Raw genomic sequence first — 45,964 nt, 5'->3', positions numbered from 1 at the left:
GCCCGGTCGCCCGGCCGCCCCCCCCGGGGCGGGGGGGGGCCGGGGCGGGCGCGACGGCCCGGCGCAGGGCGTACCGGGTGCCGGCCGGGAGGCGGCGCAGCAGCTCGGCCAGCAGGCCGGGGCGCTGCGAGACGGCGGCGGTCAGATAGGCGCCGAGGCCGGTGCCGAAGCCCTGGATCTGGGCCTCCAGCTCGGCCATGGTGCGCCGGTGCCGGTGCCAGACGACGGCGTCCGGCCGGTACGCGAGGGTGTGACCGGCGACCAGGACGCGCAGGAAGGCGAGCAGGTCCTCGCCGCCGCGGGTCGGCGTACCGGCGCCGGTCGCCGGGTCGAAGCCGCCGAGGTCGCGGATCACGGTGGTGCGGAAGGCCATGTTGGCGCCGGTGCCGAAGCGGCCGGCGGCGAAGGGGAAGAGCGGGTCGCGGCCGGCCGTGCGCGTCGACCAGTCCCGGGGGGCGAAGCCCTTGCCGAAGCCGCAGTACCGCTCGAAGACGGCCTGGGCCTCGGTGTCGAGTTCGGCGGGCACCACGAGACCGGTGACGCAGGAGACCCGGGGGTCGGCCCGGAAGGCCCCGGCGAGGGCGCTCACCCAGCCGGGGTCGGCCAGCGCGTCGTCGTCGGTGAAGGCCACGTACTCGCCCCGGGCGGCGGACAGGCCGCGGTTGCGGGCCCGGGCCAGGCCCGGCACCGGCTCGCGCAGGTACCGCAGCCGGTCCGGCCCGAGCGTGCGGATCAGCCGTTCGGTGGCGTCGTCCTCGGGGGCGTTGTCGACCACCAGGAATTCGGTGGCCGGGTAGTCGGTGCGCAGCAGCGCGCTCAGGCTGTCGCCGAGCAGGGTGGGCCGCCCGCGGGTGCAGACGACGACGCTGACCAGGGGTGCGCGGGCGCCGGGGGGCGGCGGGGCGGGGGCCGCCGGCCCGGTGTCGAGGTGGCGTTCGGCCGCCTCGACGAGCCGGCGGCGCAGCCGCCCGGCGTCCGGGCCGGCGTCCGGGCCGGCGTCCGGGCCGGCGTCCGGGCCGGCGTCCGGGCCGGCGTCCGGGACCGCGCTACCGTCGGGACCTGGCCGGTCGGCGTCGACGGCGACCAGGCCGAGCGGTCGGCCGGCCCGGCGGACCAGGGCCACCACGGGCCCCTGCGGGCGGACCGGGGCCGTGAAGCCGGGCCGCCACGGCCCACCGGGCCGGTCGAGATCGAGTTCCACCACCTGGGCGGGCGCCCGCAGGACGGTGGTCATGACGCACCTCCGGTGCGCGGGCTCCGCTGGCGCCACACGCTGATCAGATAGCCGAACGGCCCGACCAGCAGCCCGCGGAACTCGCGGCGCCCCAGCCGCAGCAGCGCGGCCTCGCCCTCGGCCGGCCCGCAGCGGGCCCGGTGCCGGCGCACCCGCTGCCAGCGGCGCAGACCGGAGGGGACGCGCCGGACGAGCGTGGTGAGCAGCCCGGGCCGGTGGGCGACGGCGGCGGTCAGGTAGGCGCCGAAGCCGACGCCGAAGTTGAAGACCTGCCGGGTCAGCGCGTCGCCGGTGCGCGGGTGGCGGTGCCAGACGATGGCGTCCGGCTGGTAGGCGACGGTGTGGCCGGCGTCGAGCATCTGGAAGAAGGCCAGCAGTTCCTCGCCGCCGCGGGCGGGCGTACCGGCGCCGGTCGCCGGGTCGAAGCCGCCGATGCCGCGCAGCAGGGCGGTCCGGAAGGCCATGTTCGCCCCGGAGCCGAACCGGCCGACCGAGAACCGCATCAGCGGGTCGTCCGGGCGGTCGCGCAGCGACCAGTCGCGGGCCGCGAACCCGCGGGAGTAGCCGCCGTACTGTTCGAGTGCGGCCTGGGCCGGGGTGTCGAGTTCGGCGGGCAGCACGAGGCCGGTGACGCAGCCGATCCGGTCGTCCGCGCCGAACGCCCCGGCCAGCGCGCCGACCCAGCCGGTGTCGATGATCAGGTCGTCGTCGGCGAACGCCACCACCTCGCCGTGCACCGCGGCCAGGCCGCGGTTGCGGGCCCGGGCCAGGCCCGGCACCGGCTCGCGCAGGTACCGGACGCGGTCCCGGTACCGCGTGGCGACGAGGCGTTCGGTGGCGTCGCTCCGCGGGGCGTTGTCGACCACCAGGACCTCCACGTGCGGATAGCCGGTCCGCAGGAGCGAGTCGAGGCAGCTCCGCAGCTGCTCGGTCCGGTCGCGCGTGCAGACCACCACGCTGACCGTGACCGGGCCCGCGGGCACCCGGGCGCGGCCGACCCGACCGGGACGCGCCGCGGGTGTCGCGGTGGACAGGGCGGGAACCGGGAGTTCCCGGTGGGCGACGTCGACCAGCGCCCGGCGCAGCGCGGCACTGTCGCCCGCTGTTCCGGTGGCCGTGACCAAGCCGAGCGGGTGTCCGTGCAGCCGCACCAACGCCAACACGCGGCCGACCGGGTCGACGGTGCCGAGACCACCGGGCGAGCGCAGCTCGCTCGGATCGTCCAGGTCAAGGTCGACGACGCGGACGGGGGTGTAGAGCGAGTCGCGGGCGGCGGAGCGCGGGCAGGCAGCTGCGGTGCGCCGGTCGGAGCCATTCATCGTTGCTCCCCCGCGGAGGCTGCCGCCGAGGACCGGGCGCCGGGACGCTCGGTGATCAGGGTCCTCAGCACCCGGCGGCCGTCGGAGACGGCGTGCAGGTGGGATCGACCGCTGCGGCGGGGGAGTTCCAGGCTCGGCACCTCGGCCATCCGCAGTCCGGAGCGCAGCGCGTGCGCGATCATCTCGGCCTCGATCTCGAAGCCGGAGGAGCGCAGGTCGAGCGCGTCCAGGAAGGAGCGGCGGAAGGCGCAGTAGCCGTAGCACAAGTCGGTGAGGCTCGCGTCGTAGAGGCGGTTGACCACGGCGAGCAGCGCGCGGTTCCCGAAGGAGCGGACCTTGGTGAGGTCCAGCGAGCCGCCGCCGGCGATGCACCGGGAGCCCTTGACGAAGTCGAAGCCGTGGTCGAGGAAGTGGAGGAAGTGCGGGATCTCGCCGGGCCACATCGAGCCGTCGGCGTCCATCATGACGATGTACTCGCCACTGGCGGCGGCGAAGCCGGTGCGCAGCGCGTTGCCCTTGCCGGGCCCGCTCTGCTGGACGCTGCGGACGGTCGGCAGGCAGTGCCGGGCCATCGGGACGGTGGCGTCGTCGGAGGAGCCGTCGACCAGGATGACCTCGTCCACGCAGCGCGGGATCTGCTCGAACACCCAGGGGATGTTGCGGGCCTCGTTCTGGGCGGGGACGACCAGGGTGACGCTGTGCCGACTGGCGACGCCGTCCCCGGCCCGGCGCATCGGCCGACGGGCCGGGGCCCGGTCCTCGGCGCGGCGCATCGGCCGTCGGGGGGCGGCCCGGTCCTCGGCCCGGCGCTGCGGCCGGCCGTCGTGGTCCGGGGACGGAACGACGTGGGGGGGCAGGGTGGTGCTCATCGGGGGCGGCCTCTCGGAGGGAGGAGGCGGCGGGCGGCGCCGGGCACGGCGCGGCCCCTGTGACGGGGCGGGCCCGGTGCGCGACGCGGGGGTGCGCGGGGCGGGGCCCCGGAGGGAAGTCCCCGGGGGGACGGCCGAAACGGTGGGGAGCGGCTGAGGGCGGCCCGGTCGGGGGGTGCGCCGCCGGCTCCCGGGCGCCGAAGCGCCGGTCTGTCGAACTGGCCGAATGTGCTTCCCGCACCGGAGTGCGGGGTGTGCCAGGGCCTCATCGTGCCCAGGTGACCGCCGTCACGTCAAGTAGTTTGTCCGGATTTTGCCTGGTTCGTCGGGCCGGATTCTGCCTGGTTCGTCGGGCCGAGGTGCTCCCCTGGTTCGTCCGGCGGTGCCGGCGGCACCCGCCCGGGCCGGCCGGTCAGCCGACCGGCCGGCCGCCCGGCTCCTCGGCGATCCGGCGGGCGATCTCGGCCGGTCGCACCGGCCGCCCGAAGTGCCAGCCCTGCGCCCAGTCGCAGCCGATGCCGCGCAGCCGCTCGGCGTCCCGGAGGGTCTCCACGCCTTCGGCCGTGACCGTCAGGCCCAGCGCGTGCGACATCGACACCAGGCCGCTGACGATCCGCCAGCCGGTGGCCGCGTCCTTGGCCGGGTCGTGCAGGTCGCCGACGAAGGAGCCGGCGATCTTCAGCCCGGAGACCGGCAGGTCACGCAGGTAGGCGAGGTTGGACCAGCCGGTGCCGAAGTCGTCCACGGCGAGCGAGACGCCCTGGTCGACCAGCCCGTGCAGGGTGCGCAGCGCCTCGTCCTCCGGGCCGACCACGGTGGACTCGGTGATCTCCAGCTGGAGCCGGGCCGGGTCCAGCCCGGTGGAGTCGAGGATCCGGCCGAGATCGGTCACCAGTGCGGCGCTACGGGCCTGACGGACCGCCAGGTTGACGTTCAGCTGGGGCGCGTCGTCGCCGAACCGCTTGATCCAGTCGGCCGCCTGGCCGCAGGCCTGCTCCAGCACCCAGCGGCCGAGCGGCATGATCAGGCCGGTCTCCTCGGCGGTGGTGACGAACTCGTCCGGGCCCAGCACGCCCAGCTGCGGGTGGCGCCAGCGCACCAGCGCCTCGACGGCGGCGAGCCGGCCGTCGGCCAGCGCGTACAGGGGCTGGTAGTCGATGAAGAACTCGCCGCGGTCGAGGGCGGCCGGCATCCGGACCGAGACCGCGTAGCGGCTGACCGCGCGGGCGTTCTCCTTGGGGTCGAAGAGCGTCCAGCGGCCGCGGCCGGCCTCCTTCGCCCGGTACAGCGTCAGATCGGCGGCGCGGACCGCGGCGCCCGGCGTGGTGGTCGAGATGCGCCGCTCCAGCACGCCCACGCTGGCCCCGACGGCGAGCTTGTGATCGCCGATCAGGACCGGCCCGGCGAGCGCCTTCAGCACCGTCTTGGCGGCGGCGACGGCCTCCTGTTCGCCGCGGCAGTTCTCCAGCAGGACGACGAACTCGTCGCCGCCGAGGCGGGCCACCAGGTGGCCGAGCGGGGTGAGGGCGGCCTTCAGCCGGGCGGCGACGGCGGCCAGCAGCTGGTCACCGGTGTCGTGGCCGAGGCTGTCGTTGACCACCTTGAAGCCGTCGAGGTCGACGTAGCAGAGGCCGAAGCGGGCGCCCGGGTCCGGCTCCTCGAAGAGCTTCTCCAGCCGCTCGAAGAAGGCGGCCCGGTTGGGCAGTCCGGTCAGCGGGTCGTGGGTGGCCTGGTGGCGCAGCCGCTCCTGGAGCCGGTAGCGGTCGGTGATGTCCTCCAGCATGGCCACCTGGTACTGCGGCCGGCCGTCGTCGTCCCGGATCAGCGAGACCGTGAGGTGGGTCCAGACCACCTCGCCGTCGTGCCGGTAGTACGGCTTGTCGACCTGGAAGTAGTCCCGCTTCCCGCTGATCAGCTCCTCGTACGCCTCCCAGACGCCGGGGGTGTCCTCGGGGTGCACGAGGTCGCCGACCCGGCGGCCCCGCATGTCCTCCGGCGCGGCCCCGAACAGCTCCTGGAGCGCCTTGTTCACCGCGAGGATGTTGCCCTCGGTGTCGCCGATGCCGATGCCGATCGCCGCGCTCTCGAACAGCGCGCGGAACCGCGCCTCGGAGGCGCGCAGCGCCCGCTCGGCCTCCCGCCGGGCGCTGTCGGCGGCGGTCCGGATGGCCTCCTGCTCGCGCAGTGTCCGCTCGCGCAGGGCGGCCGCCCAGCCGGCCGCGAAGGCCCCGCAGAGCGCGGGCCCGCGGTCGTCGGCCGCGGGGTGCTCCTGGAGCAGTTCGAGGGCCCGGGCCAGCACCACCGGGTCGGTGAAGTGGGCGTCGACGAGTTCGGCGCCCGCCCGGGCGGCCAGCCCCGGGTCGAACGGCTCGCCCAGCTGGGCGCGGTGGAGCAGCGCGGCGGTCCGGGAGACCAGCCTGCCGAGCAGGCCGGGGTGGACCGCCGTGCCGTGGTCGCCGGAGAGCAGCCGCGCCCAGTCCTCGTGGAACCGATCGGCGCTGCCGGGTGCCGGCGCTTCGTTCACCGGCGGAACCCCACGCCCGCCATCCCGGTCATCCGCTCGGGGTGCCGGCCGACCGCCTCCGGCTGCTCGGGGCGCCACTCGGGGAGGTAGACCACACCGGGCTCGACCAGCTCGAACCCCGCGAACATCGCGGTGATCTGCTCGCGGGTGCGCATGGTCAGCGGGGTGGGTGTCATCCGGTACAGCTTCTGGTGGTCCTCGGCCTGGTCGGGCCGGCCCTCCAGGGAGGCGTGCGAGAGGATCAGCGCGCTGCCCGGCGGGAGCGCCTCGCGCAGCACCTCCAGCAGCTTCCACGGATCCTCGGAGTCGCTGACGAAGTGCATGACGGCGACCAGCAGCACGGCCACCGGCTCACCGGGCGCGAGCAGCGCGGTCACCTCGGGGCGGCCCAGCAGGTCGTCGATGTCCCGGACGTCGGCCTGGACGACGGAACAGCCCTCGTCCTCCGCCAGCAGCAGCCGGCTGTGCGCGACGGCGACCGGGTCGCGGTCGATGTACACCACCTCGGCCTCGGGGCGGATCGCCCGGGCGATCTCGTGCACGGTGCCGAAGGTCGGGATGCCGGAGCCGATGTCCAGGAACCGGGTGATGCCCTGCTCGGCGGCGAACTGCACGCCGCGGCGCAGGAAGGCCCGGTTGGAGCGCATGATCTGCGGCAGCTCCGGCCAGAGCGCGATCGCCTGGCGGGCCATCTCCCGGTCCACCTCGAAGTTGTGCGACCCGCCGAGGTAGTAGTCGTAGACCCGGGCGGCGTTCGGTTTGTCCAGGTCCGTACCTTCCGGTACCCAGTTCGGTCGCCGCATCCTCGGGACTCCTTCATTCCGGTTCCGGTGAACCAGTCGCCCCGTGGGACTGCTGGTTCTGATGAGACTACAAGCACACAAGATCCTCCTCTGCACGCCGAACGCGTGCAAGCGGAATCGCCCCGTCCTGCCGAGGGCGCGCCCCGGCCGGAGAATGGACCCGATGGCCGGACGGATCGAGGACTACGCCCTGATCGGCGACCTGCAGACCGCCGCGCTGGTCGGGCGGGACGGGTCGGTCGACTGGCTCTGCCTGCCCCGGTTCGACTCCCCCAGCTGCTTCGCCGGGCTGCTCGGCGACCGGCAGCACGGCGCCTGGCGGCTCGCCCCGGCCGGCGGCGCGCGGTGCTCCGCGCGCCGCTACCGGGGCGACAGCCTCGTCCTGGAGAGCGACTGGCACACCGCCGACGGCACCGTCCGGGTGACCGACTTCATGCCCCAGCGCGGCCGGGGCGGGCAGCGCTCCCCGCAGCTGATCCGGATCGTGGAGGGCGTCGAGGGCAGCGTCCCGGTCCGCGGCGAGCTGCGGCTGCGGTTCAACTACGGCCGGATCGAGCCGTGGGTGCGCCGCACCGGCCGGCACCGGGTCGCCGTCGCCGGGCCCGACTCCGCCTGGCTGCGGGTGCCGCCCGAGGTCCACACCTACGGAGTGGACGGCGTCACCGTCTCCGACTTCACCGTCACCGCCGGCAGCCGGGTGCCCTTCGTCCTCACCTGGCAGCCCTCCCACCTGCCCACCTCCCCGCGCACCGACCCGGAGGAGGCCCTGCTCGCCACGCTGCGCGACTGGCAGCACTGGGCGGCCGGCTGCCGCTACCGGGGCGAGTGGCGGGAGGCCGTGCTGCGCTCGCTGCTCACCCTCAAGGCACTCGCCTACGCGCCCACCGGCGGGATCGTCGCCGCGCCCACCGCCGCACTGCCCGAGCGGATCGGCGGCACCCGCAACTGGGACTACCGCTTCTGCTGGCTGCGCGACTCCTCGATGACGCTCTCGGCGCTGCTCCGCGGCGGCTTCCGCGACGAGGCCGCCGCCTGGCGCCGCTGGCTGCTGCGCGCCATCGCCGGCGACCCGGGCGACCTGCAGACCGTCTACGGCGTCGCCGGGGAGCGCGTCCTCGGCGAGATCTCCGCCGACTGGCTGCCCGGCTACGAGGGCTCCCGGCCGGTCCGGTTCGGCAACGCCGCCGTCGACCAGCTCCAACTCGACGTCTACGGCGAGGTGGTGGACACCCTGCACCTGGCGCTGCTGGCCGGCCTGCCGATGGAGCGGCACGTCTGGACGCTGTTACGGGCCCTGATGGCCTACCTGGAGCAGCACTGGCGCGAACCCGACGAGGGCCTCTGGGAGGTACGCGGCGAGCGGCGCCACTTCGTCCACTCCAAGGTGATGTCCTGGGTCGCCGCCGACCGCGCGGTGCGGATGGCCGAGGCCACCGGGCTGCCCGCGCCCGTGGCCCGCTGGCGGGCGATGCGCGACGCCGTGCACGCCGACGTCTGCGAGCACGGCTACGACCGGCGGCGCGGCGTCTTCGTCCAGCACTACGGCGGGCAGGGCCTGGACGCGGCCACGCTGTTCGTCGTCAAGTGCGGCTTCCTGCCGCCGGACGACCCGCGCGTGGTCCGCACCGTGGACGCCGTCCGGGACGGCCTGGACCACGGCGGCCTCGTCCTGCGCTACCGGACGCACCGGCACACCGACGGCCTGCCCGGCGGCGAGGGCGCCTTCCTGGCCTGCTCGTTCTGGCTCGCCGACGCGCTCGTCGCCACCGGGCGGCGGGCCGAGGCCCGCGACCTGTTCGCCCGGGTGGTCGGGCTCGCCAACGACCTCGGCCTGCTCTCCGAGCAGTGGGACCCGCGCGCCCGCCGCCAACTCGGCAACACCCCGCAGGCGTTCACCCACGTCGCCCTGGTCAACACCGCCTTCGAACTGTCCGAGCCCGCCTAGGGCTCCCCCGGCCCCGGGGTCGGTGGAGCCGGTCACCGGAGGTCCGCCCCCCCGGGGCCGGGCCGGAGGCCCTAGAGTTCGGCCGTGGACCTCAACCACTACCGGTTCCGCCACGTGTGGCGGCTGGCCGCGCCGCCGGCCGCGGTGTACGCCGCGCTGGAGGACGTCCCGGGCTACCTGCTCTGGTGGCCCGAGATCCGCGCGGTGCGGCGGTTCGGCCCGGACGACGGCGAGGCGGTGGTCCGGGCGCTGCTGCCGTACCGGCTGGTGATCGGGCTGACCGTGGTGCGGCGCGACCCGGTGGCCGGCGTCCTGGAGGTCGCGATGCGGGGCGACCTGGTCGGCTGGTCCCGCTGGACGGTCGGGGCGGACGGCACCGGCGCCCGCGCCCTGTTCGAGGAGGACGCCCGGCCCGGGCACCCGCTGCTCCGGCGCCTCGCCGTGCCGCTGCACCCGGTGTTCCGCGCCAACCACGCCGTCATGATGCGCCGCGGCCGCCGCGGCCTGGCCGCCCACCTGGCCCGCCGGGACCCGGGCGGCCGGGCGGGCGGCACGCCGGCCGACCGCCCGGCGTGACACCTAGACCCGGTCGGTGCGGCCGAACAGCCAGCCGCGCAGCAGCCGGGTGACCACCGGCAGGGCCGCGTACGTCATCAGCGCGCTGATCAGCGGTGCGGTGACCAGGGCGCGGACCGCCACCGGCAGGCCGGCCAGGTGCGGGGTGAGCAGCAGCCCGGAGGTGACGGTGAGCGGCGCGATCGCCACCGTGGAGGCGACCGCCATCCGCCAGCGCACCGGCGGGCGGCCCTTCGCCGCCGACCGGGTGGTGGCGAACCAGCCCTCCATCCCGAGGATCTCGTGCCGGTGCACCTCGTGGTGGTGCCCGTCCGCCGCGGCGAAGCAGGCCGCCCGGGCCGGCGAGGCCTGCCAGGAACGGAACGCCCCGCCGTCACGGAAGTGCAGCAGCAGGTGCCAGGGGTCGTCCGGCCCGGCCGGGCGCAGCAGTCCGGTGCCGAGGTTGCCCTCGTGCCCGGCGGCCGCGGCGAGGATCCCCTTCGCCCACCGCTCGAACGCCTCCTCGTGACCGGGCTCGACCCGCCGGGCCACGAACAGCGTGACCTCGTCGTCCGGCCCGCCCCGGTCCGCCGCGGGCGCCGCCCGGCCCGCCCGTCCTCGCAGTCCCACCAGTCCCATCGGTCCCGCCCTTTCCGGGTGTCCCCGTGCGTCCCCGGTCGCAGCCGTCCCGCAGCGTACGGCCCCGCCGGGCGGCCGCGCCCCTGCCGACCGCTCCTCGGGACGCGGGCCGGTGCCGGTGGCGGCCCGCCCGCGCCCTGGTGACCGGCCCCGCCCGGGCGGTTAGCGTGGCCCGGGACCGACCCCCACCGCCGCCCGGGAGGCGCCCGCCATGACGACCCCGTCGGACGACCTCGGCCACGACCCCGGCCACGCCCCCGACCGGCTCTTCGGGCGGGCCTTCGACCGGACCGGTACCGGGAGCAGCAAGTGGGCCCGGACGGCCGGCGCGGCCGGCGTGATCGCGATGGGGCTGGCCGACATGGACCTGCCCGGCCCGCCGGCCGTCGCGGCGGCGCTGGGCCGGCGCGCGCGGCACCCGGCGTACGGGTACACGGTGTGCGACCCGGCCGGCCGGGAGCTGGTGGCCCGCTGGTACCGGGACCGGCACGCGGTGGAGATCGACCCGGCGTGGGTGCTGCTGCTGCCGTTCGGAGCGCGCACCGCCGTCCGGCTGCTGCTGGAGGCGGTGCGACCGACCGGGCCGGTGCTGTTCCCGGCGCCGGAGTGGGGCGGCTTCGCCCAGATCTGCCGGGCCGCCGGAGTGGCCCACCGGGAGCTGCCGCTGGCCCGGGACGCCACCGGCTACCGGCTACCGCTGGACGCCTTCGCCGGGCACCGGGCCGGGGCGGTGCTGCTGAGCAGCCCGCACAACCCGTCCGGCCGGGTCTGGACCGCCGCGGAGGTCCGCGCCCTGGCCGAGGCGGCGGCCCGGGGCGGCGGGGTGCTGCTCTCGGACGAGGTGCACGGCGACCTCACCCATCCGGGCCACCGCCACCCGGTGGCCGTCGCGGTCGCGGGCCCCTACCGGGATCGGACCGTCACCCTCAACTCGGTCGGCAAGACCTTCAACACCTCCGGCATCCCCAGCTGCTTCGCGCTCGTGCCGGACGCGGCGCTGCGCGAGCGGCTCACCGAGGTGATGGCCGGGTACGGCCTGTGGGAGGGCGGGCTGCTGGAGCAGGTGGTGCAGGAGGCGGCGCTGCGCGACGGCGGCCCGTGGCTGGACGCGCTGCTGGACCACCTGGCCGCCGCCCGGGACCGGCTGACCGGCGTGCTCGGAGAAGCCGTCCGCTCCGCGCCGGAGGCCTCCTACCTGCTCTGGCTGGACGCCGCCGCGCTCGGCCTGCCGCCCGTGGGCGCCCGGGCGGCGCTGCTGGAGCGGTGCGGCCTGGAGGCCTCCGACGGCGACGACTTCGGCCCCGGCGGCGAGGGTTCGCTGCGGCTGAACTACGCCCTGCCGGAGCCCGCGCTGGCGGCGGCCGTGGGCAGGCTGGAACGGCTCCGAAATCCCGGTATCACCCGATTGCACCGCCTCTGACCTGCGACGACCTCTCTTCACCAGATGTTTGCGGAGCGCCCCGGCATGGTCCGTAGCAGACTGGGCAGGGTAGACCGGGCCGCAATCGTGATCCCGAGGATGGTGAGTCCGGTGATACCCGTTCGCCCGACCAGCCCGACCAGCCCGACCGACCGCCAGGGCACCGATCCGCCCACCGGGAGCGTCACCCCGCTCACCGAGTCGACGGCGCGCCGCCACATGGCCGGCGTCTGCTTCAAGATCGGGCCGCCCCGGCTGGTCGGCGTGGAGGTCGAGTGGTTCGTCCACGACGACCGATGTCCGACCGGCCCCGTGCTACCGGAGCGGCTGCACGCCGCACTGGAGTCACTGCCACTGGGCGGCGCCGACGGGACGGTCCTGCCGTCCGGTGCCCGCCTCACCCTCGAACCCGGTGGACAGGTCGAGCTCAGCTCCCCGCCCGCCGACGGCATCGTCGCCTGCGTCGACGACACCCGCCGTGATCTCGCCACCCTGCGGGCCGCCTTCGCGGCCCAGGGTCTGCGGCTCACCGGCACCGGTACCGACCCCCTGGCCCGTCCCCGCACGATGGTGCTGGACCACCCCCGCTATCTCGCGATGGAACGGTTCTTCGACTCCGCCGGACCCTGGGGCCGGATCATGATGACCGGCACCGCCTCCGTGCAGGTCTGCCTGGACGCGGGGGCCGCCGACGGCCCGCACGCGCTCGACCGGCGCTGGCGCCTGACCCACCAGCTCGGTCCGGTCCTGGTCGCCGCCTTCGCCAACTCCCCCCTGCTGGACGGGAAGCCCACCGGGCACCGGTCCACCCGGCAGATCGTCTGGTCCCGGATGGATCCCACCCGCACGCTCGCCCCGGCGCCCGACCACGGCGATCCGCGCGAGGCCTGGACCAGGTACGTGCTGGACGCCGAGGTGCTCTGCATCCGGCGCCCCGAGGGCCTGCCGTGGACGGCGCCGGCCGGCCTGACCTTCCTCGACTGGCTGCGCGGCGGCGGCGAACGCCCGCCGACCCTCGCCGACCTGGACTACCACCGCACCACGCTGTTCCCGCCGGTCCGCCCGCACGGCCACCTGGAGCTGCGGATGATCGACGCCCAGCCGGGCGACGGCTGGATCGTCCCCGCGGCCCTGGTGACCGCGCTGCTGGACGACCCGAAGGCCGCCGACGCGGCGCTGGCCGCGCTGGAGCCGCTGGAGAGCGCCACCGGGCCGCTCCCGCCGCGCAGCGACGCGTGGCGCCGGGCCGCCACCCTGGCGGTCGCCGATCCCGCGCTGCGCCGCGCCACCCTCGCCTGCTTCGCCGCCGCCGACGCCGCGCTGGGACGCCTGCCCGGCGCCGAGCGACTGCGCACCGCCGTCGCCGAGTTCGCCGAGCGCTACCCCGCGCGCGGCCGCTGCCCGGCCGACGACCAGCTGGACGCCCTGCGCTCCGGCACCCGACGCACTCCCCCGGAGGAGGCCGCACCATGATCGACGACGCCCGCCCGACCGGCTCCCGCACCGCCGGGGCGACCGGCCCCGGGTCTCCGCCCGCGGCCTCCCCCGCCCCGCCGGCCGGCCCGTCCCCCGAGGGCCTGCCCCCGGCGGCCCTGCGCGAGGCGATCGCCACCGAGCTGCTGGCCGCCCGGACCCGCACCGCCGCGCTGACCGACTGCGTCGAGGACCACGACCTCACCGCCCAGCACTCCCCGCTGATGTCCCCGCTGGTCTGGGACCTCGCGCACATCGGCAACCAGGAGGAGCTCTGGCTGCTGCGCAACATCGGCGGCCGGGAGCCGATGCGCCCGGAGATCGACCCGCTCTACGACGCCTTCGAGCACCCGCGCGCCGCACGCCCCAGCCTGCCGCTGCTGCCGCCGGCCGAGGCGCGCGCCTACGCGCACGAAGTCCGCGGCCGGGTGTTCGACCTGCTGGAGGCCAGCCCGCTGGAGGGCGCTCCGCTGCTCGACGCCGGCTTCGCCTTCGGCATGATCGCCCAGCACGAGCAGCAGCACGACGAGACCATGCTGGTCACCCACCAGCTGCGCCGCGGCGAGCCCGCGCTGGCCGCTCCCCCGCCGCCGCCCGCCCCGGCGGACGCGGCGGCGCTGCCCGCCGACGTGCTCGTCCCCGCGGGCCCGTTCACCATGGGGACGGACACCGAGCCGTGGGCGCTGGACAACGAGCGCCCGGCGCACCGGATCGACCTGCCGGCCTTCCGGCTGGACACCACGCCGGTCACCAACGGCGCCTATCTGCGGTTCATCGCCGACGGCGGCTACGACGACCCGCGCTGGTGGACGGCCGAGGGCTGGGAGCACCGGCAGCGGGCCGGGCTGACCGCCCCGCTGTTCTGGCACCGCGAGGGCGCCCAGTGGCTGCGCCGCCGTTTCGGCACGGTCGAGCCCGTCCCCGAGGACGAGCCGGTGCTGCACGTCAGCTGGTACGAGGCGGACGCCTACGCCCGCTGGGCGGGGCGGCGGCTACCGACCGAGGCGGAGTGGGAGAAGGCCGCCCGGCACGACCCGGCCACCGACCGCTCCCGCCGCTACCCGTGGGGCGACGGCCCGCCCGCCCCGGAGCACGCCAACCTCGGCCAGCGCCATCTGCGCCCGGCGCCGGCCGGCAGCTACCCGGCCGGCGAGTCCCCCTACGGCGTACGGCAGTTGATGGGCGACGTGTGGGAGTGGACGGCGAGTGACCTCCACCCCTACCCCGGCTTCCGGGCCTGGCCGTACCGGGAGTACTCGGAGGTCTTCTTCGGGCCCGAGTACAAGGTGCTGCGCGGCGGCTGCTTCGCGGTCGCGCCGGTGGCCTGCCGCGGCACGTTCCGCAACTGGGACTACCCGGTCCGGCGGCAGATCTTCGCCGGGTTCCGCACCGCGGCCGACGTGGCGGCCGGCTGATGTGCCGCCACCTCGCCTACCTCGGCGCCCCGGTGACGCCCGGGGAGCTGCTGGTGGAGCCGCCGTTCGGGCTCTACCGGCAGTCCTGGGCCCCCCGGGCGCAGCAGTACGGCACGGTCAACGCCGACGGCTTCGGCCTCGGCTGGTACGCGGACGGCGATCCGACCCCGGCCCGCTACCGGCGGGCGGGACCGATCTGGGCGGACGCCTCCTTCGCCGACCTCGCCCGGGTGATCCGCACCCGGGCGCTGGTGGCGGCCGTCCGCTCGGCCACCGAGGGCTGCGCGGCGGGCGAGGACGCGGCCGCGCCGTTCGCCGCCGGGCCCTGGCTGTTCAGCCACAACGGCGCGGTGGCCGGCTGGCCGGACAAGCTGGACGCGGCGGCCGGGCGGCTCTCCCCGGCCGAGCTGCTGGAGCTGCCGGCCCGGACGGACTCGGCGCTGCTCTGGGGCCTCGCGCTGCACCGGCTGCGCGCGGGCGCGGGCCTCGGCGAGGCCCTGGCCGGCGCGGTCGCGGACGTGACCGCGCACACCACCGGCCGGCTCAACCTGCTGCTGACCGACGGCCGGGCGATCGCCGCCACCGCCTGGGGCGACACGCTGCACCACCGGAGCCTGCCGGGTGCGGGCGTCCTGGTGGCCTCCGAGCCCTACGACGACCACCCGGACTGGACCGTCGTCCCGGACCGCTCGCTGCTGCTGGCCGGCCCGGACGGCGTCGTGGTCCGCCCGCTCTGAAATCTCTCTCGCTCCTCTCACCTTCACTTTTTGAACAGAGGATCCATCTGCCATGAGCATCTTTGATCTCACCCGACTGCTGCCCGCCGACCACTTCAGCACCGCGCTGCGGCACGACGTGCGCGAGGGGCTGACCGCCGATCCCAAGTGGCTGCCGCCGAAGTGGTTCTACGACGCCCGGGGCAGCGAGCTGTTCGAGGAGATCACCAGGCTGCCCGAGTACTACCCGACCCGCGCCGAACGGGCCATCCTCACCGACCGGGCCGGCGAGATCGCCGCCGCCACCCGGGCCCGCACGCTGGTGGAGCTGGGCTCGGGCTCCTCGGAGAAGACCAGGCTGCTGCTGAACGCGCTGCGCGACCTCGGCACGCTGGACAGCTACGTCCCGGTGGACGTCAGCGAGAGCGCCCTGACCGGTGCGGGCGAGGCACTGGCCCTGGACTTCCCCGGACTGTCCGTGCACGCGGTGCTCGCCGACTTCACCGCCCGGCTCGGCCTGCCGCCGGAGGGCGGGCCGCGCCTGGTCGCCTTCCTCGGCGGCACCCTCGGCAACCTGCTCCCCGCCGAGCGGGCGGTCTTCCTGCGCCGCCTGCGGGCCGCGCTCGACCCCGGTGACTTCCTGCTGCTCGGCACCGACCTGGTCAAGGACCCGCAGGTGCTGGTGGCCGCCTACGACGACGCGGCGGGGGTGACGGCGGAGTTCAACCGGAACGTGCTCAACGTGCTGAACCGGGAGCTGTCCGCCGACTTCGACCCGACCGCGTTCGAGCACGTGGCGCTCTGGGACCGGGAGCGGGAGTGGATCGAGATGCGGCTGCGCTCGCTGCAGGAGCAGACCGTGAAGATCCCCGCGCTGGACCTGCCGATCCACTTCGAGAAGGGCGAGGAGCTGCGCACCGAGGTGTCGGCCAAGTTCCGCCGGGAGCGGGTGGCCGAGGAGCTGGCGGCGGCCGGCCTGCGGCTGAGCCACTGGTGGACGGACGAGGAGGGCCGGTTCGGGCTGTCCCTGGCCTCGCCGGTGGCCGAACCGGTTTGACAGTTCACTTTACTAATAGGCAAGGGGATTTGTCGGGCATCCCACGTACAACACTTGAACATTGACGGGTTACGATCGCGGCTACCAAGCTCAGCGTTGAGTATCAGGAGTCAAGATCGTGAGCGTCACCCAGCAGCCCTCGGAGCCCGTGGCGGCGGAGGTTCGATCCTCCGACCGCCTCGGCTTCGTCGTGTTCATCACCGCCGCCGCGGCCCTCGGCGGGTTCCTGTTCGGCTACGACAGCTCCGTGATCAACGGCGCCGTCTCCGGCATCCAGGAGAAGTTCGGCGTCGGGGACGGCGTCACCGGTCTGATCGTCTCGTCCGCGCTGCTGGGCTCGGCGGTGGGCGCCGCGCTGGCCGGCCGCTTCGCCGACCGGTACGGCCGGATCAAGGTGATGAAGGCGGGCGCGCTGCTCTTCGCGGTGAGCGCGGTCGGCTCGATGCTGCCGTTCGCCGCCTGGGACCTCGCCGGCTGGCGGGTCCTCGGCGGCGCGGCCATCGGCATCGCCTCGGTGATCGCCCCGACCTACATCGCCGAGGTCGCGCCGACCCGCTACCGGGGCCGGCTGGCCTCCTTCCAGCAGGCCGCGATCGTCCTCGGGATCGCGATCTCGCAGCTGGTCAACTGGGTCCTGGCGGACGCCGCCGGCGGCGACACCCGCGGCCGGCTCCTCGGTCTGGAGGCCTGGCAGTGGATGCTCGGCATCTGCGTCGTGCCGGCCGCCGTCTACTTCGTGCTCGCCTCGATGATCCCCGAGTCCCCGCGCTACCTGATCTCGGCCGGCCGGCTGGACGAGGCCCGCACGGTGCTCACCGAGGTCGAGGGCGAGGGCTCCGACACCGACGCGCGGATCGCCGAGATCCAGGGCCTGATCGCCTCCGACCACCGGCCGCGCTTCGGCGACCTGCTCGGCGGCCGGTTCGGCCTGCTGCCGATCGTCTGGGTCGGCATCGGCCTCTCGGTCTTCCAGCAGCTGGTCGGCATCAACGTGATCTTCTACTACTCGTCGATCCTCTGGCAGTCCGTCGGCATCGACCAGAGCAACTCGCTGCTGATCAGCTTCATCGGCTCGGTCATCAACATCCTCGGCACCGTGGTCGCGATCCTGCTGGTGGACCGGATCGGCCGCAAGCCGCTCGCCCTGATCGGCTCGGCCGGGATGGCCGTCGCGCTGGCCGCCTGCGGCTGGGCGTTCTCCTCCGCCACCGGCACCGGCGACGACGTCGCCCTGCCCGACCTCCAGGGCACCGTCGCGCTGATCTCCGCCAACGCCTTCGTGCTCTTCTTCGCGATGTCCTGGGGCGTGGTGGTCTGGGTGATGCTCGGCGAGATGTTCCCCAACCGGATCCGGGCCGCCGCGCTCTCCGTCGCCGCCTCGGCGCAGTGGATCGCCAACTGGGCGATCACCGTGTCGTTCCCCTCGCTCTCGCGCTGGAACCTGTCGGCGACCTACCTGGTCTACGCGGGCTTCGCGGCCCTGTCGCTGGTCTTCGTGGCGAAGTACATGAAGGAGACCAAGGGCGTCCGCCTGGAGGACATGGGCTGATCCGACTGTCGGACCTTCGGCCCCCGCACCCTAGCGCCCTCGGCGCGGGTGCGGGGGCCGAATCGTTCACTCTCTGCGGCGGGGCGCCTACCTCCGGTACTCCTGTTCGGCAGGAGGGATGTGTCCTTGATCTTCAACCGGCTTCGCACCCGCAGCACCCGCCCGACCCGTCGCCCCGCACCGGCTCCGACGCCGGCCGCGGTGCCGGCCCCGAGCGGCGGCTGCCCGTTCGCCCACGCCCACCCGGCCGCCGAGCCGTCGCACGGGCCCGAACCCCTGCCCACCACCGTGCACGGCACCGGCGTCCGGTACCTCGTCGACCCGGGGCGAGCCGAGGCCGGGCGGACCACCCCGGGGCGGCCCACCGTGGCCGACCGCCCCACCGGCACCGATCCGTTCGCCGGTCTCCGCACCGATCCGCTCGCAGAGCCGTTCGGCGAGGCGTTCACCGGACCCTCGGCCCAGCCGCTCGCCGAGCCCTTCACCGACCCCGACGCGGCCGCCGACTTCGTCCGCCAGTTCCACCGCGAGCAGCCGGGCGCCGGCGACCCGACCGGGCGGGTGCTGGCGGTCCTGGACGAGATCGACCGCACCGGCACCTACCAGCACACCCCTGCCGAACTCGCCTACGGCGCCCGGCTCGCCTGGCGCAACGCGGCCCGCTGCATCGGCCGGCTGTACTGGCGCAGCCTGGTGGTGCGGGACCTGCGGCACCTGGCCTCGGCCGACGACATCGCCACCGAGTGCTTCGAGCACCTGCGGGTGGCCTCCAACGGCGGCCGGATCCGCCCGGTGATCTCGGTGTTCGCCCCCGACCGGCCCGGCCGCCCGGCCGCCCGCATCCTCAACCAGCAGCTGGTCCGCTACGCCGGCCGGCCCACCGGGCACGGCTTCGTCGGGGACCCGGCGGGCGCGCGGCTGGCGGCCCGCGCCCGGGACCTCGGCTGGAAGTGCGGCGAGGAGCGCTTCGAGGTGCTGCCGCTCCTGGTGCAGGAGCGGCCCGGCGCCCGCCCCGAGTGGTACGAACTGCCGGACGACACCACCCCCGAGGTCGAGCTCAGCCACCCCGACCACCCGTGGTTCGCCGAGCTCGGCCTGCGCTGGTACACGGTGCCCGCGATCAGCGACATGACGCTGGAGATCGGCGGCGTGCGCTACCCCACCGCCCCGTTCAACGGCTGGTACATGGGCACCGAGATCGGCGCCCGCAACCTCGCCGACGCCGACCGGTACGACATGCTGGCGACCGTCGCCGACCGGCTCGGCCTGGACACCTCCAGCGACCGCACGCTCTGGCGCGACCGCGCGCTGGTGGAGCTCAACGTCGCGGTGCTGCACTCGTTCCAGGAGGCCGGGGTGACGATCGCCGACCACCACACCGAGTCGGAGCGGTTCCTGAAGCACATCGCCCAGGAGAAGCGGCTCGGCCGGCCCACCCCCGCCGACTGGAGCTGGATCGTGCCGCCGGTCTCCGGCGGGCTGACCCCGGTCTACCACCGCTACTACGACCCGGTGGACCCGTCGCTGCGCCCCGCCTTCGTGGCGCGCGAGCCCTGGTGAGGCCGCGGCGCCGCCCCGTCGACCGTCCGCTCGTACCGGAGCAGCAGCCCGTCGAGCAGCGCTTCGAGACCGGTCTCGAAGGCGCCCTCGTCGATCGCGCCCCGGTGTTCGGCCAGCCGGTGGGCCCCGCCGAGGTGCGGGTAGTCGGCGGCGTCGTACAGCCCGGCGTCCTCGGGGAAGCCCGCCGCGAAGGAGGCCAGCGCCGAGCCGGTGACGAAGTAGCGCATCAGCGCGCCGATCCGGGTGGCCTGCCCGCGCGGCCAGCCGGCCTCGACCAGGCAGCCGAAGACGGCGTCGGCCAGCCGCAGCGCGTTCGGGCGGCGGCCGGGGCCCTGGGCCAGCACCGGGACGATGTTGGGGTGCGCGGCCAGCGCGGCGCGGTAGGAGCGGGCCCAGTCGCGCAGCGCCCGCGGCCACGGCGCGCCGGCGGTGAACATCGACAGGTCGACCTCCCCCATCACGCTGTCCACCACCGCGTCCAGCAGCTCGTCCTTGGTCGCGACGTGGTTGTAGAGCGACGGCCCGCTGACCGACAGCTCGGTGGCCAGGCGGCGGGTGGAGAGGGCGTCCAGCCCCTCGGCGTCGATCAGCCGCAGCGCGGTGGCGACGATGAGCTCGCGGCTGAGCAGGGGTGTGCGCGGGCGGGCCATCGTCGCGGTTCCTCCGGTCGAGTGGGGTGAGGACCGATTCTGGCAGGCGCCTCTTCCCAGCGCGGCCCGGTCGGGGCTACAGTCCCGGTAAAACTTGCACCGCTAGTTTACCGGAGCCCGACGAGGTGGCGCGATGAATCTGGAGCTGACCGAGGAGCAGGCCGCCCTCCGGGACCTCGCGGCGGCCTTCACCGACCGCGAGATCGTCCCGCACGCGGCCGCCTGGGACCGGGCCGAGTCCGTCGACCGGGCGGTGATCGGCAAGCTCGCCGGCATCGGCCTGCTCGGCCTCACCATCCCCGAGGAGTACGGCGGCAGCGGCGGCGACCACCTCGCGTACTGCCTGGCCCTGGAGGAGCTGGGCCGGGGCGACTCCGCCGTGCGCGGCATCGTCTCGGTCTCGCTCGGCCTGGTCGCCAAGTCGGTGAACGGCTACGGCACCGAGGAGCAGAAGCGGCACTGGCTGCCCCGGCTCACCTCCGGCGAGTCGCTCGGCTGCTTCGCCCTCACCGAACCCGGCACCGGCTCGGACGCCGCCAACCTGACCACCCGGGCGGTCCGGGACGGCGACGACTGGCTGATCAGCGGCGCCAAGATGTTCATCACCAACGGGACGTGGGCCGATGTCGCGCTGGTCTTCGCCCGCACGGGCGGACCGGGCCACCGGGGCATCACCGCCTTCCTCGTCCCCACCGACCTGCCCGGCTTCACCCGCACCGAGATCCACGGCAAGCTCGGCCTGCGCGGCCAGGCCACCGCCGAACTCGCCTTCGACGCCGTCCGCGTCCCCGACGGGGCCCGGCTGGGCGAGCTCGGCAAGGGCTTCACGGTGGCGATGGCCGCCCTGGCCAAGGGCCGGATGTCGGTGGCGGCCGGCTGCGTCGGCATCGCCCGGGCCTGCCTGGAGGCCGCCGTCCACTACGCCGGCGAGCGCGAGCAGTTCGGCCGGCCGATCGCCTCGCACCAGCTGGTCCAGGAGCTGCTCGCCGGCATCGCCGTGGACGTCGAGGCCGCCCGGCTGCTCACCTGGAAGGTCGCCGACCACATCGAGCGCGGCCTGCCGTTCGCCACCGAGTCCTCCGTCGCCAAGCTCTACGCGAGCGAGGCCGCCGTCCGGGCCGCCAACAACGCGCTCCAGGTCTTCGGCGGCTACGGGTTCATCGACGAGTACCCGGTCGGCAAGTACCTGCGCGACGCGCGGGTGATGACCCTCTACGAGGGCACCAGCCAGATCCACAAGCTGCTCATCGGGCGTTCGCTCACCGGCGTCAACGCCTTCTGACCGCCACTCACCGGACAACCCCACCGGATAAGGAGCCCGACGACGTGCGTCCTGTCTACTTCGCCGCAGCCCGCCGCACACCCATCGGCCGGCTGCGCGGAGCGCTCGCCACGGTCCGCCCGGACGACCTCTCGGCCACCGTGCTGCGCGCCCTGCTCGCCGATGTCCCCGCCCTCGACCCGGCCCGGATCGACGACGTCTACTGGGGCGCCGCGAACCAGGCCGGCGAGGACAACCGCAACGCCGCCCGGATGGCCGTGCTGCTCGCCGGCCTGCCCGACAGCGTCCCCGGCGCCACCGTCAACCGGCTCTGCGCCTCCGGCCTGGAGGCCGTCACCCAGGCCGCCCGGGCGATCGGCTCGGGCGAGGCCGACGTGGTGCTGGCCGGCGGCTGCGAGTCGATGACCCGCGCCCCCTTCGTCCTCCCCCGGCCCGACGAGGCGCTGCCGCACCGGATCGAGACCTTCGACACCCGGCTCGGCTGGCGGCTCACCAACCCGCGGATGGCCGAGCTGCACGGCGTGCTCTCGATGGGCGAGACCGCCGAGGAGGTCGCCGCCCGCCACGGCATCACCCGGGAGCGCCAGGACGCCTTCGCGCTCCGCAGCCACCGGCTGGCCGCCGCCGCCCGCAAGGACGGCCACTTCGACGCCGAGCTGGTCCCGGTCGAGCGGCCGGACGGCGTGACCGTCCACCAGGACGAGAGCATCCGGGAGGACACCGGCCCGGAGAAGCTCGCCCGGCTGAAGCCGGCCTTCCGCCCGGGCGGCACGGTGACGGCGGGCAACGCCTCGCCGATGAACGACGGGGCGGCCGGCCTGGTGCTGGTCAGCGAGGAGGTTCTGGGCGAGCTGGGCCTGCGGCCGCTCGGCCGGTACGTGGCCGGCGCCTCGGCCGGGGTGCACCCGGACGTGATGGGCATCGGCCCGGTGCCCGCCACCCGCAAGGCGCTCGGCCGGGTCGGCTGGTCCGTCGCCGACCTGGAGGAGGCCGAGCTCAACGAGGCCTTCGCCGCGCAGGTGCTCGCCAGCGTCGACCAGTTGGGCCTCGACCCCGAGCTGGTCAACCCGACCGGCGGGGCGATCGCGCTCGGCCACCCGCTGGGCGGCTCCGGCGCGCGGATCCTCACCACCCTGCTGCACCGGATGCGCCGCAACGGCACCCGGCGCGGGCTGGCCACCATGTGTGTCGGAGTCGGCCAGGGCACCGCCGTCCTGGTCGAATCCCCCTGAGCGCCGGCCGCCGTCCCGTCCTCCGAATCGAGGCCGACCGCGCGGTCGCAGGCGCAGTCGCAGTCGCAGTTCCCATCGCAGCCGAAGTCGAAGTCGAAGTCGAAGGAGTTGTCGTGACCCGTTTCGCAGGAAAGGTCGCCGTCGTCACCGGTGCGGCCCAGGGCATCGGCGCGGCCACCGCGCGGCTGCTGGCCGAGGAGGGGGCCGCCGTCGCGGTGGTCGACCTGACCGCCGAGCGGGCCGCCGGCACGGTCGAGGAGATCACCGCCAAAGGCGGCACCGCGCGGGCGTACGGCTGCGACGTGGCCGACTACGACGCGGTGGAGGCGGTCTTCGCCGAGGTCGCCGGGGACTTCGGCGGGGTGCACATCCTGGTGAACAACGCCGGGATCACCCGGGACAACCTCTTCTTCAAGATGACCAGGCCCGACTGGGACGCGGTGCTGACGGTCAATCTGACCAGCGCCTACAACTGCAGCCACGTGGCGCAGAAGTACATGACCGCCCAGAAGTACGGCAAGATCGTCTCGCTCAGCTCGCGCTCGGCGCTCGGCAACCGGGGCCAGGCCAACTACGCCGCCGCCAAGGCGGGCATCCAGGGCCTGACCGCCACGCTGGCGATCGAGCTGGGTCCGTTCAACATCAACGTCAACGCCGTCGCCCCCGGCTACATCGCCACCGCGATGACCGCCGCCACCGCCGAGCGGGTCGGCGCGACGGCCGAGGACCACCAGGCGGAGGTCTCCGCCCGGACGCCGCTGCGACGGGTCGGCCGGCCGGAGGAGATCGCCTCGGTGGTCGCCTTCCTCGCCAGCGAGGACGCCTCCTACGTCAGCGGGCAGACGCTGTACGTCAACGGTGGGGCCCGCTGAGATCTTCTGACGTTTCGTCAGATAGCCGTCCCGGGTGGTGGGTTACCTTCACCTGGGACGGCCTTTACCCTTTCCGGTGGCCTGCGCGAGCATGCCGACGGGTACGGAATGACTATGGCATGATCATGCTGCTGTCGATGGGATGGCCGGACCGACCCGACCGGTCCAGGTCGGGCCCTGCGTCCCAAGGAGTCCCATGGGCAGCCCCGCCACCCTCCGCCGTGCCCTGGCCCTGCTCGCCGTCGGGGCCACCGCCCTGACGGCCGGCACGCTCGGCGTCCCGGCCGTCCACCCGGCGGCCGCCGCCGGCCTCGCGGGCGTCCACGTCCGCCCCGCCTCGACGGGCCACCTCAGCGCCGTCGGCCGGGACGCACCCCTGCCCACCTCCCAGTGCGTCAGCCAGATCGGCATCCACTGCTACTCCCCGCTCCAGTACCGGACCGCCTACAACCTCGACCCGCTGTACCGCGAGGGCATCACCGGCAAGGGCCGCACGATCGTCATCGTCGACTCATTCGGCTCCCCGACCATCCAGCACGACCTGGAGGTCTTCGACAAGCAGTGGGGCATCCCGGACACCCAGGTCGAGGTGGTCAAGTGGGGCGACGTCCCGGTCTTCGACCCGACCAACCCCGATCACACCGGCTGGGCCGGCGAGAGCACCCTCGACGTCGAGTACGCCCACGCCGTCGCCCCCGGCGCGCACATCATCCTGGTCCAGACCGGCGTCTCCGAGACCGAGGGGACGACCGGGCTGCCCGAGATGATGGACGCCGAGAAGGCCCTCATCAAGTCCGGCCGCGCCGATGTGATCTCGCAGAGCTTCGGCGCCACCGAGAACACCTTCCCCGGCTTCGACAAGGGCGACTTCAGCTCGCTCACCGGCCTGCGGTACGCCTTCCAGGAGGCCGCCGCACACGACGTGACCGTACTCGCCGCCTCCGGCGACACCGGCGCCACCGACTACCAGGCCAACGGCGAGGACCTCTACCCGGGCAGGGTCAACTCCTGGCCCTCCGCCGACCCGCTGGTCACCTCCGTCGGCGGCACCCGGCTCAGCCTGGACGACGCGGGCCGGCGGACCTCCCCCGACCAGGTCTGGCACGACAACTGGGGCGCGGGCGGCGGCGGGACCTCCGCCGTCTTCGCACGCCCCTGGTACCAGGCCGGCGTCGCCCGCGTCACCGGCAACCACCGCGGCACGCCCGACCTCAGCATGAGCGCGGCGGTCGACGGCGCGGCCTGGACGTACGAGTCCTACGACCCGGCGACGGCGGGCTGGCACATCACCGGCGGCACCAGCGAGGCGACCCCGATCTTCTCCGGCGTCGTCGCGCTCGCCGACCAGCTCGCCGGGCGCCGGCTCGGCCAGCTCAACGGGCGGCTCTACGGGCTCGCCCTGCTCCCGCAGCAGTGGAGCGGCCTGGTCGACGTGACGGCGGGCGACAACTCCTGGGACACGGTGACGGGTTACCGGGCCGCCAAGGGCTACGACCTCGCCAGCGGGCTCGGCACCATCGACGCCGCCAGGTTCGTGCACGCCCTCGCGGGCCGGTAGGGCCGGTCCGGGCGCCGGGAGCCTGGAGCCGGGTGCGGCGGAGCGGGCGGCCGGGTGGGCCGCCCGCTCCGCCGTGCCGGGGCATCGGTGCGGCGGTACGCCGGGTGACGGCTCAGGCGGGGTCGGGGCGGGGGGCGGCGAGCTGGGCCAGGTGGCGTTCGGCGGCGCGCAGCTTGCGCCCGTCGGGGCCCGGGAGGTGGGCCCGCATCTCGATGATCTCGGGGGCGATCCGGATCGCCTCCGCGCGGTCCGCGATCGCCCGCCAGCAGGCCTCGGCGTTGGTGGCCGCCTGCTGGGTCTCCGGGTAGTCCGGACCCTGGGAGCGCAGCAGCGTCAGGGCCACCTCGCGGTAGATGTCCGCCGCCTCGACCGACTTCCCGGCCAGCCGGCAGACGTGTGCGCGGACCTGCCGCACCTGGAGCACGGGCGCGGAGACAGCGCCGTGCTCGGCGATCGCCTCCAGTTCCAGGGCGAAGGCGAGGTCGGTGGCGGCGGCGTGGTCCCCGGCGTCGGCGCTGCGGACGATGCGGCCGATCACCTCGCGGTAGTCGTCGCGGGGGCGGGGCGCCTCGAGGGCGGGGGCTTCGGGGGCGGGAGCCGGTTCGGGCTCGGGCTCCGGCTCGGGCGCGGGCTCCGGCTCGGGCGCGGCGTCCTTCGGCTGCGCCTCCGCGGGCCCGTCCACCGGCGGCACCTCGGTCGGCCCGCGGTCCGCGGGCACCGCGTCGGCGGGTGCCGCGTCGGCGGGTGCCGCGTCGGCGGGTGCCGCGTCGGCGGGTGCCGCGTCGGCGGGTGCCGCGTCGGCGGGTGCCGCGTCGGCGGGTGCAGCGTCAACGGGTGCCGCCTGCGCGGCCGCCTCGTCCGCCGGGCGCGCGTCTGTGGACGGCGCCTTGCCCAGGGTCACGCCCGACGTCACCGGCGGGCGCCAGGCATAGGCCTTCAGCAGGTCGACCGGCCGCGCCGGGAGCGGGGGTGTCGGCGGCACGCCGGGCTTCAGCAGGTTCACCGGTCCGTCGGACGGCGCCACCGCGGCAGGTCTCAGCGGCACGGGCGCGGGTGCCGAGCCGGGTGCGGGTGCCGAGCCGGGTGCCGGGAAGACCGGAGTGGCGGCCTTGTCGAGGGTCACGGCGGGCCGGGCGGCCGGGGCGGCGTCGCGCTGGACCGGCGGACGGGGCAGCAGCGCGGCGGGGCGCGGGCCCTCGTACGGGACGGCCTCCGGCAGCACGCCGTCCGTCCGCCGGGCGGTGTTGCGGAAGAACGGCCGGTTCGGCGCGTGGGTGGCGAGGATGACGACGTCCGGGCGCAGCACCGAGTACACCTGCTGGCGCAGCTGTTCGGGCGCGAGGACGGCCTCGGCACCCGGGCGTCCCCCGTGCAGGGCCTCGATCAGCGCGCGGGTGAAGGTGCCGATCTGCTCCGGGTCCGGGCTGACCACCGCCCAGAGCGGAAGGCCGTCGGCGAGCGGCGAGACGGTGCCCTGGAGGTAGGGCCAGGCGTTCTGATCGGCGCTCAGGTCGGCGATCACGAGTGTCTGCCAGTCGGCGGGCCGGTGACGCAGCTCGGCGGCGACGGACTGCCAGGCGATGCCGTCCTGGCGGATGCTCCCCGACTTCGAGTCCCGCAGGGTGAGGTGGAGTTGGCCGCCGCGCTTGTCGGCGAGCAGGTGGCCGCCGAGGTGGACGAGCAGCGGACCGGGGTGCCGGGCGGCGGCGCGCAGGTGGGCGAGCACGGTGTGCGGGTCGCTGGCGCCGGGGAGGTGGACGGCGTCCACCGCGTCGGCCGCGAGGAGCACCTGGGGCGAGACGGCGGCGAGCATCGCGGAGAGGACGGGCGCCTGGGCGGGTCCGCCGCGCCCCCAGGTCCGGCGGCCGGCGTTGCCGTAGCCGCCCTCGACCACCAGGATCCGCCCGCGCGGCGCGGACCCGAGACCGCCCGGTCCGGCGCCGAAGCCGTGGGCGGGGGCCGTGCCGTGCGCGGGAGTCGTGCCGTGCGCCGGGGTGCCGCCCGGGACGGTGAACGGCAGCGGGGTGGCGGTGGACGGTGCGGCGGGCGCCGCCGCGGCGGGCGGCGGGGCGACGACGGACATCCCGGTCATGGTCCAGCCGGTGGGCGGCGCCATCGGCGCGGCCGGGGCCGGGACGGGCGGCTCGTACAGGGCCGGAGCCGGGACGGACACCGGCGCGGCGGTCTGCACGGCGGCCGGGACGGCCGCGGGCGGCTCGTAGAGGGCCGCGGGACCGGGCGGGTGCTCCTCGTACGGATTGCGCGGCGGCCACGGCGGCACGGCATCCCCGGGGCCCTGGTCCGCACCGGGATCGGGGCCTCCTGGGACAGCTGTCGACTCCGCCATCTCTGGTCACCGCCCCGCCCCGCCGCTGAGCGGCGTCTGCTGCCCTTGCCCGTGGCGCCTGCGACCACGTCCGTCAGCGCCACCCTACGAGATCCCGGCACACCCGAGCCAGGCCGGGTGGGCGATCACCGCCCCGCCGCCGGGGCCCGCCGCGTCGCCGCTGCTCAGCCGCCGCGCCCGGGCGTCCGCCGGGCGGGCCCGCACGCACGTACGCGCCCGAACGGCCGTGGGCGGACGGCACGGTCGGCGCTCCGCCCGCCGCGCGGGCGGCCCTGCGCCCCGGGGCTTCTGACGGCCGGTGACCGGAGGACCACCGCTTCTGACGCGGACCGCCGCCGGTCGGCGGGTCTGCCCTTCCGACCCCGTGATCCGACCCCATCGTGCAACGGACCGCCCCGGTGACGGGGCGTCCGCCCCGGCGAAGCCGCGGGCCTCAGGCCGGGCCCGCGGCGACGCAGAACTCGTTGCCCTCCGGGTCGGCCATCACCACGTGGTGCCCGTCGAACTCCGCGAGGACGCTCCCGCCCGCCCGCACCAGCCGCCCGGCCTCCGCCCGGATCCGGGCCCACCGCTCCTCGGGGCTGCCGTGCCCCGGGACCCGGACGTCGACGTGGAGCCGGTTCTTCGCGGTCTTGGGCTCGGGGACCTTGAGCAGGGTGAGCCGGGGGCCGACCCCGTCGGGGTCGCAGAGCCAGGCCCCGTCATCCTCGGACTCGTCCTCCGGCAGGTCGAACTGCGCGAGCCACTCCGCCCTGGTCGCGAAGGGGGCGGGCGGCGGCTCGTCGACGTAGCCCAGCGCCGTCTTCCAGAAGGCGGCGAGGAGCTGAGCGTCCGCGCAATCGAGGGTCAGGTCGATTCTGGCTGCCATGACAGGACCGTACCGCCCGCCACCGACACCCGCAGGCGCACCGACCCGCGCCCGTCACCGGCCACCGGCCACCGGCCACCGGCCGTCACGGGACCGGGCGCCCCGGCAGCACTGCCGCCCCGAGCGGCACGGCTGTTCCGTGCCGCCGGGGCAGCAGCGGACTCAGGCCCCCGAGAGCAGGTCCCGCAGCAGGGCGACGGTGTCGGCGTCGAGGTCCCGGCCGGTGCGCCGGCTCAGTGCGTCCAGCCGGTTGACGGCGCGCAGGAGCTGGTCCCGGGCGCCGGCGGAGGCGTAGGCGTAGAAGAGGTCGCGGTGCAGGAGTTCGACGTCCGGGGCGACGGCGAGGCCGCGGAAGACGGCGGCCTCGGCACTGCGGTGGTCGCCGTACTGGAGGCGGCGGGCGGCGAGTTCGTGGGCGGTGTCGACGATCGCCGCGATCATGTCCTGCCGCTCGGCCTCGGCCCAGCCGTAGGCGGCGGGCGGGGCCTCCGCGAACGGCGCCCCCCGGACCAGGGCGAGCGCGTGGGCGAGCGCCGCGTCCGCGGTGGCACTGGTGCTGCGCATGCCGCGCCGGTACAGGCCGCGGAACTCGTCCCAGTCGCAGGTGACGGTCGGCGCGAAGGCGTAGCCGTCGGTGGTGTCGGTGGGCAGGAAGGCCCGGCCCTCCGCCGAGGAGCCGAACCAGGCCGCCAGATCGGCGAGTTTGCCCGGCAGCGGGCTCTTCGCGTCGGCGACGGTGGGGTGGGTGTCCAGGTGGGCCGCGCCCGGGTGGAGGTCGTGGTCGAGCGCGGCGTGGTCGGCGCCGGAGCGCAGCGCCAGGTAGGCGGCGAGCTCGGTGAGCCGGGGCAGGTTCGCGGGCTCGACCGTGCCGGCGGCGCCGGCCACGTCCACCGGGCCGAGCAGCCGGATCCGCGGGGCGGTGCGGACGGCGTGCGCCTCCGGGGAGCGGAGGATGGCGAGCAGGTCGTCGCTGTCGCTGCGCACCGGGGTAGTGCGCGCCACCGGGGCGGGCTCCGGCTCGACGTCGGGCTCCGGGGCCGGCTCCGCGGCGGGCTCCGGGGTCGGCTCCGGGGTCGGCTCCGGGCGGCCCGGGACCCTGGGGGCGCCGCCGCTGGGCGCCGGCGCGGGTTCGTGCGTCGGGACCGGCTCCGGCACCGGCGCGGGCTCCGCGGCCGGCTCCGGTCCGGGAGCCGCCGGCGGCACCGGCTGGACCGGGACTACCACCTCGACGGCCCGGGTCTCGGCCGCGGCCGGCAGCCGGAGGTTCTGGGTGGTGTCGTCGGCGTCCCCCTCGGGGGCCTCGCCCTCCTCGGCGACCGCCGGGGTGGGCGGCAGCGCGGGCGGCGCCGCCGACAACGCGGCCGGGCTGCTCGCCTGCCGGCCGAGGCCGTTGACGAGGAAGCGGGAGCCCGGTCCACCGGCGGCGGGCGCGGCCGGGTCGGTGCCGGCGAACGGGCTGGCACCGGTGCCGATCACCCGGGCGAGCAGCCGCGGACCGGCCGCTTCGGTGCCGTCGGACCGGTCGGCGGAAGCGCTGTCGAAGCCGCCCCCGAGCGACCCGCCGAGGACACCGTCACCGAACGGTGCCGAGGCCCCGACCGCCGCCAGTACCGGTACGGGCGCCGGGAGTTCGGCCGGTTCGAGGTCGATGCCGGGGCCGTCGAGCGTCCAGGCGGGGGCGGGGTGCTGGGTGGTGTCGTCGGCGGCCCGGAGCAGCTCGGAGACCTGCTCGTACTGCCCGTCGCTGAGGCGCTGGAGTTCCACCGTGACGTGCAGGCCGGGAATGGTGGCCTGGCCGGTGGCGGGCAGCGTCCAGCGGGCGACCGGGCCGGTGCCGCGCTCGGGCGCGCGGGTGACCACGGCGACGCAGGTCCGCGGCCGGGCGTCGAGCAGGCGGCCGAGCTCGGCCGGGACGTCGCCGCCGGGCTGCTGGGCGCAGAGCACGATCTCCGGGACCCACGACTCGTCGGCCAGGCCGCGGCTGCGGGCGTCCCGCGGGCTGGCGGCCTCGGCGGCGACCAGCGTGGCGCGGGCTTTGGCGGTGCGCGGGCCGAGCGCGCCGAGCGCCGCCTCCAGCGTGGCGTGCCGGTGGATCCGCTCGGCGGCCGGCCCGCTGATCGGCAACTCCTCGGCGAGGTCGACCAGGTGCAGGTGGAGACGGTCGGCGAGCGGGCTGTGGGCCAGCTCGATGGCCAGGGTGCGCAGCACGTCCCGGGCGTCGTCCGGGTGGCCGGAGAGGTGGAGCAGCCGGACGGTCTCCAGGTCGGCGAGGACGACCGAGCCGTCCGGCGCGCCGCCGAGGGTGACCAGGGCCGGGTAGGGCGAGGCGGTCTTGCGCGCCTGGGAGGGCGAGAGGAGTTCGCCGGAGTCGTCCGCGCACCACCAGACGTTGGGGGCGTGGGCGGCCCGGAACGGCGCGATCGGGGCGGCCGGCCCGGAGAGGTGCAGTTCGACCGTGTGGCCGGGGGTGATCCGGGCGGCGACGATGGCGGGCAGGCGCTTGCCGCCGCGCACGGTGTTGCGCGCCATGGTGCGCAGGGCGCGGTCGAGCAGGTCCAGGCCGCGGTCGTCCTGGCGGACCTTCAGTTCGGCCTCGAACGCGGCGGCGGGGGCGGCCGGGAGCGCGATGCGGTGGCGCGGCCGGCGGGCGCGCAGCTGCGTGCCGCGCTTGTGGGCGACGGTGCCGACCATCATCGCGGCGAGCAGCACGCCGACGGTGGAGGCGGTGAGGGCGACGGTGTAGTCGTCGCCCTGGGCCTGTTCGGCGTGCGCGGCCGGGGCCTGGGCGTCGGCGGGCACCGGCGCCGGGGTGGAGGGCGCCGGGGTGGCCGGGGTCTGTGGGGCCGGAGCCTGCGAGGCGGGCGCCGGCGGGGCCGGGGCGGGCGCCTGGTCGGCCGGGGCTGGAGCCGGGGTCGGCGCCGGTGCCGGCGCGGGAGCCGGGGCCGGCGCCGGGGCCGGGGCCGGCGCCGGGGCCGGAGCACCGGGCAGGGTCAGCACCATCCCCGGCACGACCACGTCCGGATCGGTCAGCCGTTCGCCGTCCGGCGCCTGGGCGCCCTGGTTGGCCTCGAACAGCTTCGGCCAGGCCTCGGCGTCCCCCAACTCCCTCTCGGCGATGGCCGACAGGCTGTCACCGGCCGCCACCGTGACGGTGCCGCGGCCGCTCCCGGCGCTCCCGTCCGTGCCCGTCTGCGGCACGCTCGGCGCCGGCGGCACGGGCGCGGGCGCCGGGGCGGGCGCCTTGGCCTCGTCGGCCTTGGCGTCGCCGGGCATCAGCAGCTCCCAACCGGGCTGGATGGGCCGCTCGGCGTCGAAGCGCAGACCCGAATCCCCCATCGCCCGGCCGTCGTTGAGCTTGGCGATCTCCACCCACCGCTCCCCCGAGCCCAGCTGGCGCTCGGCGATGGACCAGAGGCTGTCGGCCGGCCGGCTGTCCCGGACGGTGTAGGTGGGCTGCTGGTCGGCGGCGGGGGCGAGCGCGGGCGCGGCCTGGGCCGCGGGCAGCGCGGCCCGCTGCACACCGGCCGCCGGCTGGATCTGCGCGACGGCCGGCGCCCGGTCGGGCACCGCGGCGAAGGCCGAACCGGCCACCGGCAGCAGCGCGATCACCGAGCCGACCAGGCCGGCCGCCATCCGCTGGCTCCAGCCGAAGGCCGGGATCCGCCGGGCGATCCGCCCGCGCAGCTGGGCCGGGACCTCCAGCAGGACGGAGAGCGCGAAGCAGGCCCAGCCCAGCCAGCCGACCACGACGAGCAGCCAGAGGAAGAGCCGCCCGTCGTCGGGACTGGTCAGCAGCTGTCCGACGCCGTCCGGCGCGACCTCGCCCATCGCGGCGACCGCCCCGGTGCCGTACACCAGCAGCGCGGGTACGCCGACCAGCAGGACGAGCAGGGTGACCAGCGCGGCGAGGGCGCCGAGCAGCGCGCCGCCCCGCCCTCGGCGCGGTGGCAGCGGTGCCGGCCGGTGGCGGGCTCCCGCCGCGGCGGGCACGCCCCGGGCCGGGCGTCCGGCGCGGGCTTGGTCCTTGGCACGTGGCGCGACCATCAGTCGGTCTCCGCTTTCTCGACTCCGTGGACGAGGGTGGCACTGCCCTTGCCCGTGACCTTCTGTTTGCCGAGCTCGCCCAACAGGGCCGGCCTGTAGTCGGCCTGCACCGTGACGGTCACGGACGAACCGTCGTCCGAGAACGCCACGTCGTGGACGGCGAGGTGGTACAGGGCGAGGTAGCTGTTGGCGGCGTCCTTGACGTAGTCCTGCTTGACCTTGTACCCCTCGCCCCGGAGCACGGCGGCCTCGTCGAGCTGCTGGCCGCCCACCCGGGCGGCCTCCTGGGCGTAGCCGTCGGTGCGCTCGGCGACGCGCAGCCGGCCGCCGGCGTCCACGACGAGCGCGATGACCAGGACCAGGAACGCCGCACAGATCGCCACGAAGATCGCGATCGCGCCGCGGTCCGACCGGTCCCGGCCGCGCCGGCCTCCGGTCCGCCGTCGGACGGCCTGGCCGCCCCACCGTTCCCCCCCGGGTCTGCGCACCGTCACGCCCCCTCCCGCACCTTCGTCTCCCTGGCGGTCCCACCGGGGACCGCTCCGCCTCGTCCTGCCGTCCCCCGGGAGCTCTCCGCTTGCGTCTCCCCCGCGCGGGCCGTCCCCAATCCCCGCCCGGAGCCCTCGTCGGCACCGGCCGTCCGCCCCACCGCCATCGGCCGGCTCACCCGGCCCGGTAGTGGTCGACCACCGAGACGAACCGGCCCACCAGCCGTTTCGTCCCGGGCATGCCCGGCCCGGCCAGGAGGTCGCTCAGACCCACGTCGCACCGGACCGTCACCTCGACCGTCGCCAGCGTCACCCCGTGGCTGGTCAGCTCGCCGTGCTTGACCGCGGTGTCGCTGTCCCGGCAGCTGACGCCCTGCTGCCGCAGGGTCTCGGCGGCGGTCTTCCGGACCAGTTCGTCCATTCCGTCCACGCTGCGCGCCAGCGAGGCCGTCCGGGCCGCCGAGCGGGCGGCCGCCTCCACCGTGCCGGCCGCGGTCTGCACCCGCCCGGCGGCGATGGCGACCAGCACCAGCGCGACGACGCCGGGGGCGACGATCGCGGCCTCGATCGCCACCCCGCCGCGGTCCCGCCCGCGCGCCGACCGGGCCGGGCGCAGGCTCACGAGCCCGCGCCCCCACCGGACGGGCCACGGGGGTCGGGCCGGGCGCGGGGCCCGCCTCACGGCGCGGCCGCCGGCGGGACGAAGCGCTCGCGCGGCGCCTCGGCGTGCTGCGTGATGGTCGGCGGGGTGATGCCGGGGATCAGGACCGGTGGCGTGAGCTCCACCGTGACCCGGATCAGCTCCGGCGTACTCCCGTCGGTCCGCACCCGGTAGCCGGGGCCGTCCTGCCGTCGCAGGAAGTCCTCGGCCTGCCGCCTGGCCGCGGTGTCCTTCACCTCGTCGCTCCGGTTCCCCTGTACGCGGCCGGCGTCCACGCCCTCCCGGGCGGCGGTGAGCGCGAGTTGGCGGTTGTACCACCAGATCGAGCCCTGGACGACGAGCAGCACGAGCAGCAGGACGACCGGGAAGACGATGGCCAGGCTCAGGCTTATCGCTCCGCGGTCGCGACGGCGACGGGGTCGGTGCCTCACGGGGTGGCCGCACCGCCCCCGCCGGGCAGGTTCGGGTCCTGCTCGACCTTCTTCACGACCTTGTCCTTCAACGCGTACAGCGCCACCGCGACCGCTCCGGCGACGAACACCAGCGCGATGATGGCGAGCGCGAGTTCGATGCTGATCGCGCCGCGGTCGCCGCGCGCCCGGGCGGCCTTCAGCCGGCCGACCCGGAACTGGAAGAGCAGCAGGGCGAACTGCACGGGCAGCAGGGTGGGCCGGATCAGTCGGCCTGCCAGGGATTTGAGCTGGTCGGACATCGGAGGACTCCCGGGGGTTGGGTGTGGTGACAGGCGCTCACCGGCACCAGCACGGTGTCAGGCGAGCATCTGGTGGAGCGCGGGGAAGACGATCAGGGCGGTCATCAGCAGGGTCAGCGCCGCCCCGGGCGCGACCATCCGTTCGCTGTCGGCGTTGGCCCGCGCGAGGTCCTCGGCGAGCAACTCGCCCCGCAGGCCCTTGGCCCGGGCACGCAGGGTGTCGTACACGGCGGCGCCGTCGGTACCGGAGAGCCGCATGATGTCGGCGACGTCCTGCAACGGCGTCAGCCCGAGTTCGGCGGCGAGCGCGTCCAGTCCCGCCCAGGGCGGCAGCCGGTCGGTCGCGGCGCGGTCCAGGGCGTCCCGGATCCGGCGGAAGACGGGGCCGCGGCCGACCGCGGCGGCCCGGCGCAGCGCCTCGGCGGGCCCGAGGTCGGCGGCCCGCTCCAGCGCGACCAGCTCCAGGTAGGCGGCGATGCCGTGCAGGTACTCCGTCCGCGCCTCCTTGGCCTCGCCGCGCACGATGGCGTCCGGGACGAACCAGAGCAGCCCGCCGAGCAACGGCCCGACCAGCAGCGGCAGCGCGAACGGCAGGCCCATGTCCAGCAGCACCGCCATCGCCGACAGGTAGGCCGGCAGCACGAGGCCGATCACGGCGAACAGCAGCTTGTGCGCCATGAACCGGGCCGGGGCCCGGCCGATCAGCGACAGCTCGCGCTGCGGGACGCGCACCCCGCGCAGCCCGATCGAGCGCTCGCCGATCCGGTCGAACCAGCGCGGCCGCTCGTCCGGGTCCGGCGCCCGGTCGGCGGGCGTGCGGTGCAGCCGGTCCAGGGCCTGGCTCAGGTCGGGCGGCGCGGGCCGGAGTTCGGAGATCAGCAGGGCGACGCCGCCGGCCGCGACCGCGCCGGCCAGCACGGACCAGGGGGAGATCACCGGACCTCCCCGAGGAGTCGCCGGTCGTCCCCGGTCTCCTGCGGCTCGCCTTCGGCCGACGCCTCGGCGGCGCGCCGCCGGCCCCCGCCGCGGCCGCGCCGTTCGGGCTCCAGCAGACGCGGCACCGGCGGGTGCGCGGCGAGCGCGCGCATCCAGGCGATGATCGCCACGAAGAGCGCGGCGACCACCGCGAGCACGATCTGGCCCAGCGCGGTGCTGTAGGGCCGGGTGTAGTCGGTGTTGAACGAGCCGATCACGACGACCAGCACGATGATCCCGACCAGCCAGCGGATGGTGGTGCGGTGCTTGGCCCGGTCGGCCTCGATCGTGCGGCGCTGACGGACCTCCTCGCGGACCGACTCGGCCATGTCCGAGAGCGCCCGGGCCAGGCCGGGGCCGCTGTCCCCGGCGCGCAGCAGCAGGGCGGCGAGCACCTTGTCGGCGGTGGCGTCCGCGAGGCTGTCGGCGAAGGCGCGCAGCGCCTCCTCCGGCCGCCAGCGGGCCTGCAGCCGGGCGGCCAGCTCGCCGACCTCCTGCTCCAGGGCGGCGGGCGCGGTGCGGCGGCTGGTGACGATGGCCTGGTTGAGGCCGACGCCGAGCAGCAGCACGTCGGCGATGCGCTGGGTCCACTCGGAGAGCGCCTCCAGCCGTTCGATGCGGTGGGTGTCCGAGCGGGTGGTGTCGAAGAGCCAGGGCAGGCCGAACACGGCCAGCGGCACCAGCAGCGCGGTGAGCGGGATGCCGGTGAAGAGCCAGCCCAGCGGCGCGGCGACGAGCGCGACCGGCAACTGGATCCGGCGCAGCCGCGCCGTCCGGGCGGAGGCGGTGCCGGGCGCGCCGTACCAGAGGACGTGGCCCCGGGAGGCCAGCGGGCTCCGGCCGTCCTCGTCCGGGTCGCCGGTCTCCTCGCTGCCGAGCGCCCAGAACACCAGGGTCACCAGGCCGGCCGTGACCAGCAGGCCGCAGAGGACGAAGAGCAGGGTCATCGCGCCCCACCGCCGATCCGCAGTTGCAGCGGCTGGCCCCAGCTCCCGTAACGGGAGCCGAGCAGCGCGGCGTCGAAACCGGCCCGGCGCAGATCGTCCAGGCAGTTCGGCGGGGTGTGCGGGACGGCGCGGGGCTCACCGAGCTCGGGACGCGGGCCGAACACGGTGTTCAGCGCGGGCCGGCCGCTCTCGCCGAGGCCGGCCACCTCCAGGACGTGCGAGACGAAGCGGTGGCGGCGGCCGCCGACGGCCGTCTCGTCGACCATCGCGACGTGCACGATGAGGTCCACCGCGTTGGCGGTGAGCCGGTAGGCGAGCGTGTCGGTCATGTGCGAGCCGTACTCCAGGCAGAGTTCGGCGATGCGGTCGACGACCATGTGCGGGCCGCGGGCGTGCAGGGTGCACATCGAGCCGCCCTCGCCGTTGGTCATGACGCGCAGCATCGGGACGACCTCGCCGGAGCGGACCTCGCCGACGATGATCCGGGAGAGCGTCATCCGCAGCGCGGCGGGGATGAGGTCGCCGATGCTCAACTCGCCCGCCAGCCGGCCCTCGACGCGCTCGCCGTTGCCCTCCCGGGCCTCCATCGGGACGACCTGGCGCAGATGGCCGAGGGTGTGCAGCCAGAGCTCGAACTCCGACTCCAGGGTGCCGATCCGCTCGTCCGGCGGGATCTCGGCGGCCATCGCGCGCAGCAGGCTGGTCTTGCCGACGCCCTGGGTGCCGGTGATCATCACGTTCTTCCGGGCCCGGATCGCCGCGGCCAGGAAGGCGGCCAGGGTGGTGTCCAGGGTGCCGAGTTGGACCATCTCGGACAGCGTCGCCGAGGCCACCCGGTGGCGGCGGATCGCCACGTACGGGCGCGGGGTCACCTCGGTGAGCGCCTGGAGGCGCATCCCGCCCTCCAGCCGGAGCGCGAGGGTCGGGCTGGAGGTGGAGAGGCTGCGCTCGCCGCCGCCGTGCTGGCGGGCGAGGTCCTGGAGCAGTTCGATCAGCTCGGCGTCGCTGTCGGCCACCGGCGGCACCTGGCGCAGGGGTTGGTGGACCCGGGAGACCCAGACGTCGTCGCAGCCGTTGATCAGGATGTTCTCGATGTCCGGGTCGTCGAGGTAGGGCTGGAGCCGCCCGGCCCGGAACAGCAGGTCGAAGACGGCTTCGGCGAGCGAGCGGTCCTGCTCGCGGGTCGGCGGGATGCCGTGGGTCTGCGCGTAGGCGTCGGACCAGCGGGCGACCGCCTCCTCGATCAGGGCCCGCCCGCGCTGGCGGCGGGTGGCGCGGTCCGGTTCGACGCCGGAGGTCGCGGTCAACCGGGCGATCTGCTGGTGCAGTTCGGCCGCCACCTGGCGCTTCAGCTCGCGCGCCACCTGCGGGTCGACGGCCGGCCGGGTGCCGGCGCCGCGCAGGTCGAGCGCGGGCAGCGGGGCGGGCACGGCGGTCGGGGTCGCACCGGCCTGGTACCCGTCCGGGTACGGCGCGGCGGCCGGCCCGACCGGGCCGGGGGGGACGTGGCCGGGCCGGGGCGCCGACGGGGGCTCCGGCTGGGGAGCCGTCCAGGGCAGTGCGGCCGGGTCGGCCGCCGGACGCTGGTGCAGGGGGCTACCGCGCACGGAGCACCTCCCCGTAGCTGACGTGGGACTGCGGACCGGCGGACGGGTGCCGCGGCCCCTGGGCCAACAGCGTCTGGGGCTGCGGTGGTTGAGGCTGCGACTGCGGTTGAGGCTGCGGCTGCGGCGACGACTGGGGCCCGTACGAGGCCTGCCCGTACGGCTGCTGCCCGTACGGCTCGGCCGCGCCGAACTGCGGCTGCCCGTAGGGCGCCTGGCCGTACTGCTCCGCCCCGCCGTACGGCTGCTGGCCGTACTGCTCAGCCCCGCCGTGGGCCCCCGGGGCGTCGGACCGCGGCGACGGCCCCTGCTGCGGCGGCTGGACGTGCGCCGGAAACGGCGCGGGCGCGGCCGGCTGCGGCGCCAGCCCGGCGAGCGGGGCCACCGGACCGGTGGTGATGACCGGAGCCTGCGGCACCGGCCCGTACGGCTGGGGCGCCGACGGGTACCCGGGGGCCGCGCCCTCCCCGTCCGGCACGGGCGCCGGACCGACCTGGGCGGGCGCCGCCGAGGGCGCCAGCCGCTGCCTGCGGCGGCGCACCAGTCGCTGCACTTCGTCGGCCGCCGACCGGGCGGTCCGCATCAGCTCCGAGCGGATGAACCGCCGGTCGGTGATGTCCCCGCCGTCCGAGAGCACCCGCGCGGTGCGGGCCGCGTACGGCAGCAGTCCGAGCACCGGAAGGCCGTACTCGCGCGAGACCTCCGCGCCGGAGTAGGGGCCCTCGGTGACCAGCAGCAGCCCGAGCGCGTCGGCCCCGGTGCCGGCGGCCGTGAGGTCCTCGGCGAGCGCGGACAGCCGCGGCCGGGCCGCGCTCAGCCCGCGCAGGGTGGTCCGCACGGTCACCGCGACCACGTCCGCCCGGCGGGCCAGCACGGCGCTGGTCCCGGTGGCGCCGGAGCGCCCGAGGTCCAGGATGACGTCGTAGCCCTGCGGTTCCAGCCCGTGCAGCACCTCCATCAGCGGCTCCCAGGTGTAGGCGAGCCCGGGTGCCTGGGTCGGATCGGTCAGGCCGGGCAGCAGCAGCCGTTCGGCGTTGCCCTCGGGCGAGAGGTCGATCAGCTGCTCCCAGAGCGTCTGGGCGAGCAGGCCGCGCCGGTCCGCGACCGCCAGGTTGCGCAGCCCGTAGACCGCCTCGACCCGGCCCTCCAGGGCGCCGGCCAGCACGGCTCCGCCGTCCGGGTCGCACTCCACCAGGACGATCCGGCGCCCCGGCGGAAGCGGCCAGGCCAGCAGCAGCGCCAGGGCCGTCGTGGTCGCGCCCGGAGCTCCCGGGCCGCCCACCACCGCGATCACCGCCATCTCAGCCCCCACCCGCCCCGGAGGGCGTCGCGGAGCCGGACGGCGCGGCGGAGGCCGTCGGCGCGCCCGTGCCCGAAGGCGCCCCCGAGGGCGCCCCGGACGGCGCGGCCGCGCCGCGCGGCGCCAGCACCACCTGGATCCGCCCGCTGGCGACCCAGGAGGCCAGCCGGGGCGCGTCGGCCGCCGCCACCGCCACGTCCACCACCTGGCTGCCGTCGGTGTCCACCCGGCCGACCGTGACGACGAGCGCGGACAGCGAGTCCGGCCGGCCGCTGTCGGGCGTGTAGACGACGACGACCGACACGCCGGGGGTCAGCCGGGCCGCCGGCAGCTGGGTGCGCTTGGCCGACACGCCGACCAGCAGCTGGCCCGGCTGGACGGTCAGGGGCTGCGCGAGGTCCGCCGTCAGCAGCAGCGCGCCGCGCCTGAGGTCGGTGCTGGCCCGCATCCCGACCGCCTTGCCGCGTTCCGCGGCCGCCAGCGGTTTCAGCGCCGGATCGGTCGCGATCCGCGCGACCACCAGGTCCGCGTCGGTCACCACCTGTCCGAACGGCACGTCACGGGCCAGTGCCAGGACGGCGACCCGCTGGCCGGTGCTGTTGTAGAGCACCGCGCCGCCCAGCCCGCCGGCGGCTATCAGCGCCACCGCCATCGCCAGCACGGCCGGCCGCCGGCGTCGTGCCCGCAGGGTCCGCCCGGGGGCGTGCGGCGCCCCGCGCCCCTGCTCCGGCACCGCCACGGACACCGCCGCGGCCCCGGCCGCACTGGCCCCGGGCGTCGCAAATGTACGGTTCTCCACCGGGTTCCGGCCTTCCCACGTCGTTCGGACATTGCTGCGTGCGCGCCGGTGCGGCGGGGGTCGCCCCCGCCGCACCCGCGTCAGTTGAGGACCTGCACCTCGCCCACCCGCAGCTCCAGCGGAGCGAAGGTGAGCGGGACCTTGATCGGATCGACCTTCTGGGTGCTGCCGGTGACGGTCACCACGCCGACCCAGTTGGCCTGGATGCTCCCGACGAAGGTGCCGCGCGGCTTGCCGCCCGAGCCGGTGGTGAACTCGTGGCCGCAGGTGGGCGACTTGGCGGCGCCGTACTTGGCCTCGTAGGGCGTGCCGGCCGCGGCGCCCGGCTTGTCACAGGTCTCCTTCCGGCCGTCCCCGAGGTCCCAGACCACCGAGTCCAGCCGCGGCGTGACGGTGACCGTGATCCCGCCGCCGCTCACCGACTTCGCCGCCGGCGCCTTGGCGTTCTCCAGCCAGAGCCAGACCGGCACCCCGACCACGGCCGTGTCCTTGGGCGCCACACCCGGCTCGGGGAACGGCAGGACGATGGTGTCCATGATCCTGCGCGCCTCCGCCACCGGATTGAGCGGCGGCGGCCCGGCGGGCGCCTGGGCGAAGAACTTGGGCGCGGGCGCGCCGATGCCGCCGTCGGTGAAGCGGCAGGTCACCGCGTAGACCGTGCCCTCGGAGGGCTGGTGCCCCTCCCAGGCCTCGGAGCCGGCCGGCGGCTGCGGGGAGACCTCGCGGTAGTAGCAGCCGGTCGAGCCGCTGAACCAGCCCAGCTCCGGGTCGTGGCAGGGCCAGTCCTGGCCGTTCCAGCGGCAGATCTGCGGGCCGCCGGTGCTCCCGCCGCCCGTCCCGCCGCCCCCCGGGGAGGGCGTGCCGCCGGGGATGGTGCCGCCCTCGCAGATGACGTTGACGGCGCAGTGCGTGACGTCCCCGCCGATCGGTGGTTCGTCCGCCATCGCAGGCGCGGCCGGGGATAACAGCAATCCCGCGACCAACAGCGTGCGGATCACGAATCGCCGTACCGGTTTCAGCATGTTCGGTCCACCTCCCGCTTGAACTCGTAGATCAGCCAGCGCGTCTGGAACTGTCGCAGGGAAACGGTCGCGATGTACCGGGTGAGCCGCCGCGGTGGATCCTTTACCGCGCGGGTGGTCGCATCGGCCTGGTGCCAGTCGGTCACATCGAGGCAGTCCTCGATGACGGCGGCCTGCGGGTCCGCCTTCAGATCGACGCTCTTCACCACGGGTGAATTCCGCGGGGCGCCGATCATCACCAGTTTGGCGTCATGGAGCTGACGGAGATTGACGAGGGCGTCGGCCAGTGCCTTCCCGGACGAGTACGTCTCCAACTGGGAGCCGTCCGAATCGGCCCGGGCGAAGTCCGCCGCCTGGGTCTGCCACCAGTCCTGATAGGTGCTCAGCGCCAGGCGCCCCGCCGCGCCTTCGGGCCCTTCGGTCGGCGCGATCCCGACGTTTGCCGAACCACCCGAAGGAGTTACCGGGTTCACTCCCGCAACACTGGGCGCAGCCGTCCCGAGACGATCGACGGAACCGGCGCCACCACCACTCCCACAGGCGGTCAGAAGCATCGCCAAAACCAGCCCAGCGACCCCAACCGCCCCAGGGCGCAATACATTTCCGCGCCGCCGCATCGCCCCACCTCGTCGCGACCGACCCCGTCCGTGGTCTGTGGTCGCCAGAAGAATTCCGCTGCCCCGCCGGTGTTGCCGCGAGAGCATCGATTCTTCGCCAAGCCACCCCTTCACGGCAACACCCCGGGCCACCTGACCTTACGTGGAAGGTGGATCCGTCGGGGCACTTTCACGCCACAGGACGGCCAACAGTTCTTCGGAAAGCGACAATCCGGCCAATGCGCCCCGCACCGCGGCCCGATTGCGCATCAGGAGGCGCCCGCCCGGCGGCGGTACGAGCAGGCGCGCGCCCGGCGCACCGGCCGGATCACGGCCGTCGAGCAGACCGGCGACGGCCGGCTGGAGGTCGAGCGGGGCGACGGCGGCCGGTGCTCCGGGGAGCCCCTGCCGGAGCACCCCGGTCAGGGCCCGGCTGAACGACCCCTCGCCGCCCGGCAGTACGGCATCCCGCCCGCGTCTTCCGGGGGTGTAGCGGCCGATCCGGCCCCAGAGCGGGACCCGCGAGTAGCTGAGCAGCTCGCCGACGCCGTCCTCGCCGCCACCGCGTTCGAGGGCCGACCAGGTGTCCCGGTCCACGACGGCGTCGACCAGCAGCAGCGCCTCCTCCTGGTCGCCGTGGACCATCGCGCTGACCACCCAGTCCCAGGCGAGCCCGCGCCGGTACGCGTTGTCGGCGGTGCTGCCGCCGGTGACCAGGGCCAGCCGCCGGCCGCGCGGATCCGCCACCAACTGGCCGACCAGGCAGACCAGCAGCCACCGGCCCGGCCGCGCGGCCGCCTCCCGCACCGTCGTGAGCATGGTGTTGGCGTCCGCGCCCGGCTCCACCACGGCCACCCGGCAGCCCGCCGATCCGGCGTCGAAGCACATCCCGGGCAGCACGTCGGCGAGCAGCCGGGCGCCGTCCGCCGCGAGCGCCGAACCGCCGAAGCCGCGGTCCGGCCCGCCGTCCGCCCCGATCACCACAAGGTCGACCCCACTGACCACCCGCACCGCCCCCTCCTCGCCGGCCCCGGGAACCCGGGACCGCCCGCCGCGCCCGTGTACCGCCGCGGCCCCTGTCCTGCCCTGTCCTGCGTGCGCCGCCGGGCCCGCCCGGCCCCGGTCGCCGGGTGCCGCCCGTGCCGGCGGCACGTTCCACCCGCCGCCGGACAAGCTACCGCCCCGGGCCGCGGCGACGGGGCTCCCGGCCCGGCCGCTCCGGGACCATGGGCCCTATCGGCCGCACACCGGCGGGGGCACGATCGGACCCATGGACCGTGACGACCGGGTGGAGACCCTGTGCGAGGCCGAGTGCCTTCGGCTGCTCAGCACCGTGCCCGTCGGACGCGTGGTGTACACCGAGCACGCGCTGCCGGCCGTGCTGCCGGTCTCCTTCGACGTCACGCCGGACGGGCGGCTGCTGCTGGCGGTGCGCCGGAGCAGCACCACCGCGCGCGGGCTGGACGGCACCGTCGTCGCCTTCCAGGCCGACCGGCTGGACGCGGTCACCCGGACCGGCTGGAGCGTCCTGGTGCACGGCCGGGCGGACGTGGTGCGCGACCCGGAGCTGGTCCGCCGGGCACTGCGCAGCGGGCTGCGTCCCTGGGTCGGCGATCCCGACCCGATGTTCGTCGCACTGATGCCGGAGCTCGTGGGCGGCCGCCGACTGCTGCCCGCCGGCCGCACGGTGCAGCGGTCCTAGGGGTGTGCTCGTCCGACCGGCCCGAAGCTCGCCGGACCGGTGACCGGCCCGCCGTGGACGGCGGAGCGCCCGCCGTGGACTGCCCCCTGACAGGTGACCGGCGAGTAGGCATACTCTCCCGGAGTTCCCCCACCTCCGCCTGCCACCAGGAGCGCACCGTGACGACCTTCGCCTCCCTCGCCGACCTGACCGCCGCCGTCGGCACCGAACTCGGCACCAGCCGGTGGCACACCGTCGAGCAGGAGCGGATCGACCTGTTCGCCCAGGCCACCGGCGACCACCAGTGGATCCACGTCGACCCGGAGCGGGCGAAGGAGAGCCGGTTCGGCTCGACCATCGCGCACGGGTACCTCACGCTCTCGATGATCCCGGTGCTGGCCAAGGAGTGCTACAGCGTGGAGGGCGTCCGGATGGCGCTGAACTACGGCTCCGAGAAGGTGCGCTTCCCGGCTCCGGTGCCGGTCGGCACCGCGCTGCGGGCCACCGCCGAGCTGGTCTCCGCGACCGAGGTGCCCGGCGGCGTCCAGGCGGTCGTCCGGTTCACCATCACCAGCGCGGAGAGCGAGAAGCCGCACTGCGTCGCCGAGACGATCACCCGCTTCTACGCCTGAGCCCGGGGGCCGGGCCGGGCCTCCCGCGCGTGCCGTTCGGCCCGGCGTACGCCGAACGGCACGCGTGGGGCCGTCCACCGGGTCCGGACCGCCCACTGCGAGTAACCTCCGACGAGATGGTCGTCGTACCGCTTCGGTCTCACCGCCGTGGGTACGCGCCCCGGCATGCCCGGTAGCCGCAGCCGCCCTTGGAGGTGCCGTGCCCCGCCCCGTCCCGTGGTTCTCCCGCGTCGCCGCTCTGGCCTCGCAGTTCTCCGTCCCCTCAGCGACCACGACGGCCCCGGGCCTGGCCGGACTCCCCCGCGCGGCCTGGCAGCGGGTCCGGACGGACGCCTTCGGGGCCGACCCGCGGGGCGAGCGGCTGGCCCGGATCCACCGCTCCCCGCAGTTCGCGGACGGCGCGTTCCGCAACCCGCTGCCGACCCGCCGACTGGTGTACGAGCGCAGCCCGCTGGAGATCACCCGCGCCCAGCTCACCGCCGACAAGACCCGCCGGGTGCCGACCGCCGCCGTGCCGCTGCACCGGCTGCTCCCGGTCGACCTGGCCCGGCCCCCCGCGTCCGGACTGCGGCTCAGCTGGCTCGGCCACGCCACCGTGCTGGCCGAGATCGGCGGCCGCCGGGTGCTCTTCGACCCGGTTTGGGGCGAGCGCTGCTCACCGTTCGGCTGGACCGGTCCCAAGCGGCTGCACCCCGTCCCGCTGCCGCTCGCCGAACTCGGCCCGGTGGACGTCGTGGTGGTCTCCCACGACCACTACGACCACCTGGAGATGGCCGCCGTCCGCGCGCTGTCCGCCACCGGCGCGGTCTTCGCCGTCCCGCTCGGGGTCGGCGCGCACCTGGAGCACTGGGGCGTGCCGGCCGACCGGATCGTCGAGCTGGACTGGTGGGAGTCGGCCGAGGTGGCGGGCCTGACGCTGACCGCCACCCCGGCCCGGCACTACTGCAGCCGCGGCCCGCGCACCAGCGCGCTGTTCCTCTGGGCGTCCTGGGTGGTGTCCGGCGGCGGGCACCGACTCTTCCACAGCGGTGACACCGGCTACTTCCCCGGGTTCGCCGAGATCGGCCGCCGGTTCGGGCCCTTCGACGCGACGATGATGCAGGTCGGCGCGTACAGCGACTTCTGGCCCGAGGTGCACATGACGCCCGAGGAGGGCGTCCGGGCCCATCTCGACCTCGGCGGCGAGCTGCTGCTGCCGATCCACTGGTGCACCTTCAACCTGGCGCCGCACCCCTGGGAGGAGCCCGCCGAACGGGTGGTCGCCGCCGCCCAGGCGCTCGGTGCCCGGCTGGCGGTGCCGCGCCCCGGCAAACCCTTCGAGCCGGCGGACCCGCCCGCCCCGCGGCTCTGGTGGCGGGCGGTCGCGGCGCTGCCCCGCGACGACCGCGAACTGCTCGTCCCGGACGGCCTGGCCGGGGCGGCGGGCCACCCCCCGGTCCGCCCCCAGGGCGCCGCGGAGGACGACGGCGTACCCGTCTGAGCCGCGGCCCGGCGTGCCGTCAGCCCGCCGCGCCGTCAGCTGCCGCCGTCAGCTCGCCGCCTCCTGCTTCGCCCGGCGGCGGATCACCCGCCAGGCACCCTGCTGCACCAGCAGCGTCAGCACCCCCGCCACCACGATGCCCAGCATGTTCACCAGCAGCTGCCAGCTGGAGCCCCAGAACTGGTTCAGGTCGCCGTAGCCGAGCGCGACCGCCGCGTTGGCGGCCGCCGGTACGGTGGTCACCGAGATCGCCACGCCGACCAGCATCCCGGCCTTCGCCGAGGTCAGCGAGAGCAGACCGGCGACCCCCGCGAGCAGGGCGACCACGAAGGAGGTCGCGTCCGGCTGCCAGATGAACGAGGTGTTCGGCCGCGCTCCGTCGAAAGCCGCCTGGCTGAACAGCCCGAGGGCGTCCATCAGCAGGGAGAACAGGACGGTCAGCGCCATCGCGACCGCGAAGCCGGCCACCAGCGCGTTCAGCGACCGCAGGGCGGGCCGGGCCCGCCGCTGGACCAGCGCGACGCAGAACCCGGCCAGCGGCCCGAACTCCGGCCCGACGGCCATCGCGCCGACCACTAGGATCGCGCTGTCCAGCACGGCCCCGCACGCGGCCAGCATGGTCGCGACGGTGAGGAAGGCCAGGTAGACGGCGGTGAGGGTGGACTCCTCGTGGGTGATCTCGGAGACCGCCTCCCAGACCAGCGCGTCCGCCCCCTCTCCCGGCGCGAGCCGCTCGGCCTCGTCGGCGGCGGCCGAGAGGGTCAGCGCGACCTCCTCGGCGCTGATCGCCCCGCGCTCGGAGAGCCCGGTCTCCCGCAGCGCCCCAAGCACCTCGTCCGCCGACTCGCGCGCCACGTCGCAGAGCACCACGTCCCCTGCGGGCCGGACGGCGGCATCCGGCAGGACCACCACATGGGTCACGCCGACGAAGCCGTCCAGGCTGTCGAGGACGGCCTTCCGCAGGTCGTGGGGGACGATCAGGCGCAGGTGCAGCACGGGGGCTCCGGGCAGTGGTCTCGGCGAGGAACGGACCGGCTCACCCTAGGACATGTCGTCAAAGGGGTCACGCCCACATAAGGAGTGCGGCGAGGGTGACGGCTGCTTGGTAGGACTTGGCTGTCTTGTCATACCTGGTG

The 45,964-nt window shown here is 75.6% G+C and carries 39 protein-coding genes; 16 read left to right on the top strand and 23 right to left on the bottom strand.

Features of this window, described 5'->3' with window-relative positions; translation table 11 throughout:
* The 5 genes from ABZ497_RS30970 to ABZ497_RS30950 form a co-directional block, all read right to left on the bottom strand.
* A partial coding sequence (locus ABZ497_RS30970) for a glycosyltransferase family A protein (protein WP_359809958.1) occupies positions 1-1,234 on the bottom strand: 1,234 nt, incomplete at its 3' end.
* Positions 1,231-2,553 (bottom strand): glycosyltransferase, encoded by a 1,323-nt coding sequence (locus ABZ497_RS30965; RefSeq protein ID WP_359809957.1) that lies wholly within the window; start codon positions 2,551-2,553, stop codon positions 1,231-1,233. The genes ABZ497_RS30970 and ABZ497_RS30965, both read right to left, overlap by 4 nt.
* Complete coding sequence (locus tag ABZ497_RS30960) at positions 2,550-3,422, bottom strand: glycosyltransferase family 2 protein (RefSeq protein WP_359809955.1); 873 nt, start codon at positions 3,420-3,422, stop codon at positions 2,550-2,552. The genes ABZ497_RS30965 and ABZ497_RS30960 overlap by 4 nt, the downstream gene beginning before the upstream one ends.
* A gap of 412 nt (positions 3,423-3,834) precedes the next feature.
* Complete coding sequence (locus tag ABZ497_RS30955; protein ID WP_329490672.1) at positions 3,835-5,946, bottom strand: EAL domain-containing protein; 2,112 nt, start codon at positions 5,944-5,946, stop codon at positions 3,835-3,837.
* Positions 5,943-6,749 carry an SAM-dependent methyltransferase gene (locus ABZ497_RS30950; RefSeq protein ID WP_329490671.1) on the bottom strand — a complete coding sequence of 269 codons (807 nt, stop codon included), beginning with the start codon at positions 6,747-6,749 and terminating at the stop codon, positions 5,943-5,945. Before ABZ497_RS30950 ends, ABZ497_RS30955 begins: the two co-directional genes overlap by 4 nt.
* A gap of 163 nt (positions 6,750-6,912) precedes the next feature.
* Between ABZ497_RS30950 and ABZ497_RS30945 the strand changes: the two genes are divergently transcribed.
* On the top strand, positions 6,913-8,694 hold the full coding sequence (locus tag ABZ497_RS30945; RefSeq protein ID WP_359809953.1) for a glycoside hydrolase family 15 protein: 1,782 nt from the start codon (positions 6,913-6,915) through the stop codon (positions 8,692-8,694).
* A gap of 84 nt (positions 8,695-8,778) precedes the next feature.
* Positions 8,779-9,270 (top strand): SRPBCC family protein, encoded by a 492-nt coding sequence (locus tag ABZ497_RS30940; RefSeq protein ID WP_359809951.1) that lies wholly within the window; start codon positions 8,779-8,781, stop codon positions 9,268-9,270.
* Between the two features lie 3 nt (positions 9,271-9,273).
* Here ABZ497_RS30940 and ABZ497_RS30935 read toward each other — a convergent pair whose 3' ends face one another.
* Positions 9,274-9,888, bottom strand: a complete 615-nt coding sequence (locus tag ABZ497_RS30935) for an antibiotic biosynthesis monooxygenase (protein ID WP_359809949.1) — start codon at positions 9,886-9,888, stop codon at positions 9,274-9,276.
* A 211-nt stretch (positions 9,889-10,099) separates the two neighbouring features.
* On the opposite strand from ABZ497_RS30935, the gene ABZ497_RS30930 reads away from it, so the two are divergent.
* From ABZ497_RS30930 to ABZ497_RS30900, 7 genes are all read left to right on the top strand, one after another.
* Complete coding sequence (locus tag ABZ497_RS30930) at positions 10,100-11,308, top strand: aminotransferase class I/II-fold pyridoxal phosphate-dependent enzyme (protein ID WP_359809947.1); 1,209 nt, start codon at positions 10,100-10,102, stop codon at positions 11,306-11,308.
* Positions 11,309-11,419: 111 nt separating this feature from the next.
* A complete protein-coding gene (gene egtA / locus ABZ497_RS30925) occupies positions 11,420-12,781 on the top strand; it encodes an ergothioneine biosynthesis glutamate--cysteine ligase EgtA (protein ID WP_329490666.1) in 1,362 nt (453 codons plus the stop codon).
* Positions 12,778-14,196, top strand: a complete 1,419-nt coding sequence (gene egtB / locus ABZ497_RS30920; RefSeq protein ID WP_359809945.1) for an ergothioneine biosynthesis protein EgtB — start codon at positions 12,778-12,780, stop codon at positions 14,194-14,196. The genes egtA and egtB overlap by 4 nt, the downstream gene beginning before the upstream one ends.
* Entirely contained in the window at positions 14,196-14,933 is a 738-nt protein-coding gene (gene egtC, locus ABZ497_RS30915) for an ergothioneine biosynthesis protein EgtC (protein ID WP_359809943.1), read from the top strand. The genes egtB and egtC overlap by 1 nt, the downstream gene beginning before the upstream one ends.
* A gap of 52 nt (positions 14,934-14,985) precedes the next feature.
* Complete coding sequence (gene egtD, locus ABZ497_RS30910) at positions 14,986-15,969, top strand: L-histidine N(alpha)-methyltransferase (RefSeq protein ID WP_359809941.1); 984 nt, start codon at positions 14,986-14,988, stop codon at positions 15,967-15,969.
* A gap of 118 nt (positions 15,970-16,087) precedes the next feature.
* Positions 16,088-17,518 (top strand): sugar porter family MFS transporter, encoded by a 1,431-nt coding sequence (locus ABZ497_RS30905; RefSeq protein WP_329490662.1) that lies wholly within the window; start codon positions 16,088-16,090, stop codon positions 17,516-17,518.
* Between the two features lie 120 nt (positions 17,519-17,638).
* Positions 17,639-19,078: a nitric oxide synthase oxygenase gene (locus ABZ497_RS30900; protein WP_359809939.1), complete on the top strand. Its 1,440-nt coding sequence runs from the start codon at positions 17,639-17,641 to the stop codon at positions 19,076-19,078.
* On the opposite strand, the gene ABZ497_RS30895 is transcribed toward ABZ497_RS30900, so the two are convergent.
* Positions 19,021-19,728, bottom strand: a complete 708-nt coding sequence (locus ABZ497_RS30895) for a TetR/AcrR family transcriptional regulator C-terminal domain-containing protein (RefSeq protein WP_359809937.1) — start codon at positions 19,726-19,728, stop codon at positions 19,021-19,023. The two genes, ABZ497_RS30900 and ABZ497_RS30895, sit on opposite strands and share 58 nt — an antisense overlap.
* 133 nt (positions 19,729-19,861) lie before the next feature.
* On the opposite strand from ABZ497_RS30895, the gene ABZ497_RS30890 reads away from it, so the two are divergent.
* From ABZ497_RS30890 to ABZ497_RS30875, 4 genes are all read left to right on the top strand, one after another.
* A complete protein-coding gene (locus ABZ497_RS30890) occupies positions 19,862-21,010 on the top strand; it encodes an acyl-CoA dehydrogenase family protein (protein ID WP_359809935.1) in 1,149 nt (382 codons plus the stop codon).
* 44 nt (positions 21,011-21,054) lie between these two features.
* On the top strand, positions 21,055-22,242 hold the full coding sequence (locus ABZ497_RS30885) for a thiolase family protein (protein WP_359809933.1): 1,188 nt from the start codon (positions 21,055-21,057) through the stop codon (positions 22,240-22,242).
* Positions 22,243-22,355: 113 nt separating this feature from the next.
* On the top strand, positions 22,356-23,114 hold the full coding sequence (gene fabG, locus ABZ497_RS30880) for a 3-oxoacyl-ACP reductase FabG (protein WP_329490658.1): 759 nt from the start codon (positions 22,356-22,358) through the stop codon (positions 23,112-23,114).
* Positions 23,115-23,310: 196 nt separating this feature from the next.
* Positions 23,311-24,672 carry a S53 family peptidase gene (locus tag ABZ497_RS30875; protein WP_359809931.1) on the top strand — a complete coding sequence of 454 codons (1,362 nt, stop codon included), beginning with the start codon at positions 23,311-23,313 and terminating at the stop codon, positions 24,670-24,672.
* A gap of 112 nt (positions 24,673-24,784) precedes the next feature.
* Here ABZ497_RS30875 and ABZ497_RS30870 read toward each other — a convergent pair whose 3' ends face one another.
* The 15 genes from ABZ497_RS30870 to ABZ497_RS30800 form a co-directional block, all read right to left on the bottom strand.
* Entirely contained in the window at positions 24,785-26,953 is a 2,169-nt protein-coding gene (locus tag ABZ497_RS30870) for a hypothetical protein (RefSeq protein WP_359809929.1), read from the bottom strand.
* A gap of 499 nt (positions 26,954-27,452) precedes the next feature.
* Positions 27,453-27,887 (bottom strand): VOC family protein, encoded by a 435-nt coding sequence (locus tag ABZ497_RS30865; RefSeq protein ID WP_329490655.1) that lies wholly within the window; start codon positions 27,885-27,887, stop codon positions 27,453-27,455.
* Positions 27,888-28,049: 162 nt separating this feature from the next.
* Positions 28,050-31,931, bottom strand: coding sequence for a BTAD domain-containing putative transcriptional regulator (locus ABZ497_RS30860; protein ID WP_359809927.1), 3,882 nt, complete (start codon positions 31,929-31,931; stop codon positions 28,050-28,052).
* Entirely contained in the window at positions 31,931-32,314 is a 384-nt protein-coding gene (locus ABZ497_RS30855) for a hypothetical protein (protein WP_359809925.1), read from the bottom strand. Before ABZ497_RS30855 ends, ABZ497_RS30860 begins: the two co-directional genes overlap by 1 nt.
* Positions 32,315-32,594: 280 nt before the next feature.
* Positions 32,595-33,041, bottom strand: a complete 447-nt coding sequence (locus tag ABZ497_RS30850; RefSeq protein ID WP_329490652.1) for a TadE/TadG family type IV pilus assembly protein — start codon at positions 33,039-33,041, stop codon at positions 32,595-32,597.
* A gap of 56 nt (positions 33,042-33,097) precedes the next feature.
* Positions 33,098-33,511, bottom strand: coding sequence for a TadE/TadG family type IV pilus assembly protein (locus ABZ497_RS30845; protein ID WP_359809923.1), 414 nt, complete (start codon positions 33,509-33,511; stop codon positions 33,098-33,100).
* On the bottom strand, positions 33,508-33,792 hold the full coding sequence (locus ABZ497_RS30840) for a hypothetical protein (protein WP_329490650.1): 285 nt from the start codon (positions 33,790-33,792) through the stop codon (positions 33,508-33,510). Before ABZ497_RS30840 ends, ABZ497_RS30845 begins: the two co-directional genes overlap by 4 nt.
* 57 nt (positions 33,793-33,849) lie before the next feature.
* Positions 33,850-34,728: a hypothetical protein gene (locus tag ABZ497_RS30835; protein ID WP_329490649.1), complete on the bottom strand. Its 879-nt coding sequence runs from the start codon at positions 34,726-34,728 to the stop codon at positions 33,850-33,852.
* Positions 34,725-35,714 (bottom strand): type II secretion system F family protein, encoded by a 990-nt coding sequence (locus ABZ497_RS30830; RefSeq protein ID WP_359809920.1) that lies wholly within the window; start codon positions 35,712-35,714, stop codon positions 34,725-34,727. Before ABZ497_RS30830 ends, ABZ497_RS30835 begins: the two co-directional genes overlap by 4 nt.
* A complete protein-coding gene (locus tag ABZ497_RS30825) occupies positions 35,711-37,321 on the bottom strand; it encodes an ATPase, T2SS/T4P/T4SS family (RefSeq protein WP_359809918.1) in 1,611 nt (536 codons plus the stop codon). Before ABZ497_RS30825 ends, ABZ497_RS30830 begins: the two co-directional genes overlap by 4 nt.
* Positions 37,311-38,618 carry a hypothetical protein gene (locus ABZ497_RS30820; RefSeq protein WP_359809917.1) on the bottom strand — a complete coding sequence of 436 codons (1,308 nt, stop codon included), beginning with the start codon at positions 38,616-38,618 and terminating at the stop codon, positions 37,311-37,313. The genes ABZ497_RS30825 and ABZ497_RS30820 overlap by 11 nt, the downstream gene beginning before the upstream one ends.
* A 1-nt stretch (position 38,619) precedes the next feature.
* The gene (locus tag ABZ497_RS30815; protein ID WP_359809915.1) at positions 38,620-39,351 is read right to left on the bottom strand and encodes an SAF domain-containing protein; all 732 of its coding nucleotides are present in this window, start codon (positions 39,349-39,351) and stop codon (positions 38,620-38,622) included.
* A 146-nt stretch (positions 39,352-39,497) separates the two neighbouring features.
* Positions 39,498-40,361, bottom strand: a complete 864-nt coding sequence (locus ABZ497_RS30810; RefSeq protein WP_359809913.1) for a hypothetical protein — start codon at positions 40,359-40,361, stop codon at positions 39,498-39,500.
* Positions 40,362-40,432: 71 nt separating this feature from the next.
* The gene (locus ABZ497_RS30805; protein ID WP_329490643.1) at positions 40,433-40,912 is read right to left on the bottom strand and encodes a hypothetical protein; all 480 of its coding nucleotides are present in this window, start codon (positions 40,910-40,912) and stop codon (positions 40,433-40,435) included.
* A gap of 282 nt (positions 40,913-41,194) precedes the next feature.
* Positions 41,195-42,046, bottom strand: coding sequence for a hypothetical protein (locus tag ABZ497_RS30800; protein WP_359809911.1), 852 nt, complete (start codon positions 42,044-42,046; stop codon positions 41,195-41,197).
* 259 nt (positions 42,047-42,305) lie between these two features.
* Here ABZ497_RS30800 and ABZ497_RS30795 point away from each other — a divergent pair, with 259 nt between their 5' ends.
* From ABZ497_RS30795 to ABZ497_RS30785, 3 genes are all read left to right on the top strand, one after another.
* The gene (locus tag ABZ497_RS30795; protein ID WP_359809909.1) at positions 42,306-42,737 is read left to right on the top strand and encodes a pyridoxamine 5'-phosphate oxidase family protein; all 432 of its coding nucleotides are present in this window, start codon (positions 42,306-42,308) and stop codon (positions 42,735-42,737) included.
* Positions 42,738-42,895: 158 nt separating this feature from the next.
* Entirely contained in the window at positions 42,896-43,348 is a 453-nt protein-coding gene (locus tag ABZ497_RS30790) for a MaoC family dehydratase (protein WP_329490640.1), read from the top strand.
* A 286-nt stretch (positions 43,349-43,634) separates the two neighbouring features.
* Positions 43,635-44,828 carry an MBL fold metallo-hydrolase gene (locus tag ABZ497_RS30785; protein ID WP_359809959.1) on the top strand — a complete coding sequence of 398 codons (1,194 nt, stop codon included), beginning with the start codon at positions 43,635-43,637 and terminating at the stop codon, positions 44,826-44,828.
* A 48-nt stretch (positions 44,829-44,876) separates the two neighbouring features.
* Here ABZ497_RS30785 and ABZ497_RS30780 read toward each other — a convergent pair whose 3' ends face one another.
* A complete protein-coding gene (locus ABZ497_RS30780; RefSeq protein WP_359809908.1) occupies positions 44,877-45,824 on the bottom strand; it encodes a DUF389 domain-containing protein in 948 nt (315 codons plus the stop codon).
* Positions 45,825-45,964 lie beyond the last annotated feature (140 nt).

Source organism: Kitasatospora sp. NPDC005751 (genome assembly GCF_040630835.1).
Taxonomy (GTDB): Bacteria; Actinomycetota; Actinomycetes; order Streptomycetales; family Streptomycetaceae; genus Kitasatospora.
Note: the sequence above shows the minus strand (reverse complement) of the source record. Positions and strands in the feature narration are given on the sequence as shown.

Coding starts and splice junctions, on each gene's coding strand:
- ABZ497_RS30865 (WP_329490655.1), bottom strand. CDS start 27,887: ATGGCAGCCAGAATCGACCTGACCCTCGATTGCGCGGACGCTCAGCTC.
- ABZ497_RS30960 (WP_359809955.1), bottom strand. CDS start 3,422: ATGAGCACCACCCTGCCCCCCCACGTCGTTCCGTCCCCGGACCACGAC.
- egtC (WP_359809943.1), top strand. CDS start 14,196: ATGTGCCGCCACCTCGCCTACCTCGGCGCCCCGGTGACGCCCGGGGAG.
- ABZ497_RS30950 (WP_329490671.1), bottom strand. CDS start 6,749: ATGCGGCGACCGAACTGGGTACCGGAAGGTACGGACCTGGACAAACCG.
- ABZ497_RS30945 (WP_359809953.1), top strand. CDS start 6,913: ATGGCCGGACGGATCGAGGACTACGCCCTGATCGGCGACCTGCAGACC.
- ABZ497_RS30840 (WP_329490650.1), bottom strand. CDS start 33,792: ATGTCCGACCAGCTCAAATCCCTGGCAGGCCGACTGATCCGGCCCACC.
- ABZ497_RS30875 (WP_359809931.1), top strand. CDS start 23,311: ATGGGCAGCCCCGCCACCCTCCGCCGTGCCCTGGCCCTGCTCGCCGTC.
- ABZ497_RS30810 (WP_359809913.1), bottom strand. CDS start 40,361: ATGGCGGACGAACCACCGATCGGCGGGGACGTCACGCACTGCGCCGTC.
- ABZ497_RS30820 (WP_359809917.1), bottom strand. CDS start 38,618: ATGGCGGTGATCGCGGTGGTGGGCGGCCCGGGAGCTCCGGGCGCGACC.
- ABZ497_RS30860 (WP_359809927.1), bottom strand. CDS start 31,931: ATGGTCGCGCCACGTGCCAAGGACCAAGCCCGCGCCGGACGCCCGGCC.
- ABZ497_RS30930 (WP_359809947.1), top strand. CDS start 10,100: ATGACGACCCCGTCGGACGACCTCGGCCACGACCCCGGCCACGCCCCC.
- ABZ497_RS30935 (WP_359809949.1), bottom strand. CDS start 9,888: ATGGGACTGGTGGGACTGCGAGGACGGGCGGGCCGGGCGGCGCCCGCG.
- ABZ497_RS30895 (WP_359809937.1), bottom strand. CDS start 19,728: ATGGCCCGCCCGCGCACACCCCTGCTCAGCCGCGAGCTCATCGTCGCC.
- egtB (WP_359809945.1), top strand. CDS start 12,778: ATGATCGACGACGCCCGCCCGACCGGCTCCCGCACCGCCGGGGCGACC.
- ABZ497_RS30795 (WP_359809909.1), top strand. CDS start 42,306: ATGGACCGTGACGACCGGGTGGAGACCCTGTGCGAGGCCGAGTGCCTT.
- egtD (WP_359809941.1), top strand. CDS start 14,986: ATGAGCATCTTTGATCTCACCCGACTGCTGCCCGCCGACCACTTCAGC.
- ABZ497_RS30830 (WP_359809920.1), bottom strand. CDS start 35,714: ATGACCCTGCTCTTCGTCCTCTGCGGCCTGCTGGTCACGGCCGGCCTG.
- ABZ497_RS30890 (WP_359809935.1), top strand. CDS start 19,862: ATGAATCTGGAGCTGACCGAGGAGCAGGCCGCCCTCCGGGACCTCGCG.
- ABZ497_RS30965 (WP_359809957.1), bottom strand. CDS start 2,553: ATGAATGGCTCCGACCGGCGCACCGCAGCTGCCTGCCCGCGCTCCGCC.